The organism is Aquabacterium sp. (assembly GCF_036279675.1).
Classification (GTDB): Bacteria; Pseudomonadota; Gammaproteobacteria; order Burkholderiales; family Burkholderiaceae_C; genus Aquabacterium.
Map to the genome: position 1 here is coordinate 1 of NZ_DASUIS010000019.1, position 57,671 is coordinate 57,671.

Here is a 57,671-nt window from a genome sequence, read left to right on the forward strand (position 1 = left end):
AGCCACAAGGTGCTGGCGCGAGACGCGTCATTGACCGTGTAGGTCAGCACCTTCAGGCCACCCGCATGGCCGGCCGCAATCCGCTCTTCGTCCAGCTGCGTCTGGTTGACCACCAGCGCCTGGCAGCCCAGAACGAGCGCCGTGTCCACGGCATCGCGGTTCCACTTGTCCAGCAGGAGCGCGCGGGGCAACTCGGGCTGAGCCTCTTGCGCAGCCCTCAGCGCCTCGACGCTGAACGAGCTCAACAAGGGTTTGATTTGCGACTGGGACCACAAACGGGCCACATGTTGTGCAACCACCCGGCCCGTGCGCACCTCTTCACCCGGCGTGGGCTTGATCTCCAGATTGACCATCAGCCCCAGCGCCTGCAGCCAGCGCGCCAGGGACTCCAGCCTCAGCAAAGGCTCGCCTGCATAAGTACGGCCATGCCAGCTGCCGGCATCCAGGCGCGACAGGGCATCCCACTTCTGAACGCCCGCCACGCCCTGGCCATTGGTGGTGCGATCCAGTTCGGCATCGTGCAAGAGGAAGGGCTCCCCGTCGGCGCTGAGCTTGACGTCGCACTCGAACATGGCAAATCCGTGCTCTGCGCCCAGACGGAAGGCCGCCATGGTGTTTTCGGGGGCGAGCTTGCCTGCACCCCGGTGAGCAATCCAGCAGGGATATGGCCAGAAAACGGCTTTGGTTCCGGTATTGGTCATGGCGAACTCGACTTCTGAGTATTCTGAACTGGTGGTCAGAATACCGATTTGAGATGAGCCTAAACGAAGCCAGAAGACCCTGTCGGTTGCCCTTTTCTGCCCGAGGGCATGACCTGCTGCGTTAACATCTCGCCTCAGGCGCGAAAACCACCCTCCCCGCAGTGCCTGGGCGTTGACCATCAACCCCAGGCGAATTGCTCTTTGTTGAACCGGTTTGTTCGCGTCTGGCGCCCTCATGAACGCACCCATCGAGTTGACCCACATGACCGCCCAGGCCGCCGAAGCACACGGCGACGGCCAGCCCCGCCTGCGCGAGATCCCCTATAACTACACCTCCTTTTCGGACCGTGAAATCGTTCTGCGTCTGCTGGGCCAGCGTGCCTGGGAGGTGCTGAGCCTGCTGCGTACCGAGCGCCAGACCGGCCGCTCCGCCCGCATGCTCTACGAAGTGCTGGGTGACATCTGGGTCGTGCAGCGCAACCCTTATCTGCAGGACGACCTGCTGGACAACCCCAAGCGCCGCGGCCAGTTGATCGACGCCCTGCATCACCGCCTGGGTGAGGTCGACAAGCGACGCACGCCTGGTAATGACAGCTCGCGCGACACCCTGGTCGGCGAACTGCTGAACGCCGCCCGTGGCGCGATCGACCGCTTCGCCAAAACCTTCGAGCACATGGGCGAGTTGCGTGAGCGCACCAACAAGGTCCTGCGCAAGGTCACCCGCCACGACAACATCAAGTTCGATGGCCTCAGCCGCGTCTCGCACGTGACGGACGCCACCGACTGGCGCGTCGAATACCCCTTCGTCGTGCTGACGCCGGACACCGAAGAAGAAATGGCCGCCCTGGTCAAGGGCTGCGTCGAACTAGGTCTGACCATCATCCCGCGTGGGGGTGGCACCGGCTACACCGGCGGCGCCGTGCCACTGACCTGGAAGAGCGCGGTGATCAACACCGAAAAGCTCGAACAGATGACCGAAGTCGAGATGGTGACCCTGCCCGGCGTGAGCAAGCCCGTGGCCACCATCTGGACAGGCGCTGGCGTGGTGACGCAACGCGTGGCCGATGCGGCCGAGCGTGGCGGCTTCGTGTTCGCCGTGGACCCGACCTCGGCTGAAGCCTCGTGCGTGGGTGGCAACATCGCCATGAACGCCGGCGGCAAGAAGGCCGTGCTGTGGGGCACCGCGCTGGACAACCTCGCCTCGTGGCGCATGGTCACGCCAGATGCCGAATGGCTGGAGGTGGTTCGCCTCAACCACAACCTGGGCAAGATCCATGATGTGGAGACGGCCAGCTTCGAGCTGAAGTACTTCCAGGCCGATGGCAAGACCCCGATCCGCACCGAGCGCCTGGATATCCCTGGCCGCGTCTTCCGCAAGGAAGGCTTAGGGAAAGACGTCACCGACAAGTTCCTCGCTGGCCTGCCCGGCATCCAGAAGGAAGGCTGCGACGGCCTGATCACCAGCGCCCGCTGGGTCGTGCACCGCATGCCCAAGCACGTGCGCACCGTGTGCCTGGAGTTCTTCGGCAACCCCACCGAGGGCGTGCCATCGATCGTCGAGATCAAGGACTTCATGTTCGAGGAGATGAAGCAGGCTGGCGGTGCCATCCTGGCAGGCCTCGAGCACCTGGACGACCGCTATCTGCGCGCCGTCGGCTACGCCACCAAGAGCAAGCGAGGCACCCTGCCCAAGATGGTGCTCGTGGGTGACATCGTCGGGGACGACGAAGACCGCGTGGCCCGCGCCACCAGCGAAGTCATCCGCCTGGCCAATGGCCGCTCGGGTGAAGGCTTCGTGGCCGTGAGCGCCGATGCCCGCAAGAAGTTCTGGGCCGACCGCAAGCGCACCGCCGCGATTGCCAAGCACACCAACGCCTTCAAGGTGAACGAAGACGTGGTGATTCCGCTGCCTCGCATGGGCGAGTACACGCTGGGCATCGAGCGCATCAACATCGAGCTGAGCCTGCGCAACAAGCTGGCCATTGCCGACGCGCTGACCGCCTTCGTGCAAGGCGGCAACCTGCCCATGGGCAAGGTTGAAGACGCCGAGGAGCTGCCCAGCCCCGAGCAGCTCGCCGAGAAGGTGGCCGCCGCGCTGGCGCAACTCAACACGGTGCGCACCCGCTGGCAGTTCCTGTACGACCACATCGACAGCCCCTTGTCACAAGTGGGCGATCAACTGGTCGCACTGGGCTATGAACAGCATCGCAACGGCACCTACACACCTGCCGATGGCGACACCGTGTTCAACCTGCTGCAGACGTGGTCCATCCGCGCCAGCTGGAAGCGCGAGATCCGCGATGAACTCGCCAAGATCTTCAACGGCGCTGCGCTGAGCACCATCGTCGACGAACTCAAGCGCATCCACAAGCAGGTGCTGCGTGGCCGCGTGTGGGTGGCCCTGCACATGCACGCCGGCGACGGCAATGTGCACACCAACCTGCCCGTCAACAGCGACAACTACGAGATGCTGCAGACGGCGCACGAAGCCGTGGGCCGCATCATGAAGCTGGCCCGCTCGCTCGATGGCGTGATCTCTGGCGAACACGGCATCGGCATCACCAAGCTCGAATTCCTGACGGAAGCCGAGATGGCCAACTTCACCGCCTACAAGCAGAAGGTGGACCCCGAAGGCCGCTTCAACAAGGGCAAGCTGCTGCGCGGCGCCGCCCTGAAGGCCCTGGGCGATGACGTGCATGCCGCCGACCTGACCGAGGCCTACACGCCGTCGTTCGGCCTGATGGGGCATGAGTCGCTGATCATGCAGCAGTCGGACATCGGCGACATCGCCACCTCCGTCAAGGACTGCCTGCGCTGCGGCAAGTGCAAACCGGTGTGCGCCACCCACGTGCCGCGCGCCAACCTGCTCTACAGCCCGCGCAACAAGATCCTGGCTACCTCGCTGCTGGTCGAAGCCTTCCTGTACGAAGAGCAGACGCGCCGCGGCGTGTCCATCAAGCACTGGGAAGAGTTCGAGGACGTGGCCGACCACTGCACGGTCTGCCACAAGTGCCTGACGCCCTGCCCGGTCAAGATCGACTTCGGCGATGTGTCGATGGCCATGCGCAACCTGTTGAACAAACTGGGCAAGAAGAGCTTCCGCCCGGCCGGTGCAGCGGGCATGGCCATGCTCAACACCAACAACCCGCAGACGATCAAGCTGATCCGCACAGCCCTGGTCGATGTGGCCATGCCGCTGCAACGCGTGGCGCATGACGTGATGAAGGTGGTAGCACGCAAGCAGACCGATGCGCCGCCCGCCTCGGTGGGCAAGGCCCCGTTGAAGCAGGAGATCATCCACTTCATCAACAAGAAGATGCCGGGCGGCCTGCCCAAGAAGACCGCCCGCGCCCTGCTGGACATCGAGGACAAGGACTACGTCCCCATCATCCGCAACCCCAAGGGCACCACTGCCGATACCGAGGCGGTGTTCTACTTCCCGGGTTGCGGCTCGGAGCGCCTGTTCTCGCAAGTGGGCCTGGCCACGCAGGCCATGCTGTGGCATGCCGGCGTGCAGACCGTGCTGCCACCGGGCTACCTGTGCTGCGGCTATCCGCAACGTGGTGCCGGCCAGTTCGACAAGGCCGAGAAAATGATCACCGACAACCGGGTGCTGTTCCACCGTGTGGCCAACACGCTGAACTACCTGGACATCAAGACGGTGGTCGTGTCCTGCGGTACCTGCTATGACCAGTTGCAGGGTTACCAGTTCGACAAGATCTTCCCGGGCTGCCGCATCATCGACATCCACGAATACCTGCTCGAGAAGGGCATCACGCTGAGCAACAGCAAGGGTGCCTTCCTGTACCACGACCCCTGCCACACGCCCATGAAGCTGCAGGATCCGATGAAGACCGTCAAGGCCCTGGTGGGCGATGGTGTCATCAAGTCCGACCGCTGCTGCGGCGAAGCCGGCACCCTGGCCGTCAACCGTCCGGATATCTCCACGCAGATCCGCTTCCGCAAGGAAGAAGAGATCCGCAAGGGTGAAGCTGAACTGCGCGGCAAGGGTCTGATCGGCGAGAAGGAAGACGTCAAGATCCTGACATCCTGCCCGGCCTGCCTGCAAGGCCTGAGCCGCTACGGTGAAGACACGGCCAACGGTTTGCTGGAAGCCGACTACATCGTGGTCGAGATGGCTCGCCAGATCCTGGGCGAAAACTGGATGCCGGAGTACGTGGCCAAGGCCAACAACGGTGGCATCGAACGCGTTCTGGTCTGAGTATGGGACAACTCGATACATCGCGCGTCGTGGGATGCGAACTGTGCGTGCAGGATGGGGGCGTCCTCATCGTGCGCACGGACAAGTTGCGCGTGATCCGCGCCATCGATGCGGATCACCCTGCCTTCTACCGCGTCATCTGGAATGACCACGTCGCCGAATGGACCGACTTGGTGCCGGAAGACCGCAGCCACATCATGCAGGCGGTGGCCAAGGTCGAGACCGTGCTGCGCGAGGCGCTGTCGCCCGCCAAGATCAACCTGGCGTCGCTGGGCAATGTGGTGCCACACCTGCACTGGCACGTGATCGCCCGCTATGACTGGGATGCGCGCTGGCCTGCGCCGGTATGGGCCCCCATGCAGCGTGAGGTAGACGACGCCGCCGGGCGTCTGGCCATGCCACTGGAGCAGCTCGACGCGCTGGTGGCCAGCGCCCTCAAGGCGCGCTGACGTTCACTCAGACTTCGTATCCGTGACGCCCGACGCGCCTCCCTGCCGTCGGGCCAACTGCCGCTCCATGCGCACGTAGTGGCTCACCATGTGAGCCAGCCCGTCCACGAGCTCATCGTAGGTGATGGGCTGATTCGGATCCGACATGTGACGGATCACGGTGAACATCCCCGCGTTGACGAAGATATAGCTCATGGCCGCAAAGCGCTGCATGCCCGCGTACTGCGGGTTATGCAGCAGGAACTGCACGATGATGTCACCCAATGAGCGCGACACATCGGTCAGATCGAAGCGCACATCGGCATTGAACACCTCTCGCGCGTACTTCAGGTAACGCTGATCGTCCCGCAGCAGCAGGGCCTGCACGTCGTAGAGGATGGTCGGGATGGCCTGCGTCAGTGGCAGGCGCACGATGCGCGGCGTCAAGGGCTGCAGGACACCGATCAGATCCCGCACGAAGCGATCCCGCATGGCCTCGTAGATCGCTTCCTTGTTCTTGAAATACTCGTACAGCGAACCGACGCTGACGCCTGCGATATCGGCGATGTGCGTGGTGGTCGTGCCCGCCAGGCCATGGCGCCCCAGGCTGATGTAGCCCGCGTCCAGGATGGCTTCGACGGTGGACTTGGCGCGCTGCTGTCGGGGAATGCGTTGCATGGGCGATGGGCCTGTGGCCGGCGTTCACGGACTCAGAAGATCCGAATTGAATCCGAATAAACATTCGGAACAAACTGGCACTGATTATCGTGCACGTCAAGCAAACGTGCCACCTTCAGTACGGAGACGCCAACATGTCAGAAGCCACCGCAGCACGTTCCCTCACCGGCGCCCAGGTGGGCATCCCGCCCCGCCACATCGACTTCAAGTTCTCACGCAACGCAGACCGCTACTTCTTCTACGACAACAACCCGCTGGCCAGCCTGTTGTTCGTGGTGTTTTCCGGCGCCTTCCCGCCGGGTGAGCGCTTCTTCATGGAGTCGGTCAGGCACTTCCGTGACCAGATCCAGGATCCCGTTCTGAAGGCCCAGGTGTCGGGCTTCATGGGCCAGGAAGCCCTGCACAGCCGCGAGCACGGTCGGCTCAATGAACTGTTCCGCGAGCGTGGCCAGGACGTGGATCTGGCTGAACGCTATGTGCGTTTCGGCCTGCGCCAGCTGGAACGCTTCTCACCGCGCCTGCAACTGGCCTGCACCACGATGATGGAGCACTTCACCGCTCACCTGGCCGAAGAGTGGCTCACCAACAAGGCGCTGACCGAATCGTCCGATCCGGAGATGCTCAAGCTCTGGTACTGGCATGCGCTGGAAGAGCTGGAGCACAAGTCTGTGGCCTATGACGTATTCGAGCTGATTGGCGGCACCCAGAAGGAGCGCAAACAGGCCGGCTGGCTGGTGGGCCTTTTCGTGATGCCGGCCGTGGTGGCCGCCTGGCTGCGCCTGCTGATCAAGGAGGGGCACTTGTTCAACCGCGCAGAAAACCGTCGCGGCTACCGGGCGCTGTTCGGGCGTGGTGCGCTCATCAGCAATGTGCTGCGCCACATGCCCAAGTTCTGGCGGCGAAAGTTTCACCCGCGGCAACAGCAGACCCAGGCACTGGAAGACGCCTGGCGCGCCCGCCTGTTCGGCCCGGAGGGCGATCTGATCGACGTCTACCGCAACCCGAAGGCTACAGCCTGAACTTGCCCACGACCTCGGTCAGCGTCTGAGCCTGCGCCTTCAGGCTCTCGGCCGCAGCGGCCGACTCTTCGACCAACGCGGCGTTCTGCTGCGTCATCCGATCCAGGTGCGTCACGGCCGCATTGATCTGGCCAATGCCGTGCGACTCCTGCTCGGCAGCCTGCGTGATCTCGCTGATGATCTGCGTCACGCGCTCCACACCGGCCACGATGTCATGCATGGAAGCCCCGGCTTCCTGCACCAGCTTCGTGCCCACCTCTACCCGCTCGGTCGACGAGTTGATCAGGGACTTGATCTCCCGCGCGGCATCTGCGCTGCGTTTGGCCAGCGAGCGCACCTCGCCCGCCACCACGGCAAACCCACGCCCTTGCTCGCCAGCCCGCGCCGCTTCCACCGCGGCATTCAAAGCCAGGATGTTGGTCTGAAACGCGATGCCATCGATCACGCTGATGATCTCGTTGATCTTGCGTGAGGCGATATCGATGTCCGCCATGTTGGACACCACCTGCCCCATGACATCGCCACCACGTTTGGCCGCATCCGAAGCGGAGTGCACCAGGCTGTTGGCCGTGCGGGCGGATTCCACCGTGTGCCGCACCGTGCCCGTCAACTGCTCCATGGACGAGGCGGTCTCCTGCAGGCTGGAGGCGGTGTTCTCTGTCCGGTTGCTCAAGTCCTGGTTGCCGGCCGCGATCTCGGACGATGATTGCCCGATGGAGGTCGCCGCCGACTGCACCGTCATGATCGACGACGACAACTCGCGCACCATGCGCCCCAGCGCATCCAGCAACTGCCCCACTTCGTCGTTGCGCAGGCTCTGGATCTTCTGATCGAAGTGACCTTTGGCGACCTCTTCCGCCGCATGCGCGGCCAGGTGGATATCGCGGATGATGCGTCCCTGCGTCCGCCACGCGTAAGCGAACGCGCCACCTGCACCGACCAGGCACAACAAGGCAATCAGCAAGATCTGCCTGGAGGCGCTGGCCTCCATGGCCTGGGCATCCTGGTTCGAGCGCTCCTGCACCTTGCCCACCAGCACCCCCAGTTGCGCGATCATTTTCTTGTATTGCTCATCGGTGGCCTGCATGGCGGCCACGCCGGTATTGGGATCCACACCGGCCATGTCCACGGCCATGTCGGCCGATTTCACGTAGTCCTGCGACAGCTTCTCGAACACCTTGGCCGCATCCGACTGGCGATCGTCCTCTGACAACAGTTGAATCACCACCTGGCGCGCCTGAGACACCCGCTCAGGGATGCTGGCCCGAATCTGTTTGACCTTGTCATCGTCCAGTGAGGACATGATCGCCATGGACCGGTACAGCATCACATGAACGTCCGCCAGCTTCTCCTGCGCACCGGTGATGGCCACCTGCTCATGGGTGCTGTCGTCGTGAGACTGATGGATGCGCTGCTGGAACGACGTCATCACCAGGACAAAACCCAGCAAGGCCAAAAACAAGACCGCACAGGCCACGGCCGGTGCGGTCAACAACTGGGTGCGCAATTTCATGCGTTCACTCCTGAAAAGCAACTGGCGCTCGTGAGGAGCGCCAGACTTCAAGAAAACTGCTTACTTGTAAATACCACCACAAACCACGGTGTCATCCAGCTTCTCGCAATACATGCTTTTGGGCTCGATCTTCTTGGTTTCGGGGTTGGTGAACTTGTAGTCCTGCCAGAAGGTGCCGTGTGTCTTGGCCAGATCGACACGCTCTTTCACAAAGGCCTTGCCGTCGATGTCTTTCAGATCGATCAGATTCTTGCCAATCATTTTGGCGTTGGCGCCATGGGCCTTGACCGTACCGTCCAGCTGGTAGACGGTCAGGTACAGATCCTGGTGATGCCAGGTCGCATTGCCCTTGTCGCTGATCTCGGCGTAAGTCTTGTCCGCACCGCCCGACTTGATCGCGGCCACGCCCTTCTTGACCATGGCCACGGCGTCTTCCTTGGTGGCACCGCCATCGGCAGCCACCGCCATGCCCGTCAGCACGGACAAGGACAGCACAACAGCACACTTGAGTTTGTTCATATCCATCTCCTGCATTCGGGTTGAAAAAGGCAAACGATCAGTCGACCAGCCCCATGTCCTGGCTCATCAACATGCTCTCGATGTCCAGCAGGATGACCATGCGTTCACCCACTTGTGCCAGACCACGGATATAGGTGGCCTCGATGGCCGATGTCATTTCGGGGGCCGGGCGCATGGCCTCGGCGGGGATTTCCATCACATCGCTGACCGAGTCCACCACCACGCCGATCGTGCGTTGACCGATGTGCAGGATGATCGACACGGTGAAGGCGTTGTACTCCGCAGAGGAGCAACCAAAACGCATACGCAGGTCGACAATAGGGACAATCGTGCCGCGCAGGTTGACCACACCCTTGAGGAAGTGCGGTGCATTGGCGATGCGCGTGGGGTTTTCATAGCCACGGATTTCCTGCACCTTCAGGATGTCGATGCCGTACTCTTCATCGCCCAGGCGGAAGGTCAGGTACTCGCGTGCCAGATCGGCCTGCACGTCCAGTTTTTCCATCATGCCCATTGCATGGTCTCCTGTGTAACTCAGTGACGCGAGCGACGCACGAGGCTGCCCACATCCAGAATCAAGGCCACACGACCATCACCCATGATGGTGGCGCCCGATACATCGTTGACTTTGCGGTAGTTGGTCTCGAGGTTCTTGACCACCACCTGCTGTTGGCCCAGCAGCTCGTCGACCAGCAGGGCCACACGGCCGCTTTCTGCTTCGACCACCACCATGATCCCGCTGTTGTGCTCCCAGTCGAAACGGGGCACCTGGAAGACCTTCTCCAGCTCGATCACCGGCATGTACTCGTCTCGTACTTCCACCACGCGGCCCGAGCCGCCGATGGTCTTGACCATCTCCTGGCTGACCTGGAAGGACTCGACCACCGACGACAGCGGCAGGATGTAGACCTCTTCGCCCACACCCACGCTCATGCCGTCCATGATGGCCAGCGTCAGTGGCAGGCGAACCGCCACGCGCATGCCGTAGCCTTCGGCGGAATCGATTTCCACCGTGCCGCCCAGCGAGGTGATGTTCTTCTTGACCACGTCCATGCCGACACCGCGGCCAGACACGTCGGTCACCACGTCGGCTGTCGAGAAGCCGGGGGCAAAGATCAGGTTCCAGACTTCGGAATCGGTCAGGCTGTCGGGTGCATCAATGCCCTTCTCACGGGCCTTGCGCAACAGCTTCTCGCGAGACAGGCCACGACCATCGTCGCGCACTTCGATCACGATGGAACCGCCTTGATGCGAAGCCGCCAGCGTGATGGTGCCGACTTCAGGCTTGCCGTTGGCAATGCGGTCTGCAGGCATTTCGACGCCATGGTCGCAGGAGTTGCGCACCAGATGAGTCAGCGGGTCGGTGATCTTCTCGACCAGGCCCTTGTCCAGTTCGGTGGCTTCACCCTGAGTGACCAGTTCGACCTTCTTGCCCAGCTTGTTGGCCAGGTCGCGCAGCATGCGGGGGAAGCGGCTGAACACCGTCGACATCGGAATCATCCGGATCGACATCACGGCTTCCTGCAGGTCGCGGGTATTGCGATCCAGATCGGTCAGGCCCGTCACCAGTTGCTGGTAGACCACGGGGTCCAGACCACGGCTATTCTGCGCCAGCATGGCTTGCGTGATCACCAGTTCGCCCACCAGGTTGATGAGCTGGTCGACCTTTTCGACCGACACACGAATCGTGGAGGCTTCCAGGGCCGCAGCGGGCTTCTCTGCCTTGGGTGCAGCGGGCTTGGCGGCCACGGCAGCGGGCTTGGCCTGCTGGGGTTCGGCAGCGGCCGCTGCAGCGGGTTTGCCAGAGGGGGCGCCTGGGGCATCGTCGAAGAAACCGTAGCCCTTTGGAGGCTCCGGCGCAGCAGGCTCTGCCGGCTTGGCTGCCGCCTCGATGGGCTCGAAGAAGCCATAGCCGGGATCCTTGGCCGGCGCAGCAGCGGCGGGCGCAGCGGCATCGCCGTAAGCCACGAAGGCCACTTGTTCACGTGCCACATGGAAGGTGAACAAGTCCATCAGATCGGATTCTGCCGAGGCCGTGTCCACCTTGAAGCGGCGCACATTCGCCAGAGAGGGATCATCGGGCAGCGGTTCGATGGTGCCCAGATCCGTGATTTCCTTGAACAGGTCCACCAGGTTGTCGGCCTGAGACATGTCGGTCAGCGGGCCAACACGCAGCTCGACGATGCGCTTGCCGGTGGTCGGCACGGCACCACCAGCCGAAGCGGCCGGTGCAGCTGCGGGCGCAGCAGGCGCTTCGGCCTTCACGACGGGTGCGGCAGCAGGGGCGCTGGCCACAGCAGGGGGCGCCTCGCCAGCCACCATGGCGCGGATGTTGAACAGCAACTCGGTGGTGTCGACCTCTTCGCCGCCGGAGCCTTGATGGCGGCCCAGCATGGCCTTGAGCGCATCACCCGATTGCAGCAGCACGTCCACCATCGGGGGCGTGGGCACCAGCTCGTGACGGCGCAGCTTGTCCAGCAACGTCTCCATCTGGTGGGTCAGCTCGGCCACATCGCTGAAGCCGAAAGTCGCGGCACCACCCTTGATCGAGTGAGCGCAGCGGAAGATGGCGTTCATCTCCTCGTCGTCAGCCGCCTCGATGTCCAGCTCCAGCAGGAGCTGCTCCATGTTTTCGAGGTTCTCGCCGGCTTCTTCGAAGAAGACTTGATAGAACTGGCTCAGGTCAATGCCTGCTGCCGAGCTGTTGTCAGTGCTTGTTTCTGCCATCTCTGACTCCTGGAATTCGTCGTGACGCTGAAGGTGTCAGCGTGACTTAGCGGATGACCTTTTGAATCACTTCGATCAGCTTGTTGGGATCGAAGGGTTTCACCAGCCAGCCAGTGGCACCGGCGGCACGACCCGCCTGCTTCATCTGGTCGCTCGACTCGGTGGTCAGCATGAGGATGGGGGTGGTCTTGAACTGAGCGGTTTCACGCAGCTTCTTGGTCAGGCTGATGCCGTCCATGCGGGGCATGTTCTGATCGGTCAGCACCAGATCGAAACTGCGACCTTGCGCCTTCTCGTAGGCATCCTGGCCGTCAACCGCTTCGACGACGTTGTAGCCAGCGCTCTTGAGCGTGAAGGAAACCATTTGACGCATGGATGCAGAATCGTCGACGGCAAGAATCGAGTGCATGTCGCTCTCCGGTGCTTAGTGAAGGCTTGTTAGCAGGCTGAAAGGGGTAAACCAGTCAATAGGCGGACGGTATTTCGGCTGGTGGGACGGCTTCTTTAGAACAACTCGACCGAACCGGCGTCCACCTCGTCCTGGGTGACCGGGTTCGGTTTCATGGGGGCTTCGTCCACAATCGCTGCGCCATCGGGATCGTCGTCACCGAGGGCATCCCGGGCGATCTGATCGGCACAATTTCGCAGGCGTTTGTTCGTGTGGGCGATCAACTGGGTCGCCATGTCCTGGAACTGCAAGGCCGTCACGGTCTTGTACAGCGTCTGTCGGACAGCTTGAAGATGGGGCGTGACCTCGTGACCCAGGTCGATGACCTCGCCCAGCTGCCCTGCCGTGCCGTGAAACCCGTCCATGAGGACCACACAGGCATCGTCCAGGAGGCGTTGCAGGCGCTCCAGGTCGTTGGACGCGGTCATCAAATGGTCTTGCAGCTCGGCTGCAAGCAACAGAGGCATCTCGGGAGGCGGGGAAGCGACGGATTCGTCGTCGTAGCTCATCTTGGCTCCACTCAACCAGGTTTCAAAAGTGGCCGCCTTTGACCAGACGGCTTGGCACAAGGACCATTTCGGCCAAATCCGGGTGATCCTTAATACCGATATCAATAAGATCACACGGCTTTGCCGGTTGTTAGAATTTTTCGCATTTCCGGGCGTCAGGTGTTCACAATGACACGGGAAAACTTGGCGCAAATCGCCAGATCAAAGGAGCGACGAGCCTGTGTCCGACATGCCCCCCAACCCGGAACCGACCTTTGCCGGCAACCAAACCATGGCCCCCGTGAAGCTGCGCGTCCTGCATCTGGAAGACAATGACGAAGACCATGCACTGGTCGCCGTCCATCTGCGCCGTGGTGGCATTAACGCCGACATCGTCCGGGTGGAGAACGAAGCGGCCCTGATCGAGGCCCTGGATCAGGAGTGGGATCTGATCCTGTCCGACTACAACCTGCCCGGCTATTCCGGCCTGGCGGCGCTGGACAAGGTTCGCTCGATGGGCAAACTGGTGCCCTTCATTCTGGTCTCGGGCGAAATCGGCGAAGACATCGCCGTGCAGGCCATGCGCAATGGCGCCAACGACTACTTGCTCAAGAGCAACCTGGCCCGCCTGGCCCCCGCGGCCTTGCTGGCGATCGAGGCCAACCGCACCCGCATCGCCAAGCAGCGCGCCGACCACGCCTTGAGCCGATCACGCCAGCAACTGCGCGAGCTCGCTCAGCACTTGCAGACCAGCATCGAGCAGGAGCGTGCCGCCATCGCGCGTGAAATCCACGACGATGTGGGTGGTGCGCTGACGGCTGTCAAGTTCGATCTGGCCTGGATCGCCCGGCATGCCGGCTCGCCGGAAATCGCCGAGCGCGTGCAGCAGGCGCTGGAGTCCGTCGGCCACGCCCACGAGGCCAGCCAGCGCATCATGCACAACCTGCGCCCCGCCATCCTGGAGCAAGGCCTCGTGGCGGCACTGCAGTGGATGAGTGACCGGTTTGCCAAACGCACAGGCCTCCAGGTGGCCTTCCGCACCAGCCACGAAAAGCTTCAGCTCGCACCTGGCGTGCCGCTGGTGGCCTACCGTTTTGCTCAGGAAGCGCTCACCAATGTCTCCAAACACGCACAGGCCAGCAAAGTCAGCGTCGATCTGACACAGGCGGGTGGCGTCTTGTCCATCGAAGTGACTGACAATGGCAGAGGCTTGAGCGCGGAAGATCTGGCCAAGGCCCGGTCCTTTGGTATCCGTGGCCTGCATGAGCGGGCCGAGACGGTAGGCGGCTGGGTTGACATCAGCAGCAACCCTGACGGCACCACCTTGATCCTGTCCGTGCCGCTCTCCGGCCCCGAGAATGGTTTCATTGACCGTCTCCTGCCCGATCTGGACAACCTCGGTGCGGGCAACGAGACTGACCCGGACGACCCCACTGTTTGGGGCTGAGCGATCACCCACGCCCGACCATGATCAAAGTCATTCTTTGCGACGACCACGCCCTGATCCGACGCGGCATCCGCGACACGCTGGCTGATGCGCCGGACATCGATGTCGTGGGCGAGGCTGCCGATTACGGCGAGCTGCGCACCTTGTTGCGTGACAAGAGCTGTGACGTGCTGGTGCTGGACATCAACCTGCCCGGTCGCAGTGGCCTGGACGTGCTGCATGTGCTCAAGGAAGAAGGCAGCACATTGAAGGTGCTGGTCGTGTCCATGTACCCCGAAGACCAGTACGCCATGCGTGCGCTCAAGGCAGGCGCCTCCGGCTACCTGAACAAGGGCAGTGACGCGGCGCAGATCGTGGCGGCCGTACGGACCGTGTCGCAAGGCAAGAAGTACGTCACACCGGAGATGGCACAGATGCTGGTTGACAACCTGACCACGCCGGCTCAGGAAGACGCGCATCAGAAGCTGTCCGACCGCGAGCTGCAGACCCTGGTGATGATCGCTTCAGGCAAGCGCCTGTCCGACATCGCCGAGCAATTGCTGCTCAGCCCCAAGACCGTGAGCGTGTACCGCGCCCGCGTGCTGGAAAAACTGGGCCTGACCAATAATTCGGAATTGACGGTTTACGCCATTCGCAACGGTCTGGTGTAAGCCGTTTGCCGGGGCGACTCACCCCGACTGCCCTTACTCGATCGGCGTGAGCTTGGCCACGCTCAGCATCAACCACTTGGTGCCGTGTCGGCCGAAGTTCACCTGCACGCGCGCATCCGGGCCACTGCCTTCCACCGTGAGCACCACACCCTCGCCAAACTTGTTGTGAAAGACGCTCTGGCCCGCTCGGAAGCCCCCTTCCGTCTTGGCTTGCGCCATCTTGCTGGGCAGGGGGGCCGTCAGATCCTTGAAATCGTCTTCCTTCTTCGCGCCATAGGGCTGGCCGCCATAACCGCCGCGGCTGCCGCCGCCGTAGCCGCCTGAACCTTGATTCGAGCGATAAGGCTGGGCGCCTGCGCCCACCATCGAGCCCATGCCCTTGCCACTGGACCAGGCATCGTTGTACGACTTGGCAAAGCCCGAGCCAAAGCCCTGATTGCGCGGCGTGAGCCACTTCAAAGCCCCCTCGGGCAACTCATCGAGGAAACGGCTCTTGATGTTGTAGCGCGTCTGGCCGTGCAACATGCGCGTCTGGCTGAAGCTGATGTGCAGGCGCTGGCGCGCACGCGTGATCGCCACGTACATCAGGCGACGTTCTTCTTCCAGGCCCTCCGTCGTGTTCAGCGAGTTCTCATGCGGGAACAAGCCTTCTTCCAGGCCGCTGAGGAACACGTTGTTGAACTCCAGGCCCTTGGCCGCGTGAATGGTCATCAACTGCACGGCGTCCTGCCCGGCCTGCGCCTGGTTGTCGCCTGCCTCCAGGGAGGCATGCGTCAGGAAGGCCAGCAGGGGCGAGATGATCTCGCCGGTCTCTGCATCGGGCAGCGTGTCGACGCGGGCCACCGCCGCCGGCAGCCCTTCCGACAAGGTGCCCGCGGGCTCGTCCACAGGCAGCGCCACGGCATCCTTGCCGAAGCCTTCCTGGGTCACGAAGGCCTCCGCCGCGTTGACCAGTTCGCCCAGGTTTTCCAGCCGTTCCTGGCCTTCCTTCTCGTTGCGATAGAAATCGGCCAGGCCGGATGCTTCCACCACATGCTCGATGATCTGGCGCAGCGTGAGGCCCCTCGTGGCTTCACGCATGGCATCGATCAAGGCCACGAAGCCCTGCAGGTTGGCACCCGTCTTGCCAGGCACAGCGGTCACGCTCTGGCTCAGGCTGCGTGCCGACGAGCGGGCCGCGTCCTGCAGCAACTCCACGCTGCGTGCCCCGATGCCTCTGGCCGGGAAGTTCACCACGCGCAGGAAGCTGGTGTCGTCGTTCGGGTTCTCAAGCAGGCGCAAGTAGGCCAGCGCATGCTTCACTTCCGCGCGCTCGAAGAAGCGCAAGCCCCCATACACCTTGTAGGGCACGCCAGCATTGAACAAGGCCGACTCGATCACCCGTGACTGCGCATTGCTGCGATACAGCACCGCCACCTCATGCAAGGGCTGCCCCTCGCGCTTGAACTGGCGCGCCTCGTCCACCACCCAGGCCGCTTCGGCAAAGTCGCTGCTGGCCTCGTAGATGCGGATGGGCTCGCCCTGCCCGGCATCGGTACGCAGGTTCTTGCCCAGGCGTTTGCTGTTCTGGGCAATCAGCGTGTTGGCCGCATCCAGGATGTGCCCGAAGCTGCGGTAGTTCTGCTCCAGCTTGATCACGCGCGGCACGCGGAACTCACGCTCGAAATCAGCCATGTTGCCCACCTGGGCACCACGGAAGGCATAGATGCTCTGGTCATCATCGCCGACTGCAAACACGCTGTTGCCGGTCACGGCGGGGTTGCCCGCAAACATCTTGAGCCACAGGTACTGCAGGTTGTTCGTGTCCTGGAACTCGTCCACCAGGATGTGCTTGAAGCGGCGCTGGTAGTGCTCGCGCACCTCGGGGTGATCGCGCATGATTTCGTAGGTGCGCAGCATCAACTCGGCAAAGTCGACCACGCCCTCGCGCTGGCACTGGTCTTCATAAGCCTGATAGACGGCCAACTGCATGCGACCGAGTTCATCGCGTGGCTGGATGTCCTTGGGGCGCAGGCCGGCGTCCTTCGCGTTGGCGATGAAGTAGCTCGTCTGCTTGGGGATGCACTTTTCTTCGTCGAACTTCAGCGCCTTGATGATGCGCTTGACGGCCGACAACTGATCCTGTGTATCCAGAATCTGAAACGCCTGCGGCAGGCCCGCCACCTTGGCGTGCGCACGCAAAAAGCGGTTGCACAGCCCGTGGAAGGTGCCAATCCACATTGCTCGGGTATTGAGCGGCAGCATGGCCGACAGACGCGCCTGCATTTCCTTGGCGGCCTTGTTGGTGAAGGTCACGGCCATGATGCCTGCGGGCGACACCTGCCCTGTCTGCAGCAACCAGGCAATGCGGGTGGTCAGCACCCGCGTCTTGCCCGAACCTGCCCCGGCCAGGATCAGGGCGGGCCCCGGGGGGGCGGTCACTGCCGCCAATTGCTCCGGATTGAGCCCCACCAGCATGGGGGAGTTGCCCACGGGGGGCGGTTCAGGGAACAATTCAGTGGTGTCAGTGCGCTCATTCATTCAAAAATTGTAGGCGCGCTTGATCAACGGCGAGTCCGATCCCCCTCAAAGGACGAGCCGACGACCATAAAAAACAGGGAAATACATGCATCAGACCAGTCCGTCAGCCCCGCAGGCCGGTGGCATGACTGCTTCGCCATTGATCACACACAACGCTGGCGAGCCCCCTTTGCCTCTCGTACCCCACCCGGTGAGCCTGCACACCATCCGTTTCACCGGTTCTGGCAGCGAGTATTTCCGCATCTGGATCGTCAATCTGTTGCTGATGCTGGTCACGCTGGGCCTCTATTACCCCTGGGCCAAGGTCCGCAAGCTGCAGTATTTCTATGGCAACACGGTGGTGATCGGCCATCCCCTGGCCTTTCATGGCAACCCGAAACAGATGCTGCGCGGCTTCCTGCTGGTCAGCCTGCTGATGGTGCTGTATGCCGTGGCTGGCAAGGTCTCCCCTGAGGCGGGCTCCGTGGCTGCGCTGATCCTGGCTGCCATCTGGCCGGCCTTGATGCGCGCGTCGCTGCAATTCCGACTGGCGCAGACCAGTTGGCGAGGGCTGCGCTTTCATTTCACCGGCTCGCTCAAGGACGCCTACATGGTGTTCCTCAAGCCCATTCTGGTCAGCATCGGTGTGGGCTTGCTGAGCGTGATCCTGGCGGTGATGTTGCCGCGCGCGCTCACTGGCGTCATCCTCGGTCTGGTGATGGTGGTGGGGCTGGCCTGCCTGGGGCCCTACATGCTGTGGCGCCTCAAGCAGTACCAGCACCAGCATTACGCTTTGGGGCAACTGCAGACCAGTTTCAAAGCCAGGTTTGGTGATGTGCTGCGCATCTTTCTGAAAACCGGCCTGCTGACCGTGGCGGCCCTGATCGGCATCGGCGTGATCGTGGCCGTGCTGGCCGCCACCATGGGTGTCAGCCTGGCGGGCCAACGTCCCGACGCGCGCACTCTGATGTCCTGGGGCAACGTGATCGTGGGCGTGGTGGCCGTGTCCTACCTGTTGATCACGCAGGTCATACAAGGGCCCTACTTCAGCTCCCGCCTGCAAAACCTGATCTGGACACAAACCGGCAACCGGCTGGTGCGTTTCAAGAGCCACCTGGGCTGGGGTCACATGGCGCGCCTGTCCTTGCAGAACTGGCTGTTGATCGTGCTGACGCTGGGCCTGTACTGGCCTTTCGCCGCCGTGGCACTGGCCCGCGCCAGATTGCAGGCCATCGTGATCCACACCAGGCAGGATCCCGATCTGCTGCTGGCACAAGCCAGTCGCAACACATCCGATGCAACGGGGGATCTCGCCGCAGACCTGATGGGCATCGACGTCGGGCTGTGACCATGTCCGCTTCCGACAACCCACTCCTGGTGGACTACTTCGATGGTCTGTCCACGCGCGCACATCGGGTCAGCATGCGCATACACGAGGGCATGCTGCAACTCACAGGCCCGGACCTGTTCAGACAGGTCGCACTCAACAAGGTGCAGTGGTCCGAGCGCACACGCCATGGCACCCGCTGCGCCCATTTTGTCGATGGTGGCCTGGTGCAGTCGCTCGACAACAACCATTGGGATGACTGGCTGAAGACCCAGCAGTTGGGCGAGCCACTGGTCGTGCGTGCGCAGCAAAGCTGGCGCTGGACGGCCCTGGCCACCTGTGTGCTCTTGCTGGTGGCCGTGCTGGGATACTGGTGGGGGCTGCCCATGGCGGCGCGCGCCCTGACCCCGCTGGTACCGGCGTCCGTGGATCGGGAGCTCGGGCAGCGCACCTTGCAGGCCATGGACGAAAAATGGCTGCATCCCAGCCAGCTGGACGAGGCGGTGCAGGCACGCTGGCGACAGAAGTTCGACGAAGCCACCCGCCAGGATCACAGCCTGTCGCCGCAGGACACCGGCCATCCCTACCCGGCCATCCAGCTCCACTTTCGGCACGCCAGCATCGGCCCCAATGCCTTCGCTCTGCCCGACGGCAGCATCGTGATCACCGACGAGCTCATGACCTTGCTGCAAGACCGGGAGGATGTGCTGCTGGGCATCCTCGGGCACGAAATGGGCCACGTGAGGCTGCGACATGGTCTGCGCTCGCTGATCCAGACCGGCCTGCTGGGTGTGGTCAGCAGCGTGGCCTTTGGTGACTTCAGTACCTGGCTGGCCGGCGCACCGGCCTTGATGGGGCACCTGGCCTATTCACGCGAGCTGGAACGCGAGGCCGATGACATCGCCATCGCCTTCATGCGCCACAATCAGATCAAGCCATCGGTGATGGCGGTGTTCTTTCAGCGGCTGAAGGCTGGTCGACCATCAGGCGAGGAACTGGGCATTGCCTTCAGCAGCCACCCCGCAGATGACGAGCGCATCGCGCGCTTCATGGCAGCCGACCTGGGTGACCCAGCCGCCCCCTGAACGCATCAGACTCAGGGCCTGCCCAAGCCGCATCAGGCCGCCGCAGCCAGTGCCATGGCTTCCTCACGGGTCAGCAAGCGCTCCATCAGTTCACGCACGCTGCGGATCTGACTGCCAAAAGGCAAGGCGCCTGTGCCGCGGAAGAACAAGCCCTTCTTGATATCGCCCCGCATGGCCGCAGCCAGCTGGTTGTCGATGCAGAACTGCCCCCAGCCCGGCAAGCCATCACGCAGCCCGCATTGCGCCAGGCAATCGAACGCCTTGGTGCAACGCTTCTTGGCGTGGGTCACCGCCTGCAGCCTGGACTCGATCTTCAAATAGGCCTTGAGCCAGGGGGTGGCCACCGCGCGGGCCGGCAAGCCTGCCACGCTGGTGAACTCCACCATGTCCTCGTCACGGGCCTCGGCCAGCACACGCTTGAACTCCGGGTGCGCGTCACCTTCCGTCGTGACCGCGAAGGGCGTACCCAACTGCACACCTGCAGCGCCCAGGTCCTGCACACGCTGAATGTCTTCACGAGTGCGGATGCCGCCCGCGGCAATCAAGGGGATGTCTTTCTCGATCCCGGCCGAGCGCATGAAGGCCAGCACTTCCGGAATCACACGCTCGAAGTCAAAACGTGGGTCATTCAGATCGGCGATCTTTGCCGCGCCCAGGTGACCACCCGCCAGACGTGGATGCTCGATCACGATGGCATCAGGCAGACGCTTCTTGCGCTCCCACTTCTTGATGATCAGCTGCACGCCACGTGAATCAGACAGGATCGGGATGAGCAAGGCCTTGGGATGATCCTGGGCCAGATCCGGCAGATCCAGGGGCAGGCCTGCGCCCACCACCACGGCATCGATGCCAGCCTCCAGCGAGCGCTTCACATAGCCGGCGTAATCACTCACGGCGCGCATCACGTTCATGGCGAGCAGGCCGCGTCCATCAGACAGCTTGCGTGCAGCCTTGACCTCGCGCTCGACCGCTTCCAGATTCGCCTTGTTGATCTCGTCGCGTGTGGCGTCGTCCTGCCCCACGCGCGATGACCAGCCTTGCGTGCGTGCCATCAGGTCAGGGTGATGGCGACGGATGTCCACGCAGGAGATGGTGCCCATGCCTCCCATGGCCGCCACACTGCCCGCCAGCCGATGGGCCGACACGCCAATGCCCATGCCACCTTGAACGATGGGCAGAAGGTCACGCCCACCCAGCTTCATGCTCTTGAGCCCGCTGTCCCCCAGCTTGCAGGCCAGGGCGGCATCAATGTGCGCGGAAGGAGTGGCAGCGTGATCGAGCGTCTCTTGCATCATGGGCATCGTTCAAAATGGAATGGCCCAGAAGGTAACGGCCTCACGCGCCCACGGCTTTGCGGCAGGTCAAGTCAGATCCACCGAATCCTTGTAATCCGGGACACTCGCGTTCAAGCCCAGCTTCTCCTGGATGCGCAGGCGCAAGGTATCGGCGGCCTGCGGCTCACCGTGGTTGATGAACACGTGCTCCGGTTTTTGCGCCATGCCCTTGAGCCAGTTGAGCAAGCCAGCCTGATCGGCATGAGCCGAAAGGCCCTCTATTTGTGTCACTTCGGCGCGGATGGGCACGTACTCGCCAAACAGCTTGATGGACGTCTCGCCCGCAGCCAGGGAGGCACCCCGCGTGCCGCCGGCCTGAAAGCCACTGAGCACGATCGAGTTGCGTGACTGAGGCCCGTAATGCTCGATGTGATGCAGCACTCGCCCGCCAGTCACCATGCCACTGCCGGCAATGATGACCATGGGGTAGTGCTGACGCAGCAGCGCCTTGGACTCCTCCACGTCGCGCACGAAACGCGTCATGTGGTGGATGCCCTGGCATTCCGCCTCGGTCAGGCGATGTTCGGCGCGATGGCGCTCGTACAGGCCCGTAGCCGATATCCCCATCGGGCTGTCCAGGATCACCGGTATGTTCGGGATCGCACCCGCCTCCTTGAGGCGATAGAGCGCATACAGCAGCCCTTGCGTGCGGCCCACGGCAAATGCCGGGATGATGACCACGCCACCACGCGCTGCCGTGCGACGCACCACATCCCCCAGTTTCTCGATGGGGTCCATGGCGGGATGCAGGCGATCACCGTAGGTGGACTCGATGACCACCCAATCGGCCTTGTAACCCGTCTGCGGCGGCACCATGACCAGGTCATCGTCACGCCCCAGATCCCCGGAGAACAAGGCCGTCTTGCCCTGGTATTCGATGGCGATGCTGGCGGCGCCCAGGATGTGGCCAGCCGGAGAAAAGCGCACACGCACGCCCTGCCCCAGGTCGATCACGCCATCCGAGGCCACACGCTTGAAGTGCTTCAGACAAGCCTTCACGTCCTTGACGGTATACAGGGGTTCGGCGGGCTGATGGCGCGTCTTGCCATGACGATTGCGGAAGTAGGCTTCTTCTTCCTGAAGATGCGCCGTGTCCTGCAGCAGCACCTCGGCGAGGTCTGCCGTGGCGGCGGTGGACCAGATGGGCCCTTTGAAGCCCTGCCTCGTCAGCAGCGGCAGGCTGCCACTGTGATCGATGTGCGCGTGGGTCAGCAAGACGGCATCCAGACTGGCCGGATCAAAAGGCAAAGGTGCCCAGTTGCGCTCTCGCAGGGTTTTGAAACCCTGGAACATGCCACAGTCCACCAGCAGCTTCAGGCCACCGACCTCCACCAGGGTCTTGGAGCCAGTCACCGTGGCGGTGGCACCGAAAAACGTCATGCGCATCGTTGTCATTCCTTGATCGGCACCTTGTTCAATGCCTTGTCGTCATCGTGATCCCGTGGCGCCTTGCGGGCCTGATCCAGCCGCAGCAAAAGTGGCATCACCACAGGCTGCAGGCGCTGCCAGGTCTGCCACAGCCACAAACCACGCCCCGCCAGACGCGCCACGCCTTTGGGACGCCACACCGCCAGCGCCACGCTGGCAGCCACGAGCCAATAGGGGTGCCGGCCCAACCACCTGCCCGTAGACAGGGCACGGTCAGCCATGTCCGCCATGGGGGCGATCCTGGCGTTGACCTGCAGTGCAAAGGTGTGGCGCAACACCGCGCTGCGCTGCTGGAGCATGCGCTTTTTCAGAGCCAGTTCAGACAGGCGAGCCGACATGATCCTCACACCTTGCCTTCTGTGGATGGCCCCTTGGCGGCCGCCAACAAGGCTTCCTGGTCGGCCTGCAATTCGGCCAGCGAGGCCGCCAGCATGCCTTCGGGCGAACTGGTGATGGCGTTGACGCGCCTCACGGCCCACAGGCAGGCCGCAGCGAACGCCAGCGTCAAACCGCCCAGGACCAGCATCGGGTGCGTGTCCCAGAACAGCACCGTGATGAAAGCGGCCAGAAAGACGCTGGCCACCGTGCCCATCAGAATGGCGATGGCACCCCAGGCCAGCACGCCCAGCAAGCGCTGCTTTTCTTCCTCGACCTCGGTGGCCAGCAACGCCAGACGGGTCTGCAGGATGGCCGTCAAGGTGGCGGCCAGCCCCTGCACGGACGACATCAGCCGCCCGCGCGCCCCGTCTGCGCCGCCAGCCGCGCCAGCCCCTTGCGGTGACTCACTCATTCATCGACGTCCCAGCAGCAGCCCGATCAACAAGCCGGCACCCGCCGCGATGCTGATGGACTTCCAGGGGTTCTCGTGGACGTATTCGTCGGTCACCTTGGCGGCTGCCTTGGCCTTGTCCACCACGGCAGCCTGGGCTTCGATCAGGCCCGTCTTGGCGCTGGACAAGGTAGCCTGCACACGGTTGCGCAACTCGGCCACACCAGCACCGGCATCACCCGCCGTCGCAGCCAGCAAGGCCTCGGCATCGGCCATCACCAGTTGCAGGTCAGCCATCAATTTGTCCTTCTGGGCTGTTGTCAATTCACTCATGTCGCTCTCCTTTTTCAGTCGATGAAATCAATGTAGGATCAAAAGAGGCAGTTGACTGTGCGCCAGCACGCTCTTGGCCAGAGAACCGTGAATCAGGGCATCCAGGCCATGGCGACCATGCGTGGCCATGATGATCAGATCGCACCCCTGGCGCTGAGCGGTGTCCACGATGCCCTGCTGGACGTTGTCGGTGATCATGAACTGACCATCAAAATGCACCCCGGCCTCCTTGGCCTTGGCCGCAAAGGCCTCCAGGATTTCGCGGGCATGGGCTTCACAGCGCTTTTCGTGCTCCTGAAACGTGGCCACGTCATAAGCCACGGCCGCCTGCTCGACCACCAGCACGGGCAAGGGCGGTTCGGCCGTGAACCCGGTGATGGCCGCACCCAGCATCTTGGCCAGGCCGATGCTGTGCTCGATCGCCTTGTTCGACAACTCGCTGCCATCCACGGGCACCAACAAATGTTCGTACATGAAAGCCTCCTAACGCCTTGGATTCCCATATCAGTCAATTGACTGACCTTGCCTCATCCTAGATCGCGAATCTTTCAACGCCAACACCTAAGACCACACTGCGACATCAAAACCGATGGTTTTTGATCCACCGCATGAAAGCGACATGAAGCCCCGGCTCAGCCCATTTGCCAGCTACTTGGCGACGGAACGCTCGCAAACCGCCCCCCGGAGGCCAGAGCCGACCTAAAATCGCGGTTTGGCCCAGAAATGGCGCCCACGAGCCTCCAACACCATGACCGAACTCGCCAAATCCTTCGACCCCGCCCCGATTGAAGCCAAATACGGCCCCCAGTGGGAGCAGCGCGGTCTGTACAAGCCCACCCTGGATGCCGCCAAGCCATCCTTCTGCATCCAGTTGCCGCCGCCCAATGTCACGGGCACGCTGCACATGGGCCACGCCTTCAACCAGACCATCATGGACTCGTTGACGCGCTACCACCGCATGCTGGGCCACAACACCCTGTGGGTGCCCGGTACCGATCACGCCGGCATCGCCACGCAGATCGTGGTGGAGCGCCAGTTGCAGGAAAAGGGCCAGTCACGTCATGACCTGGGCCGCAAGAACTTCGTCGCCAAGGTGTGGGAATGGAAGGAGCAAAGCGGCTCCACCATCACTCAGCAGATGCGCCGCATGGGTGACTCGGTCTCGTGGGAGCACGAGTACTTCACCATGGACGACAAGCTGTCCAAGGTGGTGAGCGACACCTTCGTCAAGCTGTACGAAGAAGGTCTGATCTACCGCGGCAAGCGCCTGGTGAGCTGGGACCCGATCCTCAAGTCCGCCGTGTCCGACCTCGAAGTCGAAAGCGAGGAAGAAGACGGCTCGATGTGGCACATCCGCTATCCGATCGATGGCAGCGGTGAGACCCTGGTCGTGGCCACCACCCGCCCTGAAACCATGCTGGGCGACACCGCCGTCATGGTCCACCCCGAAGACGAGCGCTACACCCACCTGATCGGCAAGCTGGTCAAGCTGCCCATCACCGGCCGACTGGTGCCCGTGATCGCCGACGAGCACGTGGACAAGGAGTTCGGCACCGGTGTCGTGAAGGTCACGCCCGCGCACGACACCAACGACTACCAGGTCGGCCAGCGCCACGGCCTGCCGATGATCACCATCTTCACGCTGGATGCGCAGGTGGTGTCGCACCTCGAAGAGATTCCAGAGGCCTATCGCGGCCTGGACCGCTTCGTGGCCCGCAAGGCCCTGGTCGCCCAGCTCGAAGCCGAAGGCCTGCTGGTCGAGGTCAAGAAACACAAGCTGATGGTGCCGCGCTGCGCCCGTACCGGCCAGATCATCGAGCCCATGCTGACCGACCAATGGTTCGTGGCCATGACCAAGCCCGGTGCACAAGGCAAGTCGATCGCCGAACAGGCCATCGAAGCAGTCGAGTCCGGCGAGGTCAAGTTCGTCCCCGAGAACTGGGTCAACACCTACAACCAGTGGATGAAGAACATCCAGGACTGGTGCATCTCGCGCCAGCTGTGGTGGGGCCATCAGATCCCCGCCTGGTACGGCAGCAACGGCGAAATCTTCGTGGCCCGCACGGAAGAAGAAGCCCATGTGCGCGCCAAGGCCGCCGGCTACGAAGGCACACTGACGCGTGACGAAGACGTGCTGGACACCTGGTATTCGTCGGCCCTGGTACCCTTCTCCACACTGGGCTGGCCCGAACAGACCAAGGAGATGGACCTGTTCCTGCCCTCCTCGGTGCTGGTCACCGGCTACGACATCATCTTCTTCTGGGTTGCCCGGATGATCATGATGACCAAGCACTTCACGGGCAAGGTGCCGTTCAAGCACGTGTACATCCACGGTCTGGTGCGCGATGCACAGGGCCAGAAGATGTCCAAGTCCGAAGGCAATGTGCTCGACCCGGTCGACCTGATCGACGGCATCGAACTGGCCCCGCTGCTGGACAAGCGCACCACCGGCTTGCGCAAGCCCGAGACTGCGCCGAAGGTCCGCAAGGCCACCGAAAAGGAATTCCCCGAAGGCATCCCGGGCTACGGTGCCGACGCCCTGCGTTTCACCTTCGCGGCGTTGGCCAGCCTGGGCCGCAGCATCAACTTCGACAGCAAGCGCTGCGAGGGCTACCGCAACTTCTGCAACAAGCTCTGGAACGCCACCAAATTCGTGCTGATGAACTGTGAAGGCCAGGACTGTGGCCTCGTCAAGCACGAGCCCGGCCAGTGCGCCGCCAACGGCTATCTGTACTTCAGCCCTGCCGACCGCTGGATCGTCAGCGAATTGCAACGCGTGGAAGCGGCTGTCGAGCAAGGCTTCAAGGAGTTCCGCCTCGACAACGTGGCCAACGCGATCTACCAGTTCGTCTGGGACGAGTACTGCGACTGGTATATCGAAATCGCCAAGACCCAGCTCAACGTGGCCAAGGAGTCGGGCAACGAAGCGCAGCAACGTGGCACCCGCCGCACGCTGATCCGTGTGCTCGAAACGGTGCTGCGCCTGCTGCACCCCATCACCCCCTTCATCACCGAAGAGCTGTGGCAAGTGGTGGCACCTGTGGCCGGCCGCAAACAGGCTGACTCCGACGACAGCATCGTGCTGGCCCCCTACCCCGTGCCGGACATGGAGCGTGTGTGCGCCGAGTCTGACGCCTGGATGGGCAAGCTCAAGGCCCTGGTTGGCACCGCCCGCAATCTGCGCGGCGAGATGAACCTGTCACCCGCCGAGCGCGTGCCCATGCTGACCACCGGTGACACCGACTTCATCACGCAGGCTGCCCCCATCCTCAAGGCACTGGGCAAACTCAGTGAAGTGAAGATCCTGGACGAAGCGGCCTTTGCAGCAGCCACGTCCATGGCGCCGGTGGCGGTGCAAGGCGAAGCCCGCCTGGCCCTGCACGTGGAAATTGACGTTGAAGCCGAGAAGGCACGCTTGTCCAAAGAGATCGCCCGACTCGAAGGCGAAATCACCAAGGCCAACGCCAAGCTCGGCAACGAAAGCTTCGTGGCCCGTGCCCCCGCAGCGGTCGTTGAACAGGAGAAGCAACGTGTGACGGATTTCACGGCCACACTCGAGCGCCTGCAAAGCCAGTTCCAAAGACTGGGCTGAATGCCCATTTTGGCCCCCCATGAATGAGGCATCCCCCCTAAAAAGCAGGGGACGCTTCGTTACACAGCATGACCATGCCGGTGACACAATCCCGGCCAGTCACACAGGAGCAGTTTCATGTGCATCACAAAGGCCATCTTCCCAGTCGCCGGCCTCGGTACCCGCTTTCTGCCTGCCACCAAGGCCCAGCCCAAGGAGATGCTGCCTGTAGTGGACAAGCCACTGATCCAGTACGCGGTTGAAGAAGCCTATGACGCGGGCATCCGCGAAATGATTTTCGTCACTGGTCGCCACAAGCGCCCGATCGAAGACCATTTCGACACCGCGTTCGAACTGGAATACGAACTGGAGCACGCTGGCAAGCTGGAACTGCTCAAGACCGTGCAGTCCATCAAGCCCAATGACATGGAATGCGTGTTCGTGCGCCAGCCCAAGAGCCTGGGCCTGGGCCACGCCGTGCTGTGTGGTGAACGCCTGGTTCGCGGCGAGCCCTTTGCGGTGCTGCTGGCCGACGACCTGATGGTCGGCCAGACCCCCATCCTCAAGCAGATGGTCGACCAGTTCAATGAGCTGCAAGGTTCCATCCTGGCTGTGCAGGAAGTGCCCGCGGAACACACCAAGCGCTACGGCATTGTGGCTGGCACACCAGTGTCCGAGCGCGTGATGGCCATCTCCAAGATTGTCGAAAAGCCCGCGCCTGAACATGCGCCGTCGCGCCTGGGTGTGGCCGGCCGCTACATCCTGACGCCTGCGGTGTTCGAACAGATCCGCTCGCAACCACGCGGCGTGGGCAACGAGATCCAGCTGACCGATGGCATTGCCGGCTTGTTGAACCTCGAGAAGGTGTTCGCCTACCAGTACGAAGGCAAGCGCTACGACTGCGGCAGCAAGGAGGGCTTCCTGGAGGCCAACGTCGAGCTGGCACTGCAACACGCGCAAGTAGGTGAATGGTTCCGAGCGTACCTCAAGCAACTCAAGCTGGACTGAGTCTCAGCCAGGCAGGCAAGTGCAGCACCTTAAAGGGACCTTGATCAAGGTCCCTTTTTCTTTCATGCGTCGGGTCTGAGTACCCCGGCCACTTCCAGCTGCATCATGATCATGTTGACCAGTGTGGCCACCGAGGGCCGCCCCGTGTCAACGCAGTAATGGGCCGTTTGCTCATACAAGGGATGCCGTTGCTCGTACAACTCGCGCAACTTGGCCAGCGGATCGGCCACCTGCAGCAAGGGACGCTGCGTGTCGTGCTTGAGCCGACGATACAGCTCCTCGGGCGTGGAGCGCAGGTAGACGACGGTTGTGCGGGCCTTGAGCCGCTCGCGATTGACAGGCCGCAACAAGGCCCCGCCACCCGTTGCCAACACAAGGGCCCCATCACTGGACTGAGCCGTGAGACTGTCGATCACCGCTTCCTCGTGATCACGAAACGCAGCCTCGCCAAACTGCTCGAAGAACTGACGGATCGGCATACCGATTCGCTCTTCCAACACAGCATCGGAGTCGAGAAACCGCGCACCGATGCGCTTGGCCAGTTGCCGACCTACGGTGGACTTGCCGCCACCGGGCAAACCCACGAGTGAAATGATCATTTGCCCATCCGCTCAATCAACCAGGATCAAGGGGTAATGGTAACGACATTCCTGAGCGTGAAGGTATTGCCGTCCATATTGAACGTCAGGTCCGCCGTGCCGCTGGACAATGCCGGTTGAGGGCTGGTCGTCGAGGTGTTCTTCACCGTCAGCGTGTGAACGGTCGGGCCAATGAGCACGGAAGGTACAGGCGAATTGCTGATGGTGACCTCTGCGTTGGCCATGGTCGGTGTACCGACGATGGTCGAGCCGGTTGCAATCGGGTTGCCGCCGTAAAGCGTATCCGCATCCGAATTGGCATCGCGAACACAGAACTGAATGGAAGCGCGCGCGGCACCACTCATGGCTACCGTCAGATCCGTGTTGGTCGCCAGGACATTGGTGCAGACACCACCACTCGCGGCATACAGTCGCGGCGCATAAGCCGTGCTCGTGAAGTAGAGCGTTCTTTGCAGGCGGGCGAACGCACCACCACCCGAGTCCCAGGCGCCGTTGCCCACATCCGGCGCGTTGATGTCGCCCACGATGAACTCCGTGACATCGCAACTGTCGTTCTCGTTCTTGTCCAGGCAAACTGCAGCGGCCACATCTTCATAGCTCTCACCGTTGTCGTGAATGCCATCGCCATCGGTATCGACAAAGTACTCCTGGCCGTTCGCGTAGGCGACCACATGAACGCGTCCGGTTTGCGGTCTGGGGTTGGTGACAACGAGCTTCACATTGCACGCACCGTCCGTTGTCACGCAATAGGCGGGCACCACCGTTCCGCCATCCGACACCAGGTTGACCACCGTCCCATTGACTGCTGGCGCACCATATCGATCCGTCAGATGAAGGCTGAGTACGGCGTAATCACCGTCCGCATTGCCATTCAAGCCATACTTCGTTGGCGCAAACGAGATGCCGTTATGCCTGCTGTCATCACCGGCAACGGGCAAGCCACCGGAAATCGTCAGGGTGTTGGACACCGTTTGCAGACTCGTTCCATGCACCAGTGCGGCTACACGAATTGGCGTAGGCGTGCTCTTGCTCGCAACGGCCACCGACACCTGCCCATCAGAAGCCGTCACACCGGAAGTCGAGCCAAGCGTCGCGGCGCTGTTGCTCAAGCTGAAGTCCACCAGCACACCTTGCTGCGCTGCCCCCGTCTGGTCCACCACCTTGAAGACCACATTCGCCACACTGGGGCACCCCGTACCGACCAGACAGATTGTCGGGTTGTCGACCGACACATACTGAATGCCCTGCGTCACAGGCGCGGCCACCGTCAGATCGGCATATCGTTGCTGGGTGGTACCGACGATCTGCACACTCACGCGATCCGTGGCGCTACCGCTGCCCGTGGCAGAGCCACAGCCCTTGTCCTGATACGTCACTGAGCCACTCGAGCCCGTGAGTGTCAAGGACGTCGGCGAGATCGTGGCTTTGCCCGTGGTCGTGCATGTCGACGAGACATTCACGGTCACAGGCGTGGTGCTGCTGGCCCCCGCCACCGAGATGTTGATGGAAGCAGTGTTATAGCCATTGATGCTGGATGGCGAGAGGGACACGCCACTCAGACTCACGTTGGTAGCGCTGACCGAAAACGCCTTTCTGGCCGTGAGGGTTCCAGCTGCGGTGTCGGCACTGGCACTGACATAGGCCGCGCCCGTTGTGGCACCAGAAAGCGGTGTCAAAGTGGTCGCAGCCTGCCCCGAGGCATCTGTCAGCGCTGATTCTGGCGCAAGCCCCGCCAGGGCCGTGGCACCGGTACCAGACAAACTGAACTGAATCAGCGCGCCCGCAATAGGCAGACCTGCCGAGTCCTTGACCACTGCTGTCACCGTACCAGGCTGTGAGGCACTGATGGTGTCGCTGGACAAGGACAGTACGACAGAACCCGACGCATTGGATGTCACCGTGGTCGTACCGCTTGAGGAAGTACCACTGGAACCCGTGGAAGTCGAACTGCTGCCGGATGTCGAGAACAACGGCGTGCTGGCGTTGCTGCCCCCCCCGCCGCCACAGGCGGTCAAGACAGAGACCAAGGCAAGACCGGCACCAAGTGCTTTCCAGAACATAACAATTCGCCCTTCAGTTCTACCCTGCTTTCAGGGACTTCACCCGCTGCCACGAAGGGGCAATGGGCCACTGGGGACGATGTTATGTAGTCGGAAAACCAACTGCTCGGTTCAAAAAAGGGTTGATACCCTGCCTGACAGAAAGATGCATCGCACAACATCGATGAAGACAGAGGCCAATTCGCTGTGCTGACTGCAAAAAAAACGGACCGGCCAAGCCGATCCGTCCTATTCATCATGGCGAGTAACTCATGTACATCGAGCCTTGCGACATGCACGCAAGGCCACGTGCACTATGGCCAATGTCATTGCGTCAGTTCATTGGGTGGCGCAGGATTTTCACAAGGCGTCAACACTGCACCAGAACTCTTCACAGTGCCATCAGGCAGCGTGCGAGAGGCCGACAGCGTCACATCGGCATAAATCGAACCGTAGGGGCTGACCACGAAGGCTGGCGCACCCGCACCTGTGAGCCCTGTCGCAGGATAAGGCAGCCATTCGATCCAGCTTGCTCGACCTTCACTGCCGTTAACCGAGCCAGACACATTCAATGCCATCTTGACCCAGTTGGCATGTGTCCGTGGATAAATCACTCGGAGAACAATGCGACCGTTTGCATCCGTCTTTCCACCCAAAGCCGAGTTCTCAAACGAAACAGAGACATCCGCTTTTCGAGGTTCCATCACTTGATCGTGGTTGACATCCTCCGATGGAGCAAGGACGCTATTGCGGTTCAGATCCTCATTGACGCATTCGTATAAACCATCCAGGGTCCAAGCCGTCGTTTTACTGAATGAGCCTTTCGCGTAACGCAACAAGTCAATAGAGGGCGAAATAGTGACGCCGGCACGAGGATTCCCGGCACCGTCCACCACCTGAACAACGAACCGACGGTAGTACAACAGGTCGACGTCGGTATAGACGTTCTCATCGGTACCCACCGTCACAGACACAGCTTCCGACGTCACAGTGAGCGTTTTTGTCAACGTATTACCTGACGAGCAAACCACTGCAGAAGGCGCACCAGTAGTACCCCAACATGCACGAACAGTCACGCCATCCGTTGGAGATGATCTGGTTCCAGGAACATAGGATGTAATGGCATAACCATCCGCATCGGTATAGACCTCGGAGGCACTCAACGACCCGCCTACTGAGTTAGGGTCTCCGGCCAGATCGAATTTCACACGCACGTTCGCCAGTGCATTGTTGGCCGAACCTTTGAACAAAGCCCGAATGGTCGATGAATTGGCTGTAGATCCAGTCGTATTGACCGACACAACCGATGGATTGACCTCAAGAGTGGCTTGTGTGGGTGTGCTTGAATCTGGGATCGAGTTGCCTGACGACTGGATCTGAACATCCTGTGTCGTGGTCACACCACCGGCTGTGGCAGTGACCGTCAAGGTCCCAGTTGAAGCAGGTGCCTGGAAGTTGTAGGTGTACTGTCCATTGGCATCTGTTGTACCGGTCGCCGTAGCGCCAGCAGTGGTCTGGATTTCAATGGCCTGTGACGCCAATGCGTTTGAACTCGCATCCAGCAATCTGAAAATCACGCTGCCCGACCCATTAGGTGCGACCACCGAAGGATTGGCGGTTGAACTGATCTTGGCACCCGTCACCGTCAGATAGGCCGTTGCAGTATTTGTACCATCAGTACCTACAATCGTGATGGTTCGGTTCGCCTTGTTGGACCCGAGCTTGACGGTGATGGTGTTTTCGCCCTTGCTGTCGGTCGTCGACGAATCCTGGGTGTAGTTACCGCCGGTGACCTTATAGGAAACATTGACGCCAGACACAGTCTTGCCCGAGGAGTCAGTGGCGGTCAGCGTGACCGTCACCCCACCGGTATCCGTGTCCAACACGCTGGAGGCACTCAAGGACAAAGCCAGCGATGCAGCGGCACTGGTCGCCGTAGCGCCGCTGCTGGACTTGCTGCCAAACGGCGACGTTCCAGGAGAACCCCCGCCACCACCGCAGGCCGACAAAACCGCGGCAGCGGCCAAAATCAATACGCTCGTCTTCAACTTCATATTCATCTCTCCCTTGTGGGAATCATGCCATCACAAACGGCAGGAACTCAACGCATCCCGGTCTTCTCCGTCACCACCTTGGGGGTGAGGAAAATCAGCAGTTCCGAACGATCTGCACGTTTGGTATTGGACTTGAACAGATGGCCCAACACGGGAATGTCACCAAGGAAAGGCACTTTGGTATCGGTGCTGTTTTCACTTTGCAGGAAAATACCGCCGATCACGACCGTACCGCCGTTCTCGACCAGAACCTGCGTCTGAACGTGCTTGGTATCGATCGCGTAACCTGCATTGGTCACTTGTCCGACGCTGTCCTTGTTCACATCCACATCCAGAATGATGCTGCCTTCAGGTGTGATCTGCGGCGTCACCTCCAGCTTCAGATTGGCTTTGCGGAAGGCGATGGCCGTCGCACCACTTGAGGTAGCTGTCTGATAAGGCAGTTCAGTACCCTGTTCAATCAAGGCCTTGACCTGGTCTGCCGTGATCACCCGTGGACTGGACACGATCTTGCCTTTGCCATCCGACTCCAGCGCGGAAAGCTCCAGATTCAAGAACCGGTTGGCGCTGGCGCCAAACAAGGACAACGCGACGGAAGAAGCCGTGTATCCGTTGAACCCACCGCTGGGCAAGTTCACAAAGTAAGAGTTGGGTGTATAGCTGCCAGATGTCGCTGCAGCTTGCAAGGTCTGCTCGCCAACCCCTTGATAAGTACCGGTGATCGCCACACGGTTGTCGCCCCCCACACTGAAGCCAGGCGTGCCACTGCGAAGACCACGCATGTCCAGCGCACCCAGACGCACACCAAGTGAGCGACCGAACGTGTCGCTGGCCTCGACAATGCGAGCCTCGATCAACACCTGCCGAACAGGAATATCGATCTTGGTGATCATCTGCTGGATTTCTTCCAGCTTCGAGGGAATGTCGTTGACAAACAGCTGGTTGGTGCGGGTCTCGAAAATCACACTGCCACGTGGAGACAGAATGCGGGCCGCAGTACCGCCACCACCACCGCTACCGCCAGAGTTGGTGCCAGTCAGGCCCTTTGCAATTTCCTCAGCCTTGGTGTAGTTCAACTGGAAAGACTGCGTACGCAGAGGCTCGAGCGCAGCCACCTGAGCCTTGGCCTCCAGGTCGATCTTTTCCTTGGCGTTGATCTCGTCCTTGGGCGCGATCCACAGCACATTGCCGGACTTGCGCACACCCAGGCCCTTGGCCTGCATGATGATGTCCAGGGCCTGATCCCAAGGCACGTCCTTGAGGCGCAGGGTCACGTTGCCCGTCACGGTATCGCTGGTCACCACGTTGAAGTTGGTGAAGTCAGCAATGACCTGCAACAGCGCACGCACTTCAATGTTCTGGAAGTTCAGCGAGAGCTTTTCGCCCGAGTAACCAGGGCCTTGTGTCAGCTTGTTCGGATCAACCTTGCGAGGACGCACCTCCAGCACGAACTGGTTATCGCTCTGGTAGGCAGAGTGCTCCCAGTCGCCCTTGGGATCCACGACGAGCTTGACACGCTCGCCCACCTGACTGGCCGACACGGACTGCACAGGCGTGCCGAAGTCCATCACGTCAAAGCGACGACGCAGACGCTCGGGCAGCGAGGCGCGAACGAATTCGACCACCAGGCTCTGACCTTGCTGCTTGATGTCCACGCCGACCTGGTTGTTGGGCAATTCAACGACCACACGACCGGCGCCATCCTGGCCACGGCGGAAATCGATGTCCTTCAGGGCCAGTGGGCTGACATTCTTGTTCTCGGCAAACCGCACCGTGTCATCGGCCTTCGCTGGTGCCTTGCCTGCACCGGTACTCGCAGCAGCACTGTTGGCAGCCACTGGAGCCGGGGCCGGCTGATTGGCGCCGGAATCCAGAATCAACAGGAGGCTTTTGCCCTCCAGTTGGGCGCGGTACGTCGTGGACTGCCGCAAATTGAGCACCAGTCGTGTACGCTCTCCAGCCTGCACCACATTGACTGAGCGCACATTGCCCTGGTTGATCTCCACCGAGTTGCGTGCCAGACCATTGCTGACCCCGGGCAGGTCGATTGCCACACGAGGTGGCGTCTGCACGACGAAACCGGCTGGCACGGTCGCAAGGGGTTCGGACAGATCAATACGGATCACGTCCGAACCAGCCTGCTGGGTGCTGGTAATCGCCTGAATCGCCGCGGCGGCCCAGGTCAGCGGCGAGACCAGCGCCAAGGTCAGCCCGGCCAAAGCAACACGCCACGGTTTCATAGTCATCATCTCCAGATTCGTTTTCATCGGCTACCGCCTTCCTGCAACTGCAAGGTCGTCGGCCGCTCGATCCATTCGCCAGCGGCGTCCTGCACAATTTCACGCAAGGTGATTTCGGTTTCGGTGATCTTGGTGATCTTCCCGTAGTTCTGCCCCAGGTATTCGCCAACCTTCACCTGATAGAGCAGGTTGTCGACTTTGAGCAGTGCGTAGGGCACGCCCTTGCGATTGACGCTGCCCACCATGTTCATGCTGTCCAAGGGGAATGCCTCCAGAGGCTCCTTGCGCCGACTGAGTTCAGCGGCCACAGCAGAATTGGGCTGACGAGCTTCCTGCTTGAGCGCACCCGTCAGCTTCTGGTTGCTGAAAGGCTCCACACCATCTGCACCGGTGTACACCTGCGGATTGAACTTCTGGGGTGGCGACAAGGGTTGCACACTGGGGTGCACCTCATGACGCTGCTGGTCCATCCAGGCCTGCAATTCATCTTCTTCGCCGCTACAGGCTGTCAAAGACAACAGGGCCGCGGCAGCGATCATCCAACGTTGGGGGCTTTTCATTTCTTGTCCCCCTTGTCTTTCTTCTGTTTGGCTTTGTCAGCGCGCATGGCATCGATCTCAGCCTGATCCAGATAACGATAGGTTCGTGCGGTTGCTTCCATGTACAGGTTGCCCTGCGGATCCTTGTCTTTGGCAGCAGACGCAATCACGAGGTTGTGCAGGGTCACGATACGCGACAGATTGGCAATGTCGGCGGTGAACGCACCAATGTCGTGGAAGCGCCCTGTCACGCGGATGGAGATGGGCAACTCGGCGTAGTAATCCTTGACCGAAACCTGTCCGGGACGGAACAGGTCAAACTCGAGACCACGCCCCAGGCCCGCCTGGTTGATGTCGGACAGCAGGTCGTCCATGTCGGCCTTGCCGGGCAATTGCTTCTCAAGCTGCTTCACGTACTCTTCAACCTGAATGCGCTGCTTGCGCAGTTCGCTCAGGTTCACGGCCTGTGCCACCTTGGAGCGGTACTCTTCCTTCAAGGTAGGCTCCTTGTCGCGCTCGGCCTGCAACTCGTCACTCTGTGCTGACAGCATTGCCACCCAGCCCAGGCCAACGACGACGATCGCGGTGACCAGGAAGGTCAACAGCTTGGGCAGAATGGGCCATTGCCCTGGCTCGTTGGGGTTGAGCCCGCGAAACTGCTGCTGCGCATCTTCAAACCAGGCATTCAGATCGATATTGATATTTGGATTGGCCATGGCGTCAGGCTCCAGACTTCACAGGGGCCGAGGCCGCTGACTGAGGTGGCTTGACCCCGGATGCAGCCGCACCGGGCGCAGACGCTGCACTTGCTGCACTCGACACCTCGCCAGGGCGCTTGAGACTCACGCGCATGGCGAAGTCAAACAGGCGCTTGTTGTCGCGCGCATCCTTGCTGTTGTTGGTCGCGGCCTTGATTTCGATCAGCTCGGGATGTTCCAGCCAGGTCGACTTGTTGTTGGTGTTGCGCAGGAACTCGGAAACACGTTCGTTGGTCTGGGCGAAGCCAGACACCGTCACGGTCTGACCATTCTGGTGAATGGCGGTCAGATAGAGGCCTTCAGGCGTTTGCGAAACCAGTTCATTGAGCAGATAGACGGGCATGTTGCGGTCAGTCTGCAGGTCTTCCACTGCACGCTGGCGTGCCTTCAAGGAATCGATTTCGGCCTTCAGTGCCGACACGTCCTTGATTTCATCGTCCAGCTTGTGGATCGCGCTGTTCAGGATTTCATTGCGCGTTTGCTGTGTGGCCATCATGCGCAGTTGCACGGCATACCACATGGCCACGATCAGGCCACCGGCCAGAACGGACACGCCGACGCCGACAAAAAAGGCCTGCTTGCGCAGTTGCCGCTTTTCCTCGCGGTGAGGCAAGAGGTTGATCAAGATCATGCGAGGAACCTCCGCATGGCCAGACCACATGCAGTCAGGTAAGCCGGCGCTTCGCGTCGCAGCTTGCTCTCTCGCACGGCCGACCCCAGTTTCATGCCCTCGAAGGGATTGACGACCATGGAGGCAAATCCAGTCAGTTCAGTGACACGGTCCTTCAGACCCGGCAGGGTCGCGGTGCCGCCAGCCAGCATCACGTAATGCACCTTGTGGTGCGGGGTGCTGGTGAAGAAATACTGCAGCGCTCGACCGATTTCCTGAGACAGGCTATCGACAAATGGGCCCAGGATGGCGTTCTGGAAGTCTTCAGGCAAATCGCCTGACAGCTTCTTCAACTCTGCTTCCTCGAAGGAAAAACCGTACTGACGCGAGATCAGTTGCGTCAGTTGCGCCCCCCCGAAAGCCTGGTCACGGTCATAAAGCAACTCGTCGTCGCGCAAGACCTTCAGGCTGGTGTTCTCGGCACCAATTTCAAACAAGGCCACCAGCGCGTCCTTGCCCTCGCCTGGCAAGGCACCAATCAGGCGCTGCATGGCCAGGCGCGACGCATACGATTCGATATCGAGAATGGCTGGCTTCAGGCCAGCGGCTTCGGCCAGACCTTGACGGTCCTGCACCCGGTCCTTGCGAGAAGCCGCGATCAGCACCTCCACATCACCCGCAGAGGTGGTGCTGGGGCCGACCACACAGAAATCAAGGCTGACCTCATCGAGCGAAAAGGGAATGTACTGGTTGGCCTCGGCCTCGACCTGCATTTCCATCTCTTCTTCGCGCAAACCGGCGGGCAGCATGATCTTCTTGGTGATCACCGCTGATTGAGGCATGGCCATGGCCACATGCTTGGTACGCGTGCCGCTTTTGTTGACCACCTTGCGAACCGCTTCGGCCACTTCGTCAAATTTTTCGATCTGCCCATCGGCGATCCAGCCCTTTTCGAAGGGCTCGGACGCAAACCGATCCAGGATGAATTCGCCAGACGCAGTCTGGCTCAGCTCGACCAGCTTCACGCTCGATGAACTGATGTCCAGTCCGATCATTGGCGGATGCTTGCGGCCCAAGAGCGTGTCAAGAAAGCTCACACCGTCCCCCATGCGCCAAGGCTGGCGCTGGAAAGTTAATAAACCACTTCAATGCTATCAGTAAACTTTTTCACAATGAAACCCAATAAAGCAGGATAAATCCCAACCTCGTTGCGAGATGCACACGCCTTACAAGCGGTTGCAAAACCAACAAATTGCGATCGATTCGCCAGATCAGGCTGGTGTACGGAGGAGACAGCCAAGGGTTTCTATAATCAATGGACCTTCTACGGCAAGTCCCCATGAGCGATACCGATCAACAAAACAAGCAACCCCGTTCCGGCCATACGGCCTCGTCACGCGCTCAAGCCTGGTGGATGCTTTGGATCGTCAAGCCCTTGCTTGTTCTAGCCGGACTGGGGTTGGCGGGTGCGCTCAGCGCCCTGCTTCTGGCCGGTATTGGCCTGGCGGTCGCCTATCCCAATTTACCGGAAGTCCGGGGTTTGGCCGACTATCAACCCAAAATGCCGTTGAGGGTTTTCTCAGCTGATCAGGTTTTGATTGGGGAATTTGGCGAAGAGAAACGCAATTTCCTGCCGATTGCGGAAATTCCCAAGGTGATGCGGGATGCCGTGCTGGCGATTGAGGATGCCCGGTTTTACAAACACGGCGGCGTCGATTACGTCGGCGTTCTGCGCGCGGGCCTGGCCAACTTCGGAGAAGCCCGCAGCCAGGGCGCGTCCACCATCACGATGCAGGTGGCGCGCAACTTCTACCTGCCGACCGAAAAAACCTTCACCCGAAAGATCTATGAAATCCTGCTGGCGCTGAAGATCGAAAGCCTGTTGAGCAAGGATCAGATCCTGGAGCTCTACATGAACCAGATCTACCTGGGACAGCGCGCCTACGGGTTTGCGGCCGCCTGCGACACGTATTTCAACAAGCCGATCAAGGACATCACGGTCGCCGAAGCGGCCATGCTGGCCGGCCTGCCCAAAGCCCCCTCGGCCTACAACCCGGTGCGCAACCCCAAGCGGGCCACCATTCGCCAGCAGTACATCATCGACCGGATGTTCGAGAACGGCTTCATCAATGGCAAGCAACGCGATGAAGCCAAGGTCGAGCAACTGCATTACCGCACCAAGGCCCCCATTCCGATACACGCGGAATATGCAGCGGAGGCCGCCCGATCGCTGATGCACGAACAGTATGGCGATGAAGCCTACACAAGGGGGCTGAACGTCTACACCTCGATCAACATGACCGAGCAGACGGCCGCCTACAAGGCGTTGCGCAAGGGCCTGCTGGATTTTGACCGGCGACAGTCCTGGCGAGGCCCCGAGGCCTACATCGACCTGCCTGCCGACCCCAGGCAGATTGACGTGCGCGTGGCAGAAGCCCTGGAGGAACACCCGGACAGCGAAGACATCCGCGCCGCCGTGGTGCTGCACGCGGAGCCCCGCAAGCTGGTGGTGGCGCTGCAATCCGGGGAGCAGATCGAAATCGGTCCGGACGGCTTGAAGTCCGTCGGCAACTCGCTGACCGACAAGGCCAACCCAAAACAACAGATCCGCCGCGGCGCCGTCTTGCGCGTCAACCAGGACAAGCAGGGCATGTGGTACGTCCAGCAATTGCCCGAGGTCGAAGGCGCGTTTGTCTCGATGGATCCGCGCACCGGCCTGATTCGCGCCATGGTAGGCGGCTTTGACTTCGGCCGCAACAAGTTCAATCACGTCACGCAGGCCTGGCGGCAGCCCGGGTCGAGCTTCAAACCCTTCATCTACTCCGCCGCACTGGAAAAGGGCTTCACACCAGCAACCGTGGTCAACGATGCCCCGCTGTTCTTTGATGCTGGCACCACCGGCAGCCAGGCATGGGAGCCGAAAAACTATGACGGCAAATTCGAAGGCCCCATGCCCTTGCGCCGCGGCCTGGCCAAATCCAAGAACATGATTTCCATTCGGGTGCTGCGCTCGATTGGCGCCAGGTACGCACAGGACTGGATCACGCGCTTTGGATTCGAGGCCGACAAGCACCCCGCCTACCTGACCATGGCACTGGGCGCAGGCTCGGTGACCCCCATGCAGATGGCCAATGCCTACGCTGTGTTCGCCAATGGCGGCTACCGCGTGAACCCCATGTTGGTCCTCAAGGTGACCGATTCACGCGGGCACCCGCTGGCTCAATACCGTCCCGCTCAGCTCGACGAAAGCATGCGTGCCATTGACGCTCGCAATGCCTTCATCATGAGCAGCCTCTTGCAGGAAGTGACCCGCTCGGGCACTGCGGCCAAGGCACAAGCCACACTCAAACGCCCGGATCTTTACGGCAAGACCGGCACCACCAACGACTCGATGGATGCCTGGTTTGCCGGCTACACCGCCCACAATGTCGCCGTGGTCTGGATTGGTCATGACCAGCCACGCAAACTGGGCGACAAGGAAACGGGCGGAGGTCTGTCCCTGCCCGTCTGGATTGACTTCATGAGCACGGCGCTGCGTAACGCACCGGTGGAGGAGCCCTCACCGCCAGAAGGCGTGGTGAACGTGGGAGGCGAGTGGTTCTACGAGGAATACACCTCTGGCACTGGCGTGAAGGAACTGGGCCCGGACAACACCGACACGCCTCCCGGCAATGGCGCCCCGGCCGTCTCCGAAGAGGAAAAGAAAGGCATCCTCAATCTGTTTGGCGGCAAGCCCGAGTAGCTATCGTCAGAAGGACAGACCGGGCTTGCCTTGCTCGCAAGCGCAGCTGGACAGCAAGGCGAAGAATTCTTCACCGCTGCGGGTATCCAGCCAGCGCCCCTGGGCGTCCAGCTTGAAATGGAAGCCCCCGCGACGCGCGGCCAGCCACAACTCATGCAAGGGTGGCTGCGCATTGATGATCAGCTGACTGCGATTGGGCATGGTCATGGTCAGCATGCCGCCGGAACGGGCGGTGTCGATGTCGATGACATCGCCTTCCAGCCACTTGTCCACCGTGCTTTCGATGCGCGCCAGGGCCGTCTGGATGGCCGCGTTGTACTGGGCGTCGGTCAACCCCGAGGGGGTGTCGGTGAGGGACATGGTGACTTCCTTAGAATGTGAACATGATTCAGAACACCCAAATTCTAGGCAACAAGGCCAAGTCCGCGCGGCTTGCTGGGCATTGTGAGCGGAAAATGCCAGGCAGACCCCGCCTTGCCACGGCCATTTGCCTGGCAACGCTCGCCGTGAGCGCCAACCTGGCAGCCTGCGGCCAGAAAGGCCCCTTGTACCTCCCGGCCCCCGCCAACGCCGCCTCCACCTCCTCTTCCAGCACATCCAAATGAACCTGCCCGGCTCACCCTACCTGGCCTACAAAGGCGCCGACCTCTACCTGGACGACGTGTCGCTGCGCGACCTGGTTCGCCAACACGGGAGCCCGCTGTACGTCTACTCGCGTCGCGCCATGCTGGCTGCGCTGGCCCCGTATCAGCGCGCACTGGCTGGGCGAGCCCACCTGGTCTGCTACGCCGTGAAGGCCAATTCCAATCTGGCTGTGCTGCAGACGTTTGCCAAGGCCGGTTGCGGTTTTGACATTGTCTCGGCGGGCGAACTGGCGCGCGTGCTGGCCGCCGGGGGTGATCCTGGCAAGGTGGTCTTCTCTGGCGTGGGCAAGACCCGAGCCGAGATGAAACTGGCCATCGAGACGGGCGTGCGCTGCTTCAACGTGGAAAGCACGGCGGAACTCGAGGTGCTGTCGGACGTGGCCTCACAACTGGGCCAGCGCGCACGCGTGAGCTTGCGCGTCAATCCTGACGTGGACGCAGGCACGCACCCCTACATCTCGACAGGCCTGAAAGGCAACAAGTTTGGCGTGGCCCATGAGCAAGCCATCGCCACCTACCAACGCGCTGCGGCACTGCCTGGCATCGAGGTGGCAGGCATCGACTGCCACATCGGCTCGCAGATCACCGAAGTGTCGCCTTATCTGGACGCACTCGACCGCGTGCTGGACCTGGTCGAAGCCATCGAAGGGGCAGGCGTCAAGATCCATCACCTCGATCTTGGTGGCGGACTGGGCATTACCTACACGGACGAAACACCACCCGGCGCCGATGAACTGATTGGCCAGTTGCTGGCCAAGATTGACGCACGTGGACACGGCCATCGCGAACTGGTGTTCGAACCAGGCCGCTCGCTGGTAGGCAATGCCGGCGTACTGCTGACCGAGGTCATGTTCCTCAAGCCGGGCGAGAAGAAGAACTTCTGCATCGTCGACGCTGCGATGAACGACCTGATGCGCCCAGCCTTGTACGAAGCTTACATGGGCATCGTGAACACGCAGCAACGCGAAGGTGAAGCCCAAACCTGGGACGTGGTGGGCCCGGTCTGCGAATCCGGCGACTGGCTGGGTCGTGATCGCCAGTTGGCGGTTCAGGCCGGCGACGTATTGGCCGTGCTGTCGGCTGGTGCGTATGGCATGACCATGGCCAGCAACTACAACACCCGCGGCAGGGCAGCCGAGTTGATGGTGGATGGCACGCAGGTATGGGTGATTCGCGAACGGGAGACTGTGGCAGACCTGTTCAAGCTGGAGAAGTTGCTGCCCGCTTGAACTTCACGAGGCGCTTGCCGCCGATGAAGGCAAGCACCCTCACATGCACAGCAAACAAAAAACCGCCCGAAGGCGGTTTTTTGTTGCTCGGCTCTGACGGATCAGAACTGATGGCGGATACCCAGCGCAACGACACGGGTCGTGGCGTCGATGTTGGCACCACCGCCCGAGAAGAATGGAGTTTCCAACGAACCGAGGCCCGTCAGCAGAGGCAAGGGACCACCAGCGATAGGCAGACCAGCACCCGTGCTGGCCACTTCACCACGGCTGTCCTTGGCATAGCCCGCACGGATGTATACCTTCGTGCGCTTGGAGAAGTTGTAATCACCCATGAGCATCAAGGACGTGTCCTTGCCCTTGGTGAAGTTGGCAAACTTCGAATAAGCGTATTCCGCACCCACCGCGAATTGATTGATCGGCATCTTGGCGCCCAGGGCGATCGTATTGATCTTCGGGCCTGCGGCATCACCATCGTCGTTCTTGAACTCGCCACGGTGGAAAATGGCAGCCAACTGAATGGCGGAACCAGGCATCGTGTACTTGGTGCCCAGAGAAAATGCCTTGTACGCGGAAAGATTGGCCAGCACGGTACCAGAGGTTCCGGACACCAGTTGCGCATTGCCAAACTTGTTCACGTGGACAGAACCGTTGATCATCAAAGCAGGATCAACGGCAAAGTTCAGATAGAGGCCTGCGGACTGACCGCGGTTGTTGGTACCTGCTGCTTCCGTACCTGCCGTAGCGCCACCCACGATCTGACCATTGGCTGCACCTGCAGCTTGGCCACGGTTGGAGCTGATCTTCTGATCGACACCGGCATTGGGCGAGTAGGACAGTGCACCAGTCAAGTCACCAGCCTTGAGCCAATAGCTGACCTGGTTGTCCTGGCGAACCTGCAGGTTGTTGACGATCAAGCCAGAGCCCATGATGTCAGCACCGCCGAGCGCTTCGACGGTTGCCGTCGCAAAGGCATAGAACATGGGTGCGTATTGACGACCCAGGCGAACTTCACCGTAAGGTGTGGTCAGGCTGACAAATGCCTGACGCCCCCACATACGGCTGTCCTGACCGCTTTGTGCACCGGTATCAACCTGGAACTGCCCCTCCAGCACAAAGCCACCTTTGTAACCGCCTCCGATGTCTTCCGTACCCTTGAAGCCGAGTGCGTTGACCGATGAGATGCTGGATGTCAGACGTGTCGTGGTGGACGGCGCCGTCACGGCCGCAGTCAGTGCAGGTGAAGAGGCATACAACGTACCGGAAGCATCACCCTGACCTTTATGGACGCTGTCCAGGGCCACGTCCAGATTACCGTAAATGGTCAGGCTGGATTGCGCAAATGTGGCGCTTGCGCCGAGGGTAGCCAGAGCAACCGCGACTGCCTTGGTCAGAACGGTTTTTTGCATCTTTGATCTCCTTGATGACCCCCTGAATCGGGGGAGCAACCAATTGTTGCTGAAACAGTCCGGAGACACCCCCAGGTTTCTTCTATGTGTCGCCGATTGACGACAAATAAATGGGCAGTTCGGAAACGAAAAAAGGGGCCGAAGCCCCTTTTGGAATCACGCGTTCTGATGAATATCAGAAGGTGTGACGGATACCAGCAGCGATACCGCGGGTGGTCTTGTCGTTGACGGTAGGAGCCAGCACACCCTTCTTGGTGTTGGTGTCGTTGTTCACGTTGGTGAGCATGCCGTACACGGAAGTGCGCTTGGACAGGTTGTAGATACCCTTGACGGTGGTGATTTGCACATTGTCGTCACCAGCCACGGCACCGTTCACGTTGCGAGCGGTGGACAGGCCAGCGATCAGGGTGAACTCAGGCGTGAAAGGCACGGCAACCTTGGCGCCCAGCACGGTCAGGCGACGCAGACCTGCGGTGTTGGCCGTGTTGGTTTCGGCATCGTAGTAACCAGTGACCTTGGCAGCACCGAAGTCGTAACCAGCGTACACCAGAGTGGCGTTGGCCTTCTGGTCACCAGCGGTAGCGGCGCTTTCGTCCTTCATGTTTTCGTAGCCCAGGCCAGCAGACAGAGGACCAGCAGCGTACTTGACGCTCAGGCCGTAAGCCTTGCCAACGTTGCTGCCAGCGGTTTCACCGTTGCCAGCACCGGCGGTGCCGTTACCGGTCGTGTACTGCAGCGAAGCAGTCAGGCCGGGAACCAGCGTGGGCAGGAAGTAGGTGATGGCGTTGTCAGCACGACGGTAGTCGTTACCGGCGCGGGTGCCAACGATCTTCAGGTCGTCGTAGGCTTGGGCGCTCAGAACGTTACCAGCCACGTCACCGATAGGGGTGTCGATGCGGCCCAGACGCAGGTCGCCGAAACCGCCAGCCAGACCAACCCATGCTGCGCGATCCCAGAAACGGTTCGATTGACCTTGTGTACCAGTGTCAGGCTTGACGTTGGTTTCCAGAACGAAGTTGGCCTTCAGACCACCACCGATGTCTTCGGTGCCCTTGAAACCCAGGCGCGAAGAGCTCAGGTTGTCAGACGACACGCGGGTCACGGTCTTGTCGCCCTTGACGCTTTCCAGCGAAGCGTCGACCACGCCGTACAGGGTCACGGAAGATTGAGCGAAAGAGGCAGAAGCGGCAGCCATGGCAGCCAGAGCCAGCAGAGTCTTTTTCATTGACTTCTCCAAAGTTGAACCAGAGGCCTCAGCGGTTTGTTATATGGGGCGCGGGTGTATTCACCTCGCGTTGCCTGCAGATCGAAACCTTCAGGCTGCCCGCTGAAACTAGATGGCATTGCAGCAGACTTTTCCTGTTTTGGTCGTGACAGGGTTGTCATAAACCCCAATCCAAAAGGATTAACGTTGCCCTCACGCAACATCCCTCTGGGAAGGATAATCGGGCGATGAGCATCCAGACCGACGATTTCAGCCCGTCTCGCAAAGGCAAAACCACAGCAGCGTCCTCGCCTTTCGAGGCTCCGGCTCGCGTGGTGGAGCCATCTGTGTCATCCCCCAACGAGGATGCGATCGAGCGGGCCCTGCGTCCCAAGGACCTGGATGAATACGTCGGGCAAGCCAAGGCACGTGAACAGCTGGAGATCTTCATCGGCGCTGCCCGCAAGCGTGGCGAGGCACTGGACCACGTCCTGTTGTTCGGGCCGCCCGGCCTGGGCAAGACGACGCTCAGCCACATCATTGCGACCGAGCTTGGCGTGAACCTGCGGCAAACCTCCGGGCCCGTGCTGGAAAAGCCCAAGGATCTGGCCGCCATCCTGACCAACCTGGAACGGCACGATGTGCTGTTCATCGACGAAATCCACCGGCTCAGCCCTGTGGTCGAGGAAATCCTCTACCCGGCCCTGGAGGACTATCAGATCGACATCATGATTGGCGAAGGCCCTGCCGCGCGTTCGATCAAGCTGGATCTGCAACCGTTCACGCTGGTGGGTGCCACCACCCGCGCCGGCATGCTGACGAACCCGCTGCGCGATCGCTTCGGCATCGTGGCGCGACTGGAGTTCTACACGGCCGAGGAGCTGCAGCGCATCGTGACGCGCTCTGCGGGCTTGCTGGGTGCCCCGATCGATCCGGAAGGTGCGATCGAAGTGGCACGTCGCTCACGCGGTACGCCACGGATTGCCAACCGCCTGCTACGTCGCGTGCGCGACTACGCCGAGGTCAAGGGCACAGGCCGCATCACGCGCGAGATGGCCGACAAGGCCCTGGCCATGCTGGATGTGGATCCGCTGGGTTTCGACGTGATGGACCGCAAGCTGCTGGAGGCGATCATCCACCGCTTTGACGGTGGGCCGGTTGGCCTCGACAACCTGGCCGCGGCCATTGGCGAGGAGCGCGAAACGATCGAGGATGTGATCGAGCCTTACCTGATTCAGCAAGGCTTCCTGCAGCGCACACCGCGTGGCCGCATCGCGACGGCTGCCGCGTTCAGGCACCTGGGTTTGCAGGCACCGCCACAAGGTGGCGACCTGCTGGTGTGATCACCTCTGAGCCTGACTGCCAGCGCCGGAGTCGGGCTCAGCGACGACGCAGATAGTGGATGTACTCGTCGCGACCTTCGCTTTGCTGGGCTTGCTGATCGACCAGGTCATTGCCGGTCTGGCGGGCAAAGGCCTGGAAGTCGCGCACCGAACCTGGATCGGTGGCCAGCACCTTGAGCACTTCCCCGCTGTGCATGTCCGACAGGGCTTTCTTGGCCTTCAGGATGGGCAAGGGGCAGGTCAGGCCGCGGGCGTCGAGTTCTTTATGGATGTCCATGGCTGAGTCCGGATGATCAACAACAGTCAGGCGGGGAAGACGCCCGTCGACAGATAGCGGTCGCCGCGGTCGCAAACAATGAACACGATCGTGGCGTTGCTGAGATTCTGCGCCAATTGCAGGGCAGCCCAGCAGGCGCCTGCCGCCGAGATGCCACAGAACAGCCCTTCTTCGCGCGCCAGGCGACGCGCCATGTCTTCCGCATCGGTCTGGCTCACGTAGATGAGTTCATCCACCCGGGTGGGCTCGTAGATCTTGGGCAGGTAGGCTTCGGGCCACTTGCGGATGCCAGGAATGCGTGAGCCATCCTGCGGTTGTGCACCCACAATGCGCACATCCGGGTTCTTTTCCTTGAGGAAACGAGAGACGCCAGTGATGGTGCCGGTGGTGCCCATGGCACTCACGAAGTGGGTGATGCGACCATGCGTGTCGGCCCAGATTTCGGGACCGGTGGTGTCGTAGTGAACGGCCGGGTTGTCCGGGTTGGCGAACTGATCGAGCACCACGCCCTTGCCTTCGCGCACCATCTGGTCAGCCAGATCACGGGCGTATTCCATGCCACCACTTTTGGGCGTGAGGATGAGCTCGGCGCCGAAGGCCTTCATGGTTTGCGCACGCTCGATGCTGAGGTCCTCCGGCATGATCAGGATCATGCGGTAGCCACGGATCGCAGCAGCCATCGCCAGGGCGATGCCCGTGTTGCCGGAGGTCGCTTCGATCAGGGTGTCGCCGGGCTTGATCTCGCCGCGCTCTTCGGCTCGGCGGATCATGTTGATCGCGGGGCGGTCCTTGACCGAGCCAGCCGGGTTGTTGCCTTCCAGCTTGGCCAGGATCACGTTGCCGCGGGCGTCGCAGGCGGCGCCAGGCACGCGCTGGAGTCGTACAAGCGGGGTCTTGCCGATGGCGTCTTCGAGCGTGGGATAGTTCATGGCGGTATTGTCGCAGGCAGACAAAGACCTAGTGCGGCCCACTGCTGCGGCCCACTGCTTTGCAGCCTGGCTGGCTTGAACGCATGTGCAGGGAGAAAAACAAGCGGGAACAGAACGTTCGCTTGGGTGGTGCCCCGGGCCGGACTCGAACCGGCACTCCTTGCGGAACCGGATTTTGAATCCGGCGCGTCTACCAATTTCACCACCAGGGCGTCCAGTGTGAAGACTGAAAGCATAGCACAGGCCCAGGCTGGATCCACCGAAAAGAGGCGGTTTGCTGGCCAGTTCCGCCTGGCGAGGCCTTTGTGTCAGACCTGACAAATGTCTACACACCAGCGCTACAGCGCCTTCCAAGAATGGCCTCCACCCGTGGCGATGCACTGCAGGCCTCGGGCAGCCCCGGCGAGGTGCGGCAAGTTCGCCACAGCGCGCCGGGATGGACACGTGGTCATTGAAAGGAATCAACCATGACGACCATATCCAGTGGCATCTCCGGCAGCAGCAACTGGGGCGGGATGCCGCCTCCAAGGATGGAGGGCCGTGGCGGCAAGCCATCGTTTTCCAGCATCGACGCGGATGGCAGCGGCGGCCTGGACAAGACTGAACTGCAAACCATGCTCGACAAAGGGCCGCAAGGCGTTCAGGGCAGAGGCTCGACCGACGATCTGTTCAGCAAGCTCGACAGCGATGGTGATGGCAGCGTCAGCCAATCCGAGCTGGACAAAGGCATGAAACCGCCCGGGCACGATGACAGCAGCAGCCAGAACGGCTTTGGCGGCATGGGCATGGACACGCAGTCATTCGCCTCCATGATGGCGGCCGGCATGGGGATGGGTGGGATGAACGGCATGGGAGGCATGCCGCCGCCGCCACCCGATGGCGACAGTGGTGGCTTCTCGCTGAGCGCGCTCGACAACGATCAGGATGGCAGCATCACGAAGACCGAGTTCGGCCTGAGCACCTCAGGCACGTCGGACAGCAGCTCATCGAGCAGTGCAAGCTCGTCGACAGATGAAGCTCAGCAAGCCCTCTTCAACCTGATGGACAGCGATCAGAGCGGCGACATCAGCAAGACCGAGGTCAGCAGCTTTCAGGACAAGATGAAGGCGCTGTTCGAGAAGATGCAGCAGATGGGTGCGCAGCAGTTCAGCAGCGACACCAGCAGCGTCAGCCTGACGGCTTGATGCCGGATCGGCTTCACAAGCTGAACGACACGCTCGCGGGCCGCCCCGGTACGCTCAATGTGGCCACCTGGGGCGGCGTACGCGCGAGCACCTGACCACGCCGGATCACGGCCAGACGGTTGGCACGCAGGCGAATGGCTTCCACCGGGTCTCTCGCCTGCAACAAGATCAGATCCGCATGGCAACCCGGCTCCAGGCCATAGCCGTCCAGACCCAGGATGCGGGCAGGTGTCGTGGTCACGGCCTCAAAGCACTGGCGCATGGCGGCCTGCCCCGTCATCTGTGCCACGTGCAGCCCCATGTGAGCGACTTCCAGCATGTCGCCACTGCCCAGGCTGTACCAGGGGTCCATCACGCAGTCGTGCCCGAAGGCCACGTCGATGCCGCTGGCCAGCATTTCGGGCACGCGGGTCATGCCGCGTCGTTTGGGATAGGTGTCGTGCCGACCTTGCAGCGTGATGTTGATCAGGGGGTTGGCGATGGCCGCCACACCGGCCTCCCTGATCAAGGGCAGCAGCTTGCTCACGTAGTAGTTGTCCATGCTGTGCATGGAGGTGAGGTGCGAGCCCGCTACCCTGCCCTGCAGACCCAGCCTCTGCGCGTGAAAGGCGAGGCTCTCGATGTGCCTTGACAAAGGGTCATCGGACTCGTCGCAATGCATGTCGACGCGCAAGCCGCGCTCTGCCGCCAGCTCGCACAGGATGCGCACCGACTCGGCACCATCGGCCATGGTGCGCTCGAAATGCGGGATGCCGCCAACCACGTCCACGCCCATGTCCAAGGCGCGCTTGAGCTGGCTCAGTGCCTGCGGGCTGCGCAGCACACCATCTTGCGGAAACGCCACCAGTTGCAGATCCAGATAGGGTTTGACCTTCTGCCGCACATGCAACAGGGCTTGCGTGGCCAGCAAGCGAGGGTCACAGATGTCCACATGAGAGCGAATGGCCAGCAGGCCTTTGGCCACCGCCCAGTCGCAATACTGCAAGGCCCGCTCGACGATGGCCTCTTGCGTCAGGTGCGGCTTGAGTTCACCCCACAGGGCAATGCCTTCCAGCAAGGTACCTGACTGATTGACGCGCGGTTGCCCATAGCTCAGGGTCGAATCCATGTGGAAATGGGCATCGACAAAAGGAGGGCTCACGAGATGCCCGGCTGCATCGATTTCCTGAGCAGCACTGGCGGCCAGGGCAGCTTGAACCACCACGATGCGGCCTTGCTGGATACCGATGTCCTGATGGCTGCGACCATCAGGCAAGGTGCAATGTCGAACGATCAGATCAAACACGGCAGGCTCCTGTCGGCGATGCAACACGCATCGCTGACCACGAGCCTAGCAGGGTTCAGACCAACTGCCCGGCAAGGCTTTCAGGTCGATGACAGATCAGAAGGTTTCCCAATCATCGGCACCTGCCGACACCTTGGCAGGCTCTGCCGCAGGAGACGGCAATTGAGGCACCACCGCCTCCACTTTGCGTGGTGCCGGCACAGACGATCGGGCTGAAGGGGGCACGGCAATGACAGCCTGGCGAAGCGACACTTCGGCTGCCCCCTGCCAGGACGACGTCGCCAGATTGCGATCAATGCGGAATGCGGAGACCGCTTCAGCCAGCTTCTGCGCCTGGGTCTTGAGGCTTTCTGCGGCAGCCATGCTCTCTTCAACGAGTGCCGCGTTCTGCTGAGTGGCCTCATCCAGCTGGCTGACCGCCTGGTTGATCTGACCAATGCCCTGACTTTGCTCGGAACTGGCGTGCGCGATCTCTCCGACCAGATCAGTGACCTTGCGTACCTGCGTCACCACATCGTTCATGGTGCTGCCAGCGGCATCAACGAGCTGACTGCCCGAGTTGACCTTCTCGACGCTGTCGTTGATCAAGGTCTTGATTTCGCGGGCGGCCTGTGCGCTGCGCTGCGCCAGTGAACGGACCTCACCGGCCACCACGGCAAAGCCGCGCCCTTGTTCGCCGGCACGCGCGGCTTCCACGGCTGCATTCAATGCCAGGATGTTGGTCTGAAAGGCGATGCCATCGATCACACCGATGATGTCGGAGATCTTGCGGCTGGCGGTCTGGATGCCGTTCATGGTCTCCACCACCTGGCTGACCACCCTGCCGCCTTGGGCCGCCACCTCGGACGCGGCACTGGCCAGCTGATTGGCCTGCATGGCATTGTCAGCGTTGGTGCGAACCGTACCGGCCATTTCTTCCACCGATGCCGCCGTTTCCTCCAGGCTGGATGCCTGGGTTTCGGTACGGGCGCTGAGGTCGGTGTTGCCCTGCGCAATCTGGGTTGACGCGGTGGCCACCGAGTCGGCGCCCGTGCGAACCTGGTGCACCATCTCGGAGAGGCTTCGGATCATGTTGGCCAGTGCGGACTGCATGTCACCGACCTCGTCCCGACGGTCCGTGTGCACGGATTGCGTCAGGTCGCCCTCGGCCACGGCCTTGAGCACATCGGCAGCCTGCTCCACCGGGCGTGACACCTGACCCGCGACCAACCAGGCCAGCGACATGCCCAGGATCACAGCCACGAGCACGGCCGTCAGGACGGCCCAACGGGCGTGGCCATAGAGTTCATCACCCTGGTCACTGGCGGCCTGACCGCCCTTGGCATTGAATTCGATGAGCTTGTCGAGCGTCTCCCCATACTTCTCGTACAGAGCTTGCGCAGCACCCGATGCATGCGAAAACGCCTCATCCTTGTTGCCCAGCGTCATCAAGCCGATGACCGTATCGTGCTCCGCCTGGTAAGCACGCCAGTCAGCCTGGAATGACGCCCACAGCGCCTTTTCCTCCGAATCAGCAATCTGTTTTTCATAAGCAGATTGCAACTTGCCGACCTCCGCCAGCGTCGCAGCCATCTGCTGCATGAGCGAGCGACGTTGCCCTTCGTCACGCGTGGCGAGATACAGCAACTCATAAACCCGGTAATCACCCGTCATGGTGTTGATGGCGCCCGCAAGCCGCTGGCTGGTCATCCAGTGTGTGGCCATGACACTGGACTGCTCGTTCACGGCCGACAAGCGCGCGACGCTGAACAGACCCAGCAGGGCTGTCAGCAGCAGGACCGCGGCAAACGAAGTCAACAGCTTTCTGCGCAAACGCAAATTGGCAAACCATTGCATGGGAATCCCCCCTCAACAAGTTGACAAGCGCAGGCGCACCTGTTTGGTGATGTCAACGGATTGTCAAAGGGGCTCGCCAGGCAATAAGCCTGAATTCATCAGGGGTTTGGGTCCTATTTGTGACGGACCGCACAGCGTGATGTGTTCAGAGCGTACCGAAGATGCGGTCGCCCGCGTCGCCCAGGCCCGGCACGATGTAGCCATGCTCGTTGAGATGGCTGTCCAGCGCCGCCGTGACGATGGGCACATCCGGATGATGCTGGCGCATGTTGGCCACGCCCTCTGGTGCAGCCAGCAGGCTGAGCAGCTTGATGCTGCCGCAACCGGCCTCCTTGATGCGATCGATGGCGGCCACGGCAGAGTTGCCGGTAGCCAGCATCGGGTCCACCACGATGACCTGGCGGTCGGCGATGTCGGAGGGCACCTTGAAGTAGTACTCGACCGGCTCCAGTGTTTCAGGGTCCCGATACAGGCCGATGTGACCAACACGCGCCAGCGGCAGCAGTGCCAGCACGCCATCCAGCATGCCGTTGCCCGCCCGCAGGATGGAGATGATGCACAGCTTCTTGCCACTGATGACGGGCGAATCCATCGTCGTGATCGGCGTGGTGATGGACTGCAGCTCGGTGGGCAGATCGCGCGTGGCTTCGTACACCAGCATCTGGCTGACTTCACGGAGCAGGTTGCGGAAGCTGTCCGTATTGGTATCGACGCTGCGCAACCAGGTCAGCTTGTGCTGCACCAAGGGGTGATCGACCACGGTGAGGTTGGGAAAGTCTGCCGTCATCACGTCCTCCTGAGATCAAAACACGGTGCCATCGCTGTCCAGGTGCATCGGGGGCGGGCCACCAGGCCGCTTCGCCTGCGCAATCTGCCTTCCCGCGGCCCAACTGCCCCCTTCCAGCACCCTGGCCAGAGGGAACTGATCGGGCGTCATACCCAGCTCACCTCTGACCGCTTCCGCCAGATGATCAAGGATAGCGACGGTCAGGGCACGCCACTCCACGATGGGCTCGGCATCCACGCTCCAGCGTGTGGTGTGAAAGGCACGATCTCGCGCCTGCAGCAAGCCCAGATCCAGCAGGAGCCCGCCATTTCGGTACTCGGGCAAGCCGGTCAACTCATCCAGGCCCACCACCTTGAGCCCCGCATCTTCCAGGGGCTCCAGCAAGGAATAGGTCATCCATTGGCTGAGTTTGTGGAAAGGCAACCAGCCATCCGGTGCGTCCGGGTGCCGCCAGCAATCGCCCAGCGGCACGCCATCCAGTTCATGGCGCCCCGGCCAGATATGACCCAGGGTATGGAGCAGCAAGGACAGCACATGCGCTGCCCGCACCTGCCCCGTCGGTGCCATGCGGAACAGGGTGTCCACGATGTGCCCGGGCCGCAACAGGCCGGGCGCATCTGTTCGGCCATAGACATCCGGGTTGTTCTTGAGCGCCAGCGCCAGTTGACGCAGCAGGTTCGCACGGCCGTCCAGCCCGACAATGGGGTTGGTGTCAGACACCTGGAAAGCAAGGCCCAGGTCAGCCGTCAACACACGCTCCAGGCCGGCGGCATCAGCGCGACAAGGTTGATGCGGATCGCTCGACAGCGCCCCACTGGCCCACCAGCGCAGGCTGGCCACGCCCAGGCCTTCGGAGCGCGTCAAGGTTTGTCCGCTGGCCTGGTCCTTGTATTGCCATGAAGGTCCGGCACCTGCATCCAGCAGTACGCTGACCACAGCCAGATCCACCCTGGCCCGCGCTCGCTCGAGTCTGACTGACTGGGCATCCAGCCCATGCTCTCGGGCGACATGGGCCCACCGGTCCACACCACCCGCCTCGAAGTGGCGCCAGCGGCTGTGATACGGCACCTTGAGATCCGGGTAGCGCTGCCTGATCACATTGCTCACATAGGCCGACACCAGGGCCATCCGCTCGGGATGCCAGGTGAAATGGCGAGCCTGCCCTGCCTGGGCCAAAGCCATGATGGCCGCGCTGTGTTGCCGCACGGCCTGCGCACTCATCAGGCTGTCGGCCAGGGACGACTGGGGCACTTGCAAGGCACTCATTCCATCAACCCCCGGCCCTTGGCCTGAGCGAGTTCTGCCGCATCCGGCGTATACGTGGAGAAATAGCCTGCGGCCTTCTTGGCATCCATCTCCACCTGCGCGTCTGCCGGGATCAATTCATCCGGAATGGGCACACGCTCGACCACTTCAATACCTTGCTCGACCAGGGCGCCGTGCTTCATGTTGCTCATGGAGGCCCACTTGTCGATGCGCTTGATGCCCAGCCAATGAAACACATCGGGCATGAGCTGCTGAAAGCGCATGTCCTGCACGCCTGCCACGCATTCGGTGCGCTCGAAATAAGTCTCGGCACGGTCGCCACCGTTCTGGCGTTTGCGCGCGTTGTAGACAAGGAACTTGGTGACCTCACCCAAGGCACGCCCTTCCTTGCGGTTGTAGATGCACAAGCCGACGCCGCCTTGCTGCGCCATCTCGATGCAGACCTCGATGCCGTGCGCCAGATAGGGCCGGCAGGTGCAGATGTCCGACCCGAATACGTCGGAGCCATTGCACTCGTCATGTACCCGGCACGCCACCTTCGTCTCGGGCTTGCCCAGCTTGGCCACCTCACCAAAGAAGTACAGCGTCATGCCCCCGATGGGCGGCAGGAAGACCTTGAGATCGGGTCGCGTGACCAGCTCGGGGAACATGCCGGCGGTCTGCTCGAACAGGTGACGGCGCAGCGCGCTCTCCTTGATGCCGAAGCGCTCGGCCAGGCCTGGCAGGTACCACACCGGGTCGATGGCGGCCTTGGTGACCTTCACGTCACCGTTGGCATTGAGGATGTCACCATCAGCCTTCAAGCGACCGCTGGCCATGGCCGCCACCAGTTCAGGCATGTTGATGTGGGCCTTGGTGATGGCAATGGTGGGCCGCACATCCAGCCCGGCCTCCAGTTGAGACTGGAACTCGCTGGCCACCAGATGCCCCCAGGGATCCAGCGACACGATGCGGCTGGCGTCGCCCCATTGTGGATGGGGCCCGATGGACTCGGCCGGGGCCGTATTGGTCAGATCAGGCTTGTGATCCCGGCTGAGGGAACCCGAGGCGACGGCCAGAGCCCGGTAAACGGAGTACGCGCCCGAGTGGGTACCAATGACGTTGCGCGCGCCCGGGTTGGCCACACTGGCCACCAGCGGGCCGCGCTCGGCCGCAGTTGGTGCACCCCAGCGCACCGTAGCCAGGGCTTCGTCTCCACGCCGGCGCGCAGGGTGAGATGTCAATACGATGTGGGCTGACATGGTCATGGACCTCCATCAAGTTGCCCGCCGATCTGTGGTCAGGCTTGACTACACCTTAGCGAGTTGCGTGCCAGGTGGGTGTGATGGATCACCGGAGATGTATCGAAATGAGGTGCCAGACACGGGAATCCATGTGGCACGGGCTTGCACGCGCGGCCCTTATGATGTGCGCCTACATCCACTGCCGTCGCTGAACAAGCATGCCGCCGCTGCCCCCCATTACCCAGGCACTGATTCTGATCAACGTTGCCATGTATTGCCTGGACGAGCCACTCAATGGGTTGCTGACGCATTACTTCGCGCTCTACCCGATTCAAAGTGGTTTCTTCTACCCCTGGCAGGTGGTGAGCTACGCCTTCCTTCACGGCTCCCTGCCCCACATCTTCTTCAACATGATGGGTTTGTGGATGTTCGGCAGTGAGCTGGAACGCATCTGGGGCTCTCGGCGCTACATGGAGTTCCTGCTGGCCAGTGTGCTGACGGCAGCGGCTGCACAATTGATCCTGTCTCTGCTGGCGGGCTGGAACAACTACACCGTGGGCGCGTCCGGGGGCATCTATGGCCTGCTGCTGGCCTTCGGCATGATGTTCCCCAATCGCACGATCATGCCGCTGTTCCCCCCGATCCCGATGAAGGCCAAGGTGTTCGTCGCGGTGTTCGGCGGGCTGGAGTTGCTGCAAGGCGTGATGGGCACCTCGTCGGGCGTTGCCCACTTTGCCCACCTGGGCGGCATGCTGGGCGGCTGGTTGATGCTGCGCTACTGGCGCGGGCAGCCGCCGTTCAAGCCTCGTCGTGGCCCGCGCCGTTTCTGACCTGTCGCGTTGAAGCGGATGACACGGCAATGCCTGCCGTGATCAGCAGCAGGGCCACCGGGTGATACCAGCGAGGGTGCTGGCCCAGAAAGATCGCCGACCACAAGGCCGCGAAAATGGCCGTGAGGTTGCCAAAGAACGAGGCCATGGTGGGGCCCACGGCCTGCACGCCCAGGCCCCAGCAACGGTAGGCCAGGATGGATGGGCCTACGGCGATGAAAATCATCGCGGCCCATGTAGACCACGTAGCTGGCCACACCGGGGGCTGCACGCCACCGGCCATGAACGCCTCGACGGCCGCGCAAAGCCCGGCCCAGATCACCCCGAACAACACTTGAATCTGCAGGAAGGCTGCCCAGTCCCAATCAGGTCGGGCCGCACCCTGCATGGCCGCTGGCGGCCTGGCCAGCATCCAGCTGTAAAGCGCCCAGGCCAGGCTGGCCAGCAACATCAACAAGTCGCCAGGCACCAGGCGAACATGGCGCAACACCTCCCATTGCCCCTGCGCGATCACCAGCAGCACGCCCAGGATCGACAGCGCAGCGCCCAGAAACTGCCGCGCATGCAGGCGCTGCCCGTAGGCCACGGCGCCCACCAGCATCATCCAGACCGGCACGCTGGCGCCGATCAAGGTCACGTTCAAGGGGGTCGATGTCTGCAGTGCGAGGTACTGCATGGCGTTGTAGGTGCCCACACCCAGCACGCCGATGGCGGCCAGGTACACCCATCGCTCACGGATGGCGGCCATGTCCCCCCAGATCCGCATGGACAAGGGCATGAGCATCAAGCCCACCAACAACCAGCGCAGGGCGTTCATGGCCACAGGCGGCAAGCTGCCAACCATGAGCCGACCAACCACCGCGTTGCCCGCCCACATCATGGGCGGCAGGATCAGCAGGACGAGTGTTCGAGGCTGAAGATAGGCGGGACGGGTCAAGGCTGGGTTCGGATGGCGGCGTAATCAGCCATTAGAACAGCCGAAAGGCCGGTTGAGCCATCACCCTGCCGGGCGGCCCGGCAAGGGTCACATGGTCAACCGGCCAGAACCAGAAATCAATCGCGTGGCGTGGTTGCGGCGCGGTAGGCGTGCCAAGACGCGTGGCCAATCACCGGCCCCACCACCACCAGGCCCAGGAAGCCCGGCAGCATGGCCATCACGATGGCCAGTGTGATCAGCCCGCCCCACAGCAACATCACGCCAGTCTGCGTGCTGACCAGGCGCATGCTGGCCAGCCCGGCCGTGATGGCGTCCACCGACTTGTCGAGCATCATGGGCATGCTGATCACGCTGATGGCAAAGATGAGCGAGGCGAACACGGCACCTACTGCGATGTAGCCCGCAAAGAAGGTCAGGTACTCCTCGGTCATCATCGAGGACAAAGGCCCGCTGAAATCAGGCATGCCGTCAAAGCTGATGGCGAACATGATCATGGCCGAGCGGCCCCACAGCATC

Annotated in this window: 50 protein-coding genes and 1 tRNA gene (1 of these 51 running past the window's edge); 15 read left to right on the forward strand and 36 right to left on the reverse strand. The window is 61.7% G+C overall.

Annotated elements, in window-relative coordinates; translation table 11 throughout:
• A partial coding sequence (gene ugpQ, locus VFW93_RS01720; RefSeq protein WP_329692269.1) for a glycerophosphodiester phosphodiesterase occupies nt 1-701 on the reverse strand: 701 nt, incomplete at its 3' end.
• A gap of 235 nt (nt 702-936) precedes the next feature.
• Here ugpQ and VFW93_RS01725 point away from each other — a divergent pair.
• On the forward strand, nt 937-4,923 hold the full coding sequence (locus tag VFW93_RS01725; RefSeq protein WP_329692270.1) for an FAD/FMN-binding oxidoreductase: 3,987 nt from the start codon (nt 937-939) through the stop codon (nt 4,921-4,923).
• Between the two features lie 2 nt (nt 4,924-4,925).
• Nucleotides 4,926-5,372, forward strand: coding sequence for an HIT family protein (locus VFW93_RS01730; protein WP_329692271.1), 447 nt, complete (start codon nt 4,926-4,928; stop codon nt 5,370-5,372).
• Between the two features lie 3 nt (nt 5,373-5,375).
• Here VFW93_RS01730 and VFW93_RS01735 read toward each other — a convergent pair whose 3' ends face one another.
• Nucleotides 5,376-6,029: a TetR/AcrR family transcriptional regulator gene (locus VFW93_RS01735; protein ID WP_329692272.1), complete on the reverse strand. Its 654-nt coding sequence runs from the start codon at nt 6,027-6,029 to the stop codon at nt 5,376-5,378.
• Nucleotides 6,030-6,163: 134 nt separating this feature from the next.
• Between VFW93_RS01735 and VFW93_RS01740 the strand changes: the two genes are divergently transcribed.
• Nucleotides 6,164-7,048, forward strand: a complete 885-nt coding sequence (locus tag VFW93_RS01740; RefSeq protein ID WP_329692273.1) for a metal-dependent hydrolase — start codon at nt 6,164-6,166, stop codon at nt 7,046-7,048.
• On the opposite strand, the gene VFW93_RS01745 is transcribed toward VFW93_RS01740, so the two are convergent.
• The 6 genes from VFW93_RS01745 to VFW93_RS01770 form a co-directional block, all read right to left on the reverse strand.
• The gene (locus VFW93_RS01745) at nt 7,038-8,561 is read right to left on the reverse strand and encodes a methyl-accepting chemotaxis protein (RefSeq protein ID WP_329692274.1); all 1,524 of its coding nucleotides are present in this window, start codon (nt 8,559-8,561) and stop codon (nt 7,038-7,040) included. The two genes, VFW93_RS01740 and VFW93_RS01745, sit on opposite strands and share 11 nt — an antisense overlap.
• Nucleotides 8,562-8,621: 60 nt before the next feature.
• Nucleotides 8,622-9,080 (reverse strand): cache domain-containing protein, encoded by a 459-nt coding sequence (locus tag VFW93_RS01750; RefSeq protein WP_329692275.1) that lies wholly within the window; start codon nt 9,078-9,080, stop codon nt 8,622-8,624.
• Between the two features lie 37 nt (nt 9,081-9,117).
• A complete protein-coding gene (locus tag VFW93_RS01755) occupies nt 9,118-9,594 on the reverse strand; it encodes a chemotaxis protein CheW (protein WP_290694078.1) in 477 nt (158 codons plus the stop codon).
• A gap of 20 nt (nt 9,595-9,614) precedes the next feature.
• Nucleotides 9,615-11,807 (reverse strand): chemotaxis protein CheA, encoded by a 2,193-nt coding sequence (locus VFW93_RS01760; protein ID WP_329692276.1) that lies wholly within the window; start codon nt 11,805-11,807, stop codon nt 9,615-9,617.
• A 46-nt stretch (nt 11,808-11,853) separates the two neighbouring features.
• Complete coding sequence (locus VFW93_RS01765; protein ID WP_290646476.1) at nt 11,854-12,216, reverse strand: response regulator; 363 nt, start codon at nt 12,214-12,216, stop codon at nt 11,854-11,856.
• Between the two features lie 95 nt (nt 12,217-12,311).
• The gene (locus VFW93_RS01770; protein ID WP_290677390.1) at nt 12,312-12,764 is read right to left on the reverse strand and encodes a hypothetical protein; all 453 of its coding nucleotides are present in this window, start codon (nt 12,762-12,764) and stop codon (nt 12,312-12,314) included.
• 229 nt (nt 12,765-12,993) lie between these two features.
• Here VFW93_RS01770 and VFW93_RS01775 point away from each other — a divergent pair, with 229 nt between their 5' ends.
• Together VFW93_RS01775 and VFW93_RS01780 are read left to right on the forward strand one after the other, a co-directional pair.
• The gene (locus VFW93_RS01775) at nt 12,994-14,190 is read left to right on the forward strand and encodes a response regulator (protein ID WP_329692313.1); all 1,197 of its coding nucleotides are present in this window, start codon (nt 12,994-12,996) and stop codon (nt 14,188-14,190) included.
• 20 nt (nt 14,191-14,210) lie between these two features.
• The gene (locus VFW93_RS01780) at nt 14,211-14,840 is read left to right on the forward strand and encodes a response regulator (RefSeq protein WP_290677384.1); all 630 of its coding nucleotides are present in this window, start codon (nt 14,211-14,213) and stop codon (nt 14,838-14,840) included.
• 33 nt (nt 14,841-14,873) lie between these two features.
• Here VFW93_RS01780 and VFW93_RS01785 read toward each other — a convergent pair whose 3' ends face one another.
• The gene (locus tag VFW93_RS01785) at nt 14,874-17,360 is read right to left on the reverse strand and encodes a UvrD-helicase domain-containing protein (protein WP_329692277.1); all 2,487 of its coding nucleotides are present in this window, start codon (nt 17,358-17,360) and stop codon (nt 14,874-14,876) included.
• A gap of 85 nt (nt 17,361-17,445) precedes the next feature.
• Here VFW93_RS01785 and VFW93_RS01790 point away from each other — a divergent pair, with 85 nt between their 5' ends.
• Nucleotides 17,446-18,687, forward strand: coding sequence for a YjgN family protein (locus VFW93_RS01790; RefSeq protein ID WP_329692278.1), 1,242 nt, complete (start codon nt 17,446-17,448; stop codon nt 18,685-18,687).
• Nucleotides 18,688-18,689: 2 nt separating this feature from the next.
• Nucleotides 18,690-19,751 (forward strand): M48 family metallopeptidase, encoded by a 1,062-nt coding sequence (locus VFW93_RS01795; RefSeq protein WP_329692279.1) that lies wholly within the window; start codon nt 18,690-18,692, stop codon nt 19,749-19,751.
• A 32-nt stretch (nt 19,752-19,783) separates the two neighbouring features.
• Here the strand turns inward: VFW93_RS01795 and VFW93_RS01800 are convergent, their stop codons facing one another.
• The 6 genes from VFW93_RS01800 to VFW93_RS01825 all read right to left on the reverse strand — a co-directional run bounded on the left by VFW93_RS01800 (nt 19,784) and on the right by VFW93_RS01825 (nt 24,089).
• On the reverse strand, nt 19,784-21,043 hold the full coding sequence (locus tag VFW93_RS01800) for an NAD(P)H-dependent flavin oxidoreductase (RefSeq protein ID WP_414639560.1): 1,260 nt from the start codon (nt 21,041-21,043) through the stop codon (nt 19,784-19,786).
• A 69-nt stretch (nt 21,044-21,112) separates the two neighbouring features.
• Nucleotides 21,113-22,471, reverse strand: coding sequence for an MBL fold metallo-hydrolase (locus VFW93_RS01805; protein WP_329692280.1), 1,359 nt, complete (start codon nt 22,469-22,471; stop codon nt 21,113-21,115).
• Nucleotides 22,472-22,476: 5 nt separating this feature from the next.
• A complete protein-coding gene (locus VFW93_RS01810; RefSeq protein ID WP_329692281.1) occupies nt 22,477-22,851 on the reverse strand; it encodes a YqjK family protein in 375 nt (124 codons plus the stop codon).
• A 5-nt stretch (nt 22,852-22,856) separates the two neighbouring features.
• Nucleotides 22,857-23,303, reverse strand: a complete 447-nt coding sequence (locus tag VFW93_RS01815; protein ID WP_329692282.1) for a phage holin family protein — start codon at nt 23,301-23,303, stop codon at nt 22,857-22,859.
• The gene (locus VFW93_RS01820; protein WP_290677368.1) at nt 23,304-23,615 is read right to left on the reverse strand and encodes a DUF883 family protein; all 312 of its coding nucleotides are present in this window, start codon (nt 23,613-23,615) and stop codon (nt 23,304-23,306) included.
• A 27-nt stretch (nt 23,616-23,642) separates the two neighbouring features.
• The gene (locus VFW93_RS01825; RefSeq protein ID WP_329692283.1) at nt 23,643-24,089 is read right to left on the reverse strand and encodes a universal stress protein; all 447 of its coding nucleotides are present in this window, start codon (nt 24,087-24,089) and stop codon (nt 23,643-23,645) included.
• Nucleotides 24,090-24,363: 274 nt separating this feature from the next.
• Here VFW93_RS01825 and VFW93_RS01830 point away from each other — a divergent pair, with 274 nt between their 5' ends.
• Both VFW93_RS01830 and galU read left to right on the forward strand, forming a co-directional pair.
• Nucleotides 24,364-27,207, forward strand: coding sequence for a valine--tRNA ligase (locus VFW93_RS01830; protein ID WP_329692284.1), 2,844 nt, complete (start codon nt 24,364-24,366; stop codon nt 27,205-27,207).
• Between the two features lie 117 nt (nt 27,208-27,324).
• Entirely contained in the window at nt 27,325-28,194 is an 870-nt protein-coding gene (gene galU, locus VFW93_RS01835) for a UTP--glucose-1-phosphate uridylyltransferase GalU (protein WP_329692285.1), read from the forward strand.
• 62 nt (nt 28,195-28,256) lie between these two features.
• Here the strand turns inward: galU and VFW93_RS01840 are convergent, their stop codons facing one another.
• The 8 genes from VFW93_RS01840 to VFW93_RS01875 all read right to left on the reverse strand — a co-directional run bounded on the left by VFW93_RS01840 (nt 28,257) and on the right by VFW93_RS01875 (nt 38,088).
• Complete coding sequence (locus VFW93_RS01840; protein WP_329692286.1) at nt 28,257-28,793, reverse strand: shikimate kinase; 537 nt, start codon at nt 28,791-28,793, stop codon at nt 28,257-28,259.
• Nucleotides 28,794-28,819: 26 nt separating this feature from the next.
• Nucleotides 28,820-30,820 carry an Ig-like domain-containing protein gene (locus tag VFW93_RS01845; protein ID WP_329692287.1) on the reverse strand — a complete coding sequence of 667 codons (2,001 nt, stop codon included), beginning with the start codon at nt 30,818-30,820 and terminating at the stop codon, nt 28,820-28,822.
• Nucleotides 30,821-31,158: 338 nt separating this feature from the next.
• Nucleotides 31,159-32,892 (reverse strand): Ig-like domain-containing protein, encoded by a 1,734-nt coding sequence (locus VFW93_RS01850; RefSeq protein ID WP_329692288.1) that lies wholly within the window; start codon nt 32,890-32,892, stop codon nt 31,159-31,161.
• A 41-nt stretch (nt 32,893-32,933) separates the two neighbouring features.
• Entirely contained in the window at nt 32,934-35,126 is a 2,193-nt protein-coding gene (gene pilQ / locus VFW93_RS01855) for a type IV pilus secretin PilQ (RefSeq protein WP_329692289.1), read from the reverse strand.
• Nucleotides 35,127-35,149: 23 nt separating this feature from the next.
• Complete coding sequence (locus tag VFW93_RS01860) at nt 35,150-35,686, reverse strand: pilus assembly protein PilP (protein ID WP_329692290.1); 537 nt, start codon at nt 35,684-35,686, stop codon at nt 35,150-35,152.
• A complete protein-coding gene (locus tag VFW93_RS01865) occupies nt 35,683-36,381 on the reverse strand; it encodes a type 4a pilus biogenesis protein PilO (RefSeq protein ID WP_329692291.1) in 699 nt (232 codons plus the stop codon). The genes VFW93_RS01860 and VFW93_RS01865 overlap by 4 nt, the downstream gene beginning before the upstream one ends.
• A gap of 4 nt (nt 36,382-36,385) precedes the next feature.
• The gene (locus VFW93_RS01870; protein WP_329692292.1) at nt 36,386-37,054 is read right to left on the reverse strand and encodes a PilN domain-containing protein; all 669 of its coding nucleotides are present in this window, start codon (nt 37,052-37,054) and stop codon (nt 36,386-36,388) included.
• Complete coding sequence (locus VFW93_RS01875) at nt 37,051-38,088, reverse strand: pilus assembly protein PilM (protein WP_414639558.1); 1,038 nt, start codon at nt 38,086-38,088, stop codon at nt 37,051-37,053. Before VFW93_RS01875 ends, VFW93_RS01870 begins: the two co-directional genes overlap by 4 nt.
• A gap of 284 nt (nt 38,089-38,372) precedes the next feature.
• Between VFW93_RS01875 and VFW93_RS01880 the strand changes: the two genes are divergently transcribed.
• Entirely contained in the window at nt 38,373-40,775 is a 2,403-nt protein-coding gene (locus VFW93_RS01880; RefSeq protein ID WP_414639559.1) for a penicillin-binding protein 1A, read from the forward strand.
• 6 nt (nt 40,776-40,781) lie between these two features.
• Here the strand turns inward: VFW93_RS01880 and cyaY are convergent, their stop codons facing one another.
• Nucleotides 40,782-41,135 carry an iron donor protein CyaY gene (gene cyaY, locus VFW93_RS01885; RefSeq protein ID WP_329692294.1) on the reverse strand — a complete coding sequence of 118 codons (354 nt, stop codon included), beginning with the start codon at nt 41,133-41,135 and terminating at the stop codon, nt 40,782-40,784.
• 95 nt (nt 41,136-41,230) lie between these two features.
• On the opposite strand from cyaY, the gene lptM reads away from it, so the two are divergent.
• Both lptM and lysA read left to right on the forward strand, forming a co-directional pair.
• Nucleotides 41,231-41,380 (forward strand): LPS translocon maturation chaperone LptM, encoded by a 150-nt coding sequence (gene lptM / locus VFW93_RS01890; RefSeq protein WP_329692316.1) that lies wholly within the window; start codon nt 41,231-41,233, stop codon nt 41,378-41,380.
• Complete coding sequence (gene lysA / locus VFW93_RS01895) at nt 41,377-42,648, forward strand: diaminopimelate decarboxylase (RefSeq protein ID WP_329692295.1); 1,272 nt, start codon at nt 41,377-41,379, stop codon at nt 42,646-42,648. The genes lptM and lysA overlap by 4 nt, the downstream gene beginning before the upstream one ends.
• Before the next feature lie 101 nt (nt 42,649-42,749).
• Here lysA and VFW93_RS01900 read toward each other — a convergent pair whose 3' ends face one another.
• Together VFW93_RS01900 and VFW93_RS01905 are read right to left on the reverse strand one after the other, a co-directional pair.
• Nucleotides 42,750-44,054 (reverse strand): porin, encoded by a 1,305-nt coding sequence (locus tag VFW93_RS01900; protein ID WP_329692296.1) that lies wholly within the window; start codon nt 44,052-44,054, stop codon nt 42,750-42,752.
• A gap of 175 nt (nt 44,055-44,229) precedes the next feature.
• Nucleotides 44,230-45,279, reverse strand: a complete 1,050-nt coding sequence (locus tag VFW93_RS01905) for a porin (RefSeq protein WP_329692297.1) — start codon at nt 45,277-45,279, stop codon at nt 44,230-44,232.
• A gap of 227 nt (nt 45,280-45,506) precedes the next feature.
• Here VFW93_RS01905 and ruvB point away from each other — a divergent pair, with 227 nt between their 5' ends.
• Nucleotides 45,507-46,601 carry a Holliday junction branch migration DNA helicase RuvB gene (gene ruvB, locus VFW93_RS01910; RefSeq protein ID WP_329692298.1) on the forward strand — a complete coding sequence of 365 codons (1,095 nt, stop codon included), beginning with the start codon at nt 45,507-45,509 and terminating at the stop codon, nt 46,599-46,601.
• Nucleotides 46,602-46,638: 37 nt separating this feature from the next.
• Here the strand turns inward: ruvB and VFW93_RS01915 are convergent, their stop codons facing one another.
• From VFW93_RS01915 to VFW93_RS01925, 3 genes are all read right to left on the reverse strand, one after another.
• Nucleotides 46,639-46,878 (reverse strand): sulfurtransferase TusA family protein, encoded by a 240-nt coding sequence (locus VFW93_RS01915; protein WP_290677325.1) that lies wholly within the window; start codon nt 46,876-46,878, stop codon nt 46,639-46,641.
• Nucleotides 46,879-46,904: 26 nt separating this feature from the next.
• On the reverse strand, nt 46,905-47,807 hold the full coding sequence (cysM, locus tag VFW93_RS01920) for a cysteine synthase CysM (RefSeq protein WP_329692299.1): 903 nt from the start codon (nt 47,805-47,807) through the stop codon (nt 46,905-46,907).
• 127 nt (nt 47,808-47,934) lie between these two features.
• A tRNA-Leu gene (locus VFW93_RS01925) sits at nt 47,935-48,019 on the reverse strand.
• A 255-nt stretch (nt 48,020-48,274) separates the two neighbouring features.
• Here VFW93_RS01925 and VFW93_RS01930 point away from each other — a divergent pair.
• On the forward strand, nt 48,275-48,991 hold the full coding sequence (locus VFW93_RS01930) for an EF-hand domain-containing protein (RefSeq protein ID WP_329692300.1): 717 nt from the start codon (nt 48,275-48,277) through the stop codon (nt 48,989-48,991).
• Between the two features lie 13 nt (nt 48,992-49,004).
• Here the strand turns inward: VFW93_RS01930 and VFW93_RS01935 are convergent, their stop codons facing one another.
• The 5 genes from VFW93_RS01935 to VFW93_RS01955 form a co-directional block, all read right to left on the reverse strand.
• Complete coding sequence (locus tag VFW93_RS01935; RefSeq protein ID WP_329692301.1) at nt 49,005-50,276, reverse strand: amidohydrolase family protein; 1,272 nt, start codon at nt 50,274-50,276, stop codon at nt 49,005-49,007.
• Between the two features lie 96 nt (nt 50,277-50,372).
• Nucleotides 50,373-52,112 (reverse strand): methyl-accepting chemotaxis protein, encoded by a 1,740-nt coding sequence (locus VFW93_RS01940; RefSeq protein ID WP_329692302.1) that lies wholly within the window; start codon nt 52,110-52,112, stop codon nt 50,373-50,375.
• Nucleotides 52,113-52,257: 145 nt separating this feature from the next.
• Nucleotides 52,258-52,899, reverse strand: coding sequence for a uracil phosphoribosyltransferase (gene upp, locus VFW93_RS01945; RefSeq protein WP_329692303.1), 642 nt, complete (start codon nt 52,897-52,899; stop codon nt 52,258-52,260).
• Nucleotides 52,900-52,914: 15 nt separating this feature from the next.
• Nucleotides 52,915-54,165, reverse strand: coding sequence for a DUF1688 family protein (locus tag VFW93_RS01950; protein WP_329692304.1), 1,251 nt, complete (start codon nt 54,163-54,165; stop codon nt 52,915-52,917).
• The gene (locus VFW93_RS01955) at nt 54,162-55,406 is read right to left on the reverse strand and encodes a GTP cyclohydrolase II (RefSeq protein ID WP_329692305.1); all 1,245 of its coding nucleotides are present in this window, start codon (nt 55,404-55,406) and stop codon (nt 54,162-54,164) included. The genes VFW93_RS01950 and VFW93_RS01955 overlap by 4 nt, the downstream gene beginning before the upstream one ends.
• Nucleotides 55,407-55,606: 200 nt before the next feature.
• Here VFW93_RS01955 and VFW93_RS01960 point away from each other — a divergent pair, with 200 nt between their 5' ends.
• Nucleotides 55,607-56,218, forward strand: a complete 612-nt coding sequence (locus VFW93_RS01960) for a rhomboid family intramembrane serine protease (protein WP_329692306.1) — start codon at nt 55,607-55,609, stop codon at nt 56,216-56,218.
• Here VFW93_RS01960 and VFW93_RS01965 read toward each other — a convergent pair.
• The gene (locus tag VFW93_RS01965) at nt 56,187-57,155 is read right to left on the reverse strand and encodes a DMT family transporter (RefSeq protein ID WP_329692307.1); all 969 of its coding nucleotides are present in this window, start codon (nt 57,153-57,155) and stop codon (nt 56,187-56,189) included. The two genes, VFW93_RS01960 and VFW93_RS01965, sit on opposite strands and share 32 nt — an antisense overlap.
• 116 nt (nt 57,156-57,271) lie before the next feature.
• Nucleotides 57,272-57,671, reverse strand: the 3' end of a protein-coding gene (locus VFW93_RS01970) for a DUF2189 domain-containing protein (RefSeq protein WP_329692308.1). It continues 524 nt past the right edge of the window; the window shows 400 of its 924 coding nt (coding positions 525-924); its start codon lies beyond the right edge, outside the window — the gene reads right to left on this strand; it ends in the stop codon at nt 57,272-57,274.

Excerpts from the sequence above, each read along its gene's own strand:
- VFW93_RS01800 (WP_414639560.1), bottom strand. The coding sequence starts at position 21,043 with ATGCAAGAGACGCTCGATCACGCTGCCACTCCTTCCGCGCACATTGAT.
- VFW93_RS01750 (WP_329692275.1), bottom strand. The coding sequence starts at position 9,080 with ATGAACAAACTCAAGTGTGCTGTTGTGCTGTCCTTGTCCGTGCTGACG.
- VFW93_RS01745 (WP_329692274.1), bottom strand. The coding sequence starts at position 8,561 with ATGAAATTGCGCACCCAGTTGTTGACCGCACCGGCCGTGGCCTGTGCG.
- VFW93_RS01915 (WP_290677325.1), bottom strand. The coding sequence starts at position 46,878 with ATGGACATCCATAAAGAACTCGACGCCCGCGGCCTGACCTGCCCCTTG.
- lptM (WP_329692316.1), top strand. The coding sequence starts at position 41,231 with ATGCCAGGCAGACCCCGCCTTGCCACGGCCATTTGCCTGGCAACGCTC.
- VFW93_RS01860 (WP_329692290.1), bottom strand. The coding sequence starts at position 35,686 with ATGAAAAGCCCCCAACGTTGGATGATCGCTGCCGCGGCCCTGTTGTCT.
- VFW93_RS01830 (WP_329692284.1), top strand. The coding sequence starts at position 24,364 with ATGACCGAACTCGCCAAATCCTTCGACCCCGCCCCGATTGAAGCCAAA.
- cyaY (WP_329692294.1), bottom strand. The coding sequence starts at position 41,135 with ATGTCCCTCACCGACACCCCCTCGGGGTTGACCGACGCCCAGTACAAC.
- VFW93_RS01740 (WP_329692273.1), top strand. The coding sequence starts at position 6,164 with ATGTCAGAAGCCACCGCAGCACGTTCCCTCACCGGCGCCCAGGTGGGC.
- lysA (WP_329692295.1), top strand. The coding sequence starts at position 41,377 with ATGAACCTGCCCGGCTCACCCTACCTGGCCTACAAAGGCGCCGACCTC.
- VFW93_RS01760 (WP_329692276.1), bottom strand. The coding sequence starts at position 11,807 with ATGGCAGAAACAAGCACTGACAACAGCTCGGCAGCAGGCATTGACCTG.
- cysM (WP_329692299.1), bottom strand. The coding sequence starts at position 47,807 with ATGAACTATCCCACGCTCGAAGACGCCATCGGCAAGACCCCGCTTGTA.
- VFW93_RS01880 (WP_414639559.1), top strand. The coding sequence starts at position 38,373 with ATGAGCGATACCGATCAACAAAACAAGCAACCCCGTTCCGGCCATACG.
- VFW93_RS01735 (WP_329692272.1), bottom strand. The coding sequence starts at position 6,029 with ATGCAACGCATTCCCCGACAGCAGCGCGCCAAGTCCACCGTCGAAGCC.
- VFW93_RS01770 (WP_290677390.1), bottom strand. The coding sequence starts at position 12,764 with ATGAGCTACGACGACGAATCCGTCGCTTCCCCGCCTCCCGAGATGCCT.
- VFW93_RS01955 (WP_329692305.1), bottom strand. The coding sequence starts at position 55,406 with ATGTCAGCCCACATCGTATTGACATCTCACCCTGCGCGCCGGCGTGGA.
- VFW93_RS01870 (WP_329692292.1), bottom strand. The coding sequence starts at position 37,054 with ATGATCTTGATCAACCTCTTGCCTCACCGCGAGGAAAAGCGGCAACTG.
- VFW93_RS01905 (WP_329692297.1), bottom strand. The coding sequence starts at position 45,279 with ATGAAAAAGACTCTGCTGGCTCTGGCTGCCATGGCTGCCGCTTCTGCC.
- VFW93_RS01795 (WP_329692279.1), top strand. The coding sequence starts at position 18,690 with ATGTCCGCTTCCGACAACCCACTCCTGGTGGACTACTTCGATGGTCTG.
- VFW93_RS01805 (WP_329692280.1), bottom strand. The coding sequence starts at position 22,471 with ATGCGCATGACGTTTTTCGGTGCCACCGCCACGGTGACTGGCTCCAAG.
- upp (WP_329692303.1), bottom strand. The coding sequence starts at position 52,899 with ATGACGGCAGACTTTCCCAACCTCACCGTGGTCGATCACCCCTTGGTG.
- VFW93_RS01755 (WP_290694078.1), bottom strand. The coding sequence starts at position 9,594 with ATGGGCATGATGGAAAAACTGGACGTGCAGGCCGATCTGGCACGCGAG.
- VFW93_RS01960 (WP_329692306.1), top strand. The coding sequence starts at position 55,607 with ATGCCGCCGCTGCCCCCCATTACCCAGGCACTGATTCTGATCAACGTT.
- VFW93_RS01940 (WP_329692302.1), bottom strand. The coding sequence starts at position 52,112 with ATGCAATGGTTTGCCAATTTGCGTTTGCGCAGAAAGCTGTTGACTTCG.
- VFW93_RS01730 (WP_329692271.1), top strand. The coding sequence starts at position 4,926 with ATGGGACAACTCGATACATCGCGCGTCGTGGGATGCGAACTGTGCGTG.
- galU (WP_329692285.1), top strand. The coding sequence starts at position 27,325 with ATGTGCATCACAAAGGCCATCTTCCCAGTCGCCGGCCTCGGTACCCGC.
- VFW93_RS01850 (WP_329692288.1), bottom strand. The coding sequence starts at position 32,892 with ATGAATATGAAGTTGAAGACGAGCGTATTGATTTTGGCCGCTGCCGCG.
- VFW93_RS01725 (WP_329692270.1), top strand. The coding sequence starts at position 937 with ATGAACGCACCCATCGAGTTGACCCACATGACCGCCCAGGCCGCCGAA.
- VFW93_RS01930 (WP_329692300.1), top strand. The coding sequence starts at position 48,275 with ATGACGACCATATCCAGTGGCATCTCCGGCAGCAGCAACTGGGGCGGG.
- VFW93_RS01840 (WP_329692286.1), bottom strand. The coding sequence starts at position 28,793 with ATGATCATTTCACTCGTGGGTTTGCCCGGTGGCGGCAAGTCCACCGTA.
- VFW93_RS01775 (WP_329692313.1), top strand. The coding sequence starts at position 12,994 with ATGCCCCCCAACCCGGAACCGACCTTTGCCGGCAACCAAACCATGGCC.
- VFW93_RS01765 (WP_290646476.1), bottom strand. The coding sequence starts at position 12,216 with ATGCACTCGATTCTTGCCGTCGACGATTCTGCATCCATGCGTCAAATG.
- VFW93_RS01900 (WP_329692296.1), bottom strand. The coding sequence starts at position 44,054 with ATGCAAAAAACCGTTCTGACCAAGGCAGTCGCGGTTGCTCTGGCTACC.
- VFW93_RS01865 (WP_329692291.1), bottom strand. The coding sequence starts at position 36,381 with ATGGCCAATCCAAATATCAATATCGATCTGAATGCCTGGTTTGAAGAT.
- VFW93_RS01790 (WP_329692278.1), top strand. The coding sequence starts at position 17,446 with ATGCATCAGACCAGTCCGTCAGCCCCGCAGGCCGGTGGCATGACTGCT.
- ruvB (WP_329692298.1), top strand. The coding sequence starts at position 45,507 with ATGAGCATCCAGACCGACGATTTCAGCCCGTCTCGCAAAGGCAAAACC.
- VFW93_RS01785 (WP_329692277.1), bottom strand. The coding sequence starts at position 17,360 with ATGAATGAGCGCACTGACACCACTGAATTGTTCCCTGAACCGCCCCCC.
- VFW93_RS01875 (WP_414639558.1), bottom strand. The coding sequence starts at position 38,088 with ATGATCGGACTGGACATCAGTTCATCGAGCGTGAAGCTGGTCGAGCTG.
- VFW93_RS01950 (WP_329692304.1), bottom strand. The coding sequence starts at position 54,165 with ATGAGTGCCTTGCAAGTGCCCCAGTCGTCCCTGGCCGACAGCCTGATG.
- VFW93_RS01810 (WP_329692281.1), bottom strand. The coding sequence starts at position 22,851 with ATGTCGGCTCGCCTGTCTGAACTGGCTCTGAAAAAGCGCATGCTCCAG.
- VFW93_RS01820 (WP_290677368.1), bottom strand. The coding sequence starts at position 23,615 with ATGAGTGAATTGACAACAGCCCAGAAGGACAAATTGATGGCTGACCTG.
- VFW93_RS01780 (WP_290677384.1), top strand. The coding sequence starts at position 14,211 with ATGATCAAAGTCATTCTTTGCGACGACCACGCCCTGATCCGACGCGGC.
- pilQ (WP_329692289.1), bottom strand. The coding sequence starts at position 35,126 with ATGAAACCGTGGCGTGTTGCTTTGGCCGGGCTGACCTTGGCGCTGGTC.
- VFW93_RS01815 (WP_329692282.1), bottom strand. The coding sequence starts at position 23,303 with ATGAGTGAGTCACCGCAAGGGGCTGGCGCGGCTGGCGGCGCAGACGGG.
- VFW93_RS01825 (WP_329692283.1), bottom strand. The coding sequence starts at position 24,089 with ATGTACGAACATTTGTTGGTGCCCGTGGATGGCAGCGAGTTGTCGAAC.